This is a genomic window from Embleya sp. NPDC005971 (assembly GCF_040629175.1).
In the GTDB taxonomy this organism is placed as follows: domain Bacteria; phylum Actinomycetota; class Actinomycetes; order Streptomycetales; family Streptomycetaceae; genus Embleya.
In genome coordinates, this window is record NZ_JBEXUX010000056.1 from 13426 (window position 1) to 69208 (window position 55783).

General features: G+C 71.7%; 46 protein-coding genes. 19 read left to right on the forward strand and 27 right to left on the reverse strand.

The window, feature by feature from the left end; translation table 11 throughout:
* Positions 1–493 precede the first annotated feature (493 nt).
* Complete coding sequence (locus ABZ374_RS35835) at positions 494–1306, reverse strand: helix-turn-helix transcriptional regulator (RefSeq protein ID WP_360319386.1); 813 nt, start codon at positions 1304–1306, stop codon at positions 494–496.
* Positions 1303–2169, reverse strand: coding sequence for a DUF4097 family beta strand repeat-containing protein (locus ABZ374_RS35840; protein WP_360319388.1), 867 nt, complete (start codon positions 2167–2169; stop codon positions 1303–1305). Before ABZ374_RS35840 ends, ABZ374_RS35835 begins: the two co-directional genes overlap by 4 nt.
* A 219-nt stretch (positions 2170–2388) precedes the next feature.
* On the opposite strand from ABZ374_RS35840, the gene ABZ374_RS35845 reads away from it, so the two are divergent.
* Positions 2389–3282 carry a DUF4184 family protein gene (locus tag ABZ374_RS35845; RefSeq protein WP_360319390.1) on the forward strand — a complete coding sequence of 298 codons (894 nt, stop codon included), beginning with the start codon at positions 2389–2391 and terminating at the stop codon, positions 3280–3282.
* A 48-nt stretch (positions 3283–3330) separates the two neighbouring features.
* Here ABZ374_RS35845 and ABZ374_RS35850 read toward each other — a convergent pair whose 3' ends face one another.
* The 4 genes from ABZ374_RS35850 to ABZ374_RS35865 all read right to left on the reverse strand — a co-directional run bounded on the left by ABZ374_RS35850 (position 3331) and on the right by ABZ374_RS35865 (position 9466).
* Positions 3331–3513 carry a DUF6104 family protein gene (locus ABZ374_RS35850; RefSeq protein ID WP_020557400.1) on the reverse strand — a complete coding sequence of 61 codons (183 nt, stop codon included), beginning with the start codon at positions 3511–3513 and terminating at the stop codon, positions 3331–3333.
* Between the two features lie 111 nt (positions 3514–3624).
* Positions 3625–7458: a multifunctional oxoglutarate decarboxylase/oxoglutarate dehydrogenase thiamine pyrophosphate-binding subunit/dihydrolipoyllysine-residue succinyltransferase subunit gene (locus tag ABZ374_RS35855; protein ID WP_360319392.1), complete on the reverse strand. Its 3834-nt coding sequence runs from the start codon at positions 7456–7458 to the stop codon at positions 3625–3627.
* Between the two features lie 239 nt (positions 7459–7697).
* Positions 7698–8759, reverse strand: coding sequence for an ATP-binding protein (locus ABZ374_RS35860; RefSeq protein ID WP_360319472.1), 1062 nt, complete (start codon positions 8757–8759; stop codon positions 7698–7700).
* A complete protein-coding gene (locus ABZ374_RS35865; protein ID WP_360319394.1) occupies positions 8756–9466 on the reverse strand; it encodes a response regulator transcription factor in 711 nt (236 codons plus the stop codon). The genes ABZ374_RS35860 and ABZ374_RS35865 overlap by 4 nt, the downstream gene beginning before the upstream one ends.
* A gap of 314 nt (positions 9467–9780) precedes the next feature.
* Between ABZ374_RS35865 and ABZ374_RS35870 the strand changes: the two genes are divergently transcribed.
* From ABZ374_RS35870 to ABZ374_RS35880, 3 genes are all read left to right on the forward strand, one after another.
* Positions 9781–10680, forward strand: a complete 900-nt coding sequence (locus tag ABZ374_RS35870) for a phosphatase PAP2 family protein (RefSeq protein WP_360319396.1) — start codon at positions 9781–9783, stop codon at positions 10678–10680.
* A gap of 142 nt (positions 10681–10822) precedes the next feature.
* A complete protein-coding gene (locus tag ABZ374_RS35875; protein ID WP_360319398.1) occupies positions 10823–12352 on the forward strand; it encodes an MFS transporter in 1530 nt (509 codons plus the stop codon).
* A 42-nt stretch (positions 12353–12394) separates the two neighbouring features.
* Positions 12395–13204, forward strand: coding sequence for an enoyl-CoA hydratase/isomerase family protein (locus tag ABZ374_RS35880; protein ID WP_360319400.1), 810 nt, complete (start codon positions 12395–12397; stop codon positions 13202–13204).
* An 806-nt stretch (positions 13205–14010) separates the two neighbouring features.
* Here ABZ374_RS35880 and ABZ374_RS35885 read toward each other — a convergent pair.
* The 3 genes from ABZ374_RS35885 to ABZ374_RS35895 all read right to left on the reverse strand — a co-directional run bounded on the left by ABZ374_RS35885 (position 14011) and on the right by ABZ374_RS35895 (position 16924).
* Positions 14011–15066, reverse strand: a complete 1056-nt coding sequence (locus tag ABZ374_RS35885; RefSeq protein WP_360319402.1) for a phosphotransferase family protein — start codon at positions 15064–15066, stop codon at positions 14011–14013.
* Positions 15063–16355, reverse strand: coding sequence for an acyl-CoA dehydrogenase family protein (locus tag ABZ374_RS35890; RefSeq protein ID WP_360319404.1), 1293 nt, complete (start codon positions 16353–16355; stop codon positions 15063–15065). Before ABZ374_RS35890 ends, ABZ374_RS35885 begins: the two co-directional genes overlap by 4 nt.
* A gap of 110 nt (positions 16356–16465) precedes the next feature.
* Positions 16466–16924, reverse strand: coding sequence for a MarR family transcriptional regulator (locus tag ABZ374_RS35895; RefSeq protein ID WP_360319406.1), 459 nt, complete (start codon positions 16922–16924; stop codon positions 16466–16468).
* A gap of 120 nt (positions 16925–17044) precedes the next feature.
* Between ABZ374_RS35895 and ABZ374_RS35900 the strand changes: the two genes are divergently transcribed.
* Positions 17045–17680: a hypothetical protein gene (locus ABZ374_RS35900; protein WP_360319408.1), complete on the forward strand. Its 636-nt coding sequence runs from the start codon at positions 17045–17047 to the stop codon at positions 17678–17680.
* Positions 17681–17784: 104 nt separating this feature from the next.
* On the opposite strand, the gene ABZ374_RS35905 is transcribed toward ABZ374_RS35900, so the two are convergent.
* From ABZ374_RS35905 to ABZ374_RS35950, 10 genes are all read right to left on the reverse strand, one after another.
* Entirely contained in the window at positions 17785–18996 is a 1212-nt protein-coding gene (locus ABZ374_RS35905; RefSeq protein WP_360319474.1) for an ABC transporter substrate-binding protein, read from the reverse strand.
* Positions 18997–19051: 55 nt separating this feature from the next.
* Positions 19052–20182 (reverse strand): branched-chain amino acid ABC transporter permease, encoded by a 1131-nt coding sequence (locus ABZ374_RS35910; protein ID WP_360319476.1) that lies wholly within the window; start codon positions 20180–20182, stop codon positions 19052–19054.
* A gap of 67 nt (positions 20183–20249) precedes the next feature.
* On the reverse strand, positions 20250–21140 hold the full coding sequence (locus tag ABZ374_RS35915; RefSeq protein ID WP_360319410.1) for a branched-chain amino acid ABC transporter permease: 891 nt from the start codon (positions 21138–21140) through the stop codon (positions 20250–20252).
* Entirely contained in the window at positions 21137–21997 is an 861-nt protein-coding gene (locus ABZ374_RS35920; protein ID WP_360319412.1) for an ABC transporter ATP-binding protein, read from the reverse strand. The genes ABZ374_RS35915 and ABZ374_RS35920 overlap by 4 nt, the downstream gene beginning before the upstream one ends.
* Positions 21994–22827, reverse strand: coding sequence for an ABC transporter ATP-binding protein (locus tag ABZ374_RS35925; protein ID WP_360319414.1), 834 nt, complete (start codon positions 22825–22827; stop codon positions 21994–21996). The genes ABZ374_RS35920 and ABZ374_RS35925 overlap by 4 nt, the downstream gene beginning before the upstream one ends.
* 168 nt (positions 22828–22995) lie before the next feature.
* Positions 22996–24195, reverse strand: coding sequence for a helix-turn-helix domain-containing protein (locus tag ABZ374_RS35930; RefSeq protein ID WP_360319416.1), 1200 nt, complete (start codon positions 24193–24195; stop codon positions 22996–22998).
* 160 nt (positions 24196–24355) lie between these two features.
* A complete protein-coding gene (locus tag ABZ374_RS35935) occupies positions 24356–25615 on the reverse strand; it encodes an ABC transporter substrate-binding protein (protein WP_360319418.1) in 1260 nt (419 codons plus the stop codon).
* Positions 25612–26892, reverse strand: a complete 1281-nt coding sequence (locus ABZ374_RS35940; protein ID WP_360319420.1) for a hypothetical protein — start codon at positions 26890–26892, stop codon at positions 25612–25614. The genes ABZ374_RS35935 and ABZ374_RS35940 overlap by 4 nt, the downstream gene beginning before the upstream one ends.
* A 285-nt stretch (positions 26893–27177) precedes the next feature.
* Positions 27178–28005: an SDR family NAD(P)-dependent oxidoreductase gene (locus ABZ374_RS35945; RefSeq protein WP_360319422.1), complete on the reverse strand. Its 828-nt coding sequence runs from the start codon at positions 28003–28005 to the stop codon at positions 27178–27180.
* Positions 28002–28754 carry an SDR family oxidoreductase gene (locus ABZ374_RS35950; protein ID WP_360319424.1) on the reverse strand — a complete coding sequence of 251 codons (753 nt, stop codon included), beginning with the start codon at positions 28752–28754 and terminating at the stop codon, positions 28002–28004. Before ABZ374_RS35950 ends, ABZ374_RS35945 begins: the two co-directional genes overlap by 4 nt.
* A 204-nt stretch (positions 28755–28958) precedes the next feature.
* Here ABZ374_RS35950 and ABZ374_RS35955 point away from each other — a divergent pair, with 204 nt between their 5' ends.
* The 7 genes from ABZ374_RS35955 to ABZ374_RS35985 all read left to right on the forward strand — a co-directional run bounded on the left by ABZ374_RS35955 (position 28959) and on the right by ABZ374_RS35985 (position 37363).
* Positions 28959–29234 carry a zinc ribbon domain-containing protein gene (locus ABZ374_RS35955; protein WP_360319426.1) on the forward strand — a complete coding sequence of 92 codons (276 nt, stop codon included), beginning with the start codon at positions 28959–28961 and terminating at the stop codon, positions 29232–29234.
* Between the two features lie 45 nt (positions 29235–29279).
* Positions 29280–30542: a formamidase gene (gene fmdA, locus ABZ374_RS35960; RefSeq protein WP_360319428.1), complete on the forward strand. Its 1263-nt coding sequence runs from the start codon at positions 29280–29282 to the stop codon at positions 30540–30542.
* 111 nt (positions 30543–30653) lie between these two features.
* Positions 30654–32426, forward strand: a complete 1773-nt coding sequence (locus ABZ374_RS35965) for a hypothetical protein (RefSeq protein WP_360319430.1) — start codon at positions 30654–30656, stop codon at positions 32424–32426.
* A 56-nt stretch (positions 32427–32482) separates the two neighbouring features.
* Positions 32483–34240 carry a hypothetical protein gene (locus tag ABZ374_RS35970; protein ID WP_360319432.1) on the forward strand — a complete coding sequence of 586 codons (1758 nt, stop codon included), beginning with the start codon at positions 32483–32485 and terminating at the stop codon, positions 34238–34240.
* Between the two features lie 142 nt (positions 34241–34382).
* Positions 34383–34940, forward strand: coding sequence for a putative glycolipid-binding domain-containing protein (locus tag ABZ374_RS35975; RefSeq protein WP_360319434.1), 558 nt, complete (start codon positions 34383–34385; stop codon positions 34938–34940).
* Positions 34941–35041: 101 nt separating this feature from the next.
* Positions 35042–35872: a hypothetical protein gene (locus ABZ374_RS35980; RefSeq protein WP_360319436.1), complete on the forward strand. Its 831-nt coding sequence runs from the start codon at positions 35042–35044 to the stop codon at positions 35870–35872.
* Between the two features lie 237 nt (positions 35873–36109).
* Complete coding sequence (locus tag ABZ374_RS35985; protein WP_360319438.1) at positions 36110–37363, forward strand: CapA family protein; 1254 nt, start codon at positions 36110–36112, stop codon at positions 37361–37363.
* 84 nt (positions 37364–37447) lie between these two features.
* Here the strand turns inward: ABZ374_RS35985 and ABZ374_RS35990 are convergent, their stop codons facing one another.
* Positions 37448–38086: a transcriptional regulator gene (locus ABZ374_RS35990; protein WP_360319440.1), complete on the reverse strand. Its 639-nt coding sequence runs from the start codon at positions 38084–38086 to the stop codon at positions 37448–37450.
* 203 nt (positions 38087–38289) lie between these two features.
* Between ABZ374_RS35990 and ABZ374_RS35995 the strand changes: the two genes are divergently transcribed.
* Both ABZ374_RS35995 and ABZ374_RS36000 read left to right on the forward strand, forming a co-directional pair.
* Positions 38290–38934 (forward strand): Crp/Fnr family transcriptional regulator, encoded by a 645-nt coding sequence (locus ABZ374_RS35995; RefSeq protein WP_360319442.1) that lies wholly within the window; start codon positions 38290–38292, stop codon positions 38932–38934.
* A 103-nt stretch (positions 38935–39037) separates the two neighbouring features.
* Positions 39038–39736, forward strand: a complete 699-nt coding sequence (locus ABZ374_RS36000) for a hypothetical protein (protein ID WP_360319444.1) — start codon at positions 39038–39040, stop codon at positions 39734–39736.
* A 242-nt stretch (positions 39737–39978) separates the two neighbouring features.
* On the opposite strand, the gene ABZ374_RS36005 is transcribed toward ABZ374_RS36000, so the two are convergent.
* Complete coding sequence (locus ABZ374_RS36005) at positions 39979–40650, reverse strand: fasciclin domain-containing protein (protein ID WP_360319446.1); 672 nt, start codon at positions 40648–40650, stop codon at positions 39979–39981.
* Between the two features lie 81 nt (positions 40651–40731).
* Positions 40732–42270 (reverse strand): molybdopterin-dependent oxidoreductase, encoded by a 1539-nt coding sequence (locus tag ABZ374_RS36010; RefSeq protein ID WP_360319448.1) that lies wholly within the window; start codon positions 42268–42270, stop codon positions 40732–40734.
* A 381-nt stretch (positions 42271–42651) separates the two neighbouring features.
* Here ABZ374_RS36010 and ABZ374_RS36015 point away from each other — a divergent pair, with 381 nt between their 5' ends.
* The 3 genes from ABZ374_RS36015 (at position 42652) to ABZ374_RS36025 (ending at position 44630) form a co-directional block, all read left to right on the forward strand.
* Entirely contained in the window at positions 42652–43236 is a 585-nt protein-coding gene (locus ABZ374_RS36015) for a sigma-70 family RNA polymerase sigma factor (RefSeq protein ID WP_360319450.1), read from the forward strand.
* Complete coding sequence (locus ABZ374_RS36020) at positions 43233–43985, forward strand: anti-sigma factor (RefSeq protein WP_360319452.1); 753 nt, start codon at positions 43233–43235, stop codon at positions 43983–43985. Before ABZ374_RS36015 ends, ABZ374_RS36020 begins: the two co-directional genes overlap by 4 nt.
* Positions 43986–44099: 114 nt before the next feature.
* Entirely contained in the window at positions 44100–44630 is a 531-nt protein-coding gene (locus ABZ374_RS36025) for a hypothetical protein (protein WP_360319454.1), read from the forward strand.
* 329 nt (positions 44631–44959) lie between these two features.
* Here the strand turns inward: ABZ374_RS36025 and recQ are convergent, their stop codons facing one another.
* From recQ to ABZ374_RS36040, 3 genes are all read right to left on the reverse strand, one after another.
* Positions 44960–47086, reverse strand: coding sequence for a DNA helicase RecQ (gene recQ, locus ABZ374_RS36030; protein ID WP_360319456.1), 2127 nt, complete (start codon positions 47084–47086; stop codon positions 44960–44962).
* A gap of 220 nt (positions 47087–47306) precedes the next feature.
* Positions 47307–48821 (reverse strand): aldehyde dehydrogenase (NADP(+)), encoded by a 1515-nt coding sequence (locus ABZ374_RS36035; RefSeq protein ID WP_360319458.1) that lies wholly within the window; start codon positions 48819–48821, stop codon positions 47307–47309.
* Positions 48822–49175: 354 nt separating this feature from the next.
* Complete coding sequence (locus ABZ374_RS36040; protein ID WP_360319460.1) at positions 49176–50222, reverse strand: LacI family DNA-binding transcriptional regulator; 1047 nt, start codon at positions 50220–50222, stop codon at positions 49176–49178.
* Between the two features lie 318 nt (positions 50223–50540).
* Here ABZ374_RS36040 and ABZ374_RS36045 point away from each other — a divergent pair, with 318 nt between their 5' ends.
* A complete protein-coding gene (locus ABZ374_RS36045; protein WP_360319462.1) occupies positions 50541–52199 on the forward strand; it encodes an amidohydrolase in 1659 nt (552 codons plus the stop codon).
* Between the two features lie 486 nt (positions 52200–52685).
* Positions 52686–54359, forward strand: coding sequence for a hypothetical protein (locus ABZ374_RS36050; protein ID WP_360319464.1), 1674 nt, complete (start codon positions 52686–52688; stop codon positions 54357–54359).
* A gap of 173 nt (positions 54360–54532) precedes the next feature.
* Here the strand turns inward: ABZ374_RS36050 and ABZ374_RS36055 are convergent, their stop codons facing one another.
* Positions 54533–54862: a hypothetical protein gene (locus ABZ374_RS36055; RefSeq protein ID WP_360319466.1), complete on the reverse strand. Its 330-nt coding sequence runs from the start codon at positions 54860–54862 to the stop codon at positions 54533–54535.
* Complete coding sequence (locus ABZ374_RS36060) at positions 54859–55566, reverse strand: GntR family transcriptional regulator (RefSeq protein WP_360319468.1); 708 nt, start codon at positions 55564–55566, stop codon at positions 54859–54861. The genes ABZ374_RS36055 and ABZ374_RS36060 overlap by 4 nt, the downstream gene beginning before the upstream one ends.
* Between the last annotated feature and the right edge of the window lie 217 nt (positions 55567–55783).

The following is a 55783-nucleotide window of genomic DNA, read 5'->3' on the forward strand; positions in this document are numbered from 1 at the left end:
GGGGCTGGGTGGCCTCATGCGCCGGCCGGGCTGTTTCGCCTCATGCGCCGGCGGGGCTGGGTGGCCTCATGCGCCGGCCGGGCTGTTTCGCCTCAAACGCCGGCCGGGCTGTTTCGCCTCAAACGCCGGCGGGGCTGGGTGGCCTCAAACGCCGGCCGGGCTGCTTCGCCTCAAACGCCGGCGAGGCTGATTTGCCTCAAGCGCCGGCCGGGCTGGATGCTCTCATGCGCCGGCCGGGCTGGTTGCTCTCATGCGCCGGCCGGGCTGGGTTCGCCTCAAATGCCGGCGGGGCTGAGTGGCCTCATACGCCGGCCTGGCTGAGGTGGGTTGGTTGGATTCGGGTGTTGGGTGGGCTGGTTCGCCTCAAGCGCCGGCGGGGCTGAGCGTCGGCTGGGATGGCGTGGCTTTGTGGGGCGGTTCGGGTGGGTGGGCCCGGGGGCCGGCCGGGCCGAGGTTGGGTGGGGGCTCGGGCCGGCCGGGTGGGGTGGGGTGGTCAGGTGGGTGGGGGGGTTTCGGTGAAGAGGGCTCGGAGGTCGTTGATTGCGGTTGTCACGATGTCGCGGGCCTGGGTGAGTTGGTCGGGGGTGATGCCGGCTCGGTGGGCCAGGGGGGTCAGTTCGGTGCGGAGGGTGTCGAGGATGGTGTCGAGGTCGAAGGAGTCGGCGGTGTGGTCGGTTTCCTTGGACCAGGCGTCGGCGGCTCGGTCGCGGGCCGTGGTGGGCTCGGGGTCCGCGGTGCCGAAGCGGCGGCGTAGTTCGCGTTCCAGGTCGTGCAGGCCGGGCTTGCCGGCCAGGTCGACCAGGTTGTGTGCCAGGCCCTCGGCGAGGTCGGCCATCTTCTGCGAGAAGATCGGTTCCCAGCCGGTCGATTTCGTGCGTCGTGCGGATTCCGAGGGCTTCTCGCGCTCTCGGGGGGCCTTGCGTACCTCGCGGGCGGCACCGGCCAGTTCCTCGCGCAAACTCTGGGCGGAGGTGCGCACCTCGTCGCGGATTTCCCGGGCCCGCTCGTAGACCGATTCGCGGATCTGCGCCTCCAACTGGGCCAACTCCTCCTGGCGCTCGGCCAGTTCGGCCCGCCCGGCGGCGGTGATCCGGTAGACCTTTCGGCCGCCCTCGACGTCGTGCTCGACCAGGCCCTCCTGTTCGAGCTTGGCCAGGCGCGGGTAGACCGTGCCCGCGGAGGGGGCGTACAGGCCCAGGAAGCGGTCGTGCAGCAGCCGGATGACCTCGTAGCCGTGTCGGGGGCTCTCGTCGAGCAGCTTGAGCAGGTACAGCCGCAGGCGGCCGTGACCGAAGACCGGGGTCATGCGATCACCTTTCCCTCCGGGGCACGACGCAGCAGCGTCACGTCGCCCGATATCGAGTTGATTCGGAGCCGTCCCGAGCCCTCGCCGAGCTTGCCGCTCACGTGCCGGGCGCCGAACTTGGCGTTCGTGGTCAGCTCGTCGAACGCCGAGTCGACCGAGCCGGCCGCGCTGCGTACGTCCACGTGCATGTCGCCCTGGTGCGGCAGCCGTACCGTCAGTTCGCCGGACACGGTACTCAGCTGCACGTGGCTGCGGCCGACCGCGTCCAGGTCCAGGGTCATCGGGCCGGAGACCGAGTTGGCCCGGACCCGGCCGCCGGTGCCCTCGATCACGGTGAGCGAACCGGCCACGGTGACCACGCCGAGGTCGCCGGCCATCGACTCGGCGTCCACCGAGCCGGAGACGGTGTTCGCGTCGACCGTGCCGGTCAGCCCGACCAGGGTCACGTCGCCGCCGATGCTGCGCACCGTGGTGTCGCCGTGCATGCCGGAGACGGTCGCGTGCGCGGACACCACGCCGATCTCCACCGTGCAGTCCCACGGCACCGCCAACGAGACCTCGGCGTGCCGTTTGCCGAGTGCCCGTCCGTCCGCCACGAGTCCCTTGAGGTCGGACCGCCGCCGGGCGCTCTGGAACCAGTCCATCAGGTGCTTGCCGGTCAGGTCCGGGTAGGTCAGGACCAGTTCGCCGCTCACCTCGTCGTGGGTCACCTGGAGCGGCGGACCCTCCACGGCGTGCACCTCCAGGCGCGGCGGCCCGTCGGTGCCCACCACGTCGACCAGTCCGCCGATCGTGCGCACGCGGAGCACGCGGACGGTGTCGAGCGTGAGGTCCTGCGGTGCCTCGATCATCCATTGGGACATGGACCCTCCCCTTCGGGTCGGAGTGCCGAACGCGATATATCGCGAAGCTCTGTCACTCACGATATATCGCGTCTGCCGAACGTCAAGGGAACCATCGGGTCTGGTTTCGACGTTTCTCGAAGCCGAGGGACTTCGCTCACCGCGCGTCGTGCCCGCGACGCGCGTGCGCGCGCGAGCGGGGCACGCCGGCCGACGGCACCATCACCGGGGGCACCACGCATGCCATTCACGCTCAGCCACATCGCCGCGGTGCTGCCGCTGCAGGGCGCCACCCGTACCGGCACCACGGCCGGGGACGGGGCGGGCCGACACGGCCCGTTGATCGCCTCCGCGCTGGCCTTCGGCGCGATGGCACCGGACGTGATCCTGTTCGTGCCCCTGCACTTCCTGCCGATACGCGCCGACCGGCAGGCCACCCACGAGCTCTGGCCGGGCGTGCTGGGCCTGAACGTCGTGCTCACCGTGCTGCTCGTGCTGGGCTTCCACCTGCTCGCCAGACCGCTGCTGGTGCTGGTCCCGGACCGGATCCGGGGCGCGCTGGAGGAGCCGCTGCGCCCCCGCCTGCCGGGCCGGTTGTACGCCGCCGCGCGGGCCCGCCGGCCGTTCCTGCGGGAAACCCTCGCGGTCTGCGGGTGGTTCGTGGTCTCGGCGGTCCTGGGCGGCCTCACGCACATCGGCTGGGACGCCTGGACGCATCGCAACGACCCCGGGGTCGCGCACGTACTGCCCGAGCTGCGCCGGGAGTTCTTCGGCCTGCGGCCGGGCTTCGTATTGCTCCAGCACATCAGCACGGCGGTCGGGCTGACCGTGAGCGCGGTGTGGACGTGGCGCTGGATCGGCCGGCTGCCGGTGCGGCCGATCACCGGCCTGCGGATGCCCGTCGCGGGGCGCTGGGCGGTACTGGGCGCCCTCGTGCTGGTCGGCGTGCTCGGCGCGGCCCGGGCGCTGTTGCCGTTCCCGGACGGGCGGGTGCCGACCTTCGAGGTACTCGGCTTCGGCGCGGCGACCGGGTTCGGCCGGGGCCTGGCGGTCGGCCTGGTGTTGTACGGGGTGTGCTGGGCCCTGTGGCACACCCGCAACTCCCGCGGCACCGGACGCGCCACCGACGCCTGAACCCGGCCTCGGGCCCGCGACGTTCGGCGCGGCCGGCTACTCGCCGTCCTACTCGTCGTCCTCGTCGTCGTCCAGCCGGGCGAGCCAGGTGGCGAGACGTTCGACGGGGGTCTCGAACTCGGGGTTCAGGTCCACGAACGTGCGCAACTGCTCGGCGAGCCAGGCCAGGGACACCTCCTCCTCGCCGCGTCGCTTCTCCAGCTCCTCGATGCCACGGTCCGTGAAGTACATGCTCTCCGACTCCGATGGGTGGGGGTGCGGGGCACCCGGGACGACGACACGACCGCGCCCCGGCCGCATCGTACGCGGACCGGGGCGCGGTCGGTGATCAGCGAAAGCGGATCAGCTCATCGCTTCCTCGACCAGGCCCTGCTGCTCGGCCTCGTGCCGCTTGGCCGAACCGACCGCGGGCGAGGAGGACGACGGGCGGGCGATCCGGCGCGGGGCCGGCAGGCCGTACTCGACCAGGTTGAGCGCGATGAACGGCCACGCGCCCTGGTTGGTCGGCTCCTCCTGGGCCCAGACCAGCTCCAGGTCCTTGCCGTAGCGGTCCAGACCGTACCGCTCCAGCTCGGCCTTGAGCTCGGCCACGGGCAGCGGGTAGAGCCGCTCCACGCGCACCAGGGCGACGTCGTCGCGGCCCGACTTGGCCCGTCCGGCGGCCAGGTCGTAGTGGAACTTGCCGGAGGACATGACCACCCGCTTGACCTTGCTCGGGTCCACCGTGGTGTCCCCGATCACCGGCCGGAACTGCCCGCTGGTGAACTCCTCGATCTTCGACGCGGCGGCCTTCAGCCGCAGCATCGACTTCGGGGTGAACACCACGAGCGGCTTGTGGTGCGGGTTGAGCGCCTGCCAGCGCAACAGGTGGAAGTAGTTGCTCGGCAGGGTCGGCGCGGCCACCGTCATGTTGTTCTGCGCGCACATCTGCAGGTAACGCTCGATGCGTGCGGACGAGTGGTCCGGGCCCTGGCCCTCGTAGCCGTGCGGAAGCAGCAGGACCACACCGGAGTGCTGGTGCCACTTCTGCTCGGCGGAGGAGATGAACTCGTCCATGATCGACTGCGCGCCGTTGGCGAAGTCGCCGAACTGCGCCTCCCACAACACCAGCGACTGCGGCCGGGCCAGCGAGTAGCCGTATTCGAAGCCCATCGCGGCGAACTCGCTGAGCAGCGAGTCGTAGACGGTGAACTTGGCCTGGTCGTCGGACAGGTGCGCGAGCGGGGTGTGCTCGGCGCCGGAGGTGCGGTCGACCAGGACCGAGTGCCGCTGGCCGAAGGTGCCGCGGCGGCTGTCCTGACCGGCGAGCCGCACCGGGCGACCCTCCATCAGGAGCGAACCGAACGCGAGCGTCTCGCCCATCGCCCAGTCGATCGTGCCGTCCTCGACCATCGCCGCCCGGCGCTGCAACTGCGGCTGCAGGCGCGGGTGTACGGCGAAGTCCTCGGGCAGCGAGACCTGCGACTCGACGATCCGCTTCACCGTCTCGTGCGCGATGCCGGTCGGGTCGATCCGCGGGAAGGCGATGTCCGCCGCGGGGGCGGCCGGGGCCGCCTGCGGGGCCTGCGGGGCGGTGGCCTGGCGGACCTCGGAGAAGACCTTCTCCAACTGGTCCTGGTAGTCCTTCAGCGCCTGCTCGGCCTCTTCGACGGTGATGTCGCCACGGCCGATCAGAGCCTCGGTGTAGAGCTTGCGCACCGAGCGCTTCTTGTCGATCAGGTCGTACATCAGCGGCTGGGTGAAGGACGGGTTGTCGGCCTCGTTGTGACCCCGGCGCCGGTAGCAGATGAGGTCGATCACCACGTCCTTGTGGAACGTCTGGCGGTATTCGAACGCGAGTTGCGCGATGCGCACGCACTGCTCGGGGTCGTCGCCGTTGACGTGGAAGATCGGCGCCTCGATCATCCGCGCGACGTCGGTCGCGTAGATGGACGAGCGGGACGCGGCCGGGGAGGCGGTGAAGCCCACCTGGTTGTTGATCACGACGTGGATCGTGCCGCCGGTGCGGTAGCCGCGCAGCTGCGACATGTTGAGCGTCTCGGCGACCACGCCCTGGCCCGCGAACGCGGCGTCGCCGTGCAGCAGCAGGGGCAGCACCGGGAAGTCGGCGCCCTCCATGTCGATGATGTCCTGCTTGGCGCGCACGACGCCTTCCAGGACCGGGTCGACCGCCTCCAGGTGCGAGGGGTTCGCCACCAGGGAGACCTTGACCTGCGCGCCGTCCTCGGAGGCGAAGGTGCCCTCGGCGCCGAGGTGGTACTTCACGTCGCCCGAGCCGTGCATCGACTTCGGGTCGATGTTGCCCTCGAACTCGCGGAAGACCTGCGCGTACGACTTGCCGACGATGTTGGTCAGCACGTTCAGCCGACCGCGGTGCGCCATGCCGATCGCGACCTCGTCGAGACCGTCCTCGGCGGCGGCCGAGATGATCGCGTCGAGCAGCGGGATGGTGGTCTCGCCGCCTTCCAGCGAGAAGCGCTTCTGGCCGACGTACTTGGTGGCCAGGAAGGTCTCGAACGCCTCGGCCGCGTTCAGCCGGCGCAGGATGCGGAGCTGGTCCTCGCGGTCCGGCTTGGCGTGCGGCACCTCCACCCGCTCCTGGATCCAGCGGCGCTGGTCCGGGTCCTGGATGTGCATGTACTCGATGCCGACGGTGCGGCAGTAGGTGTCCCGCAGCACGCCGAGCACGTCGCGCAGGGTCATCAGCGCCTGGCCGGCGAAGCCGCCGACGGCGAACTCGCGCTCCAGGTCCCACAGCGTCAGCCCGTGCTCGACCACGTCGAGGTCCGGGTGCCGGCGCTGCTTGTACTCCAGCGGGTCGGTGTCGGCCATCAGGTGACCGCGGACGCGGTAGGAGTGGATCAGCTCCTGCACACGTGCCGTCTTGTTGACGTCGTCCTCGTGTGTCGCGGAGATGTCCTGCACCCAGCGCACGGGCTCGTACGGGATGCGCAGCGAACGGAAGATCTCCTCGAAGAAGCAGTCTTCGCCGAGCAGTAGCTGGTTCATCCGGCGCAGGAACTCGCCCGACTGCGCGCCCTGGATGATGCGATGGTCGTACGTGCTGGTCAGCGTGAGTGTCTTGCTGACCGCGAGGCGGGACAGGGTGTCCGCGGACGCCCCCGCGAACTCCGCCGGGTAGTCCATCGCGCCCACGCCGACGATCGTGCCCTGGCCGGGCATCAGCCGCGGCACCGAGTGCACGGTGCCGATGCCGCCCGGGTTGGTCAGCGAGATCGTCACTCCGGCGAAGTCGTCCACCGTGAGCTTGTTCGAGCGGGCCCGCCGAACGATGTCCTCGTACGCCTGCCAGAAGGCGAAGAAGTCCATCTCGTCGGCCTTCTTGATGGCCGCCACCACGAGCTGGCGGTCACCGTTGGCCTTGGTCAGGTCGATCGCCAGGCCGAGGTTGACGTTCGCGGGCTTGACCAGGAACGGCTTGCCCTCGCGCTCCTCGTAGGCGTGGTTCATCGACGGCATCGACTTGGCCGCCTGGACGAGCGCGTAGCCGATGAGGTGGGTGAACGAGACCTTGCCACCGCGCGCGCGCTTGAGGTGGTTGTTGATCACGATCCGGTTGTCGATCAGCAGCTTGGCCGGCACGGCCCGCACGCTGGTCGCGGTGGGGATGGCGAGCGACGAGTCCATGTTGATCGCGACACGTGCCGCCGGGCCCTTGAGCTGGACGGCCTCGGGGGACGCGGCGGGCTGCTTCTTCGCGGGCGCGGCGGGGGCCTTGGCGGCCGGTGCCTGCGCGGGCGTCGGAGTCGGTGCGACCTTCGCGGGCGAGACCTGGGCCGGAGCCGGGGTGCCGGCCGGGATGGGAGTCGGCGAAGGGGCCGCGTCCTGTACACCGGTCGTCATTATCGGGTGGCTCGGGGCCGGGCTCGGAGTCGTCGTCCCCGTCGCGGTCGACGACACTGCCGCCGTCACGGGGGGTTGCGCCGTACTCGGCGCGGGGATGCTTCCGGAGTTGTTCGTGGTACTGCTCACTGGTGTGGGGCCGCTCGGGCTTGCCACGGTGGCTTGACCGGCGGGCGTCGACGGCGTCGACGGCTCGCTGGGCTTGTAATCGGCGAAGAAGTCCCACCAAGCACGATCCACCGAGTTGGGATCTTGCAAATATTGCTGGTAAATCTCGTCGACGAGCCACTCGTTGGGGCCGAAGCTGGCCATCGGGTTGCTAGGGGACTGTGACGACACGGCGGCAACCGCCCTCTTCCGCTTCCTGGGGTGGTGGACAGCGGGAAACAAGGCTACGCCCTTTGACCTGTGTCGCGCAGGCCCCTCGGCCTTCGCGTCGCGTAGATCACAAACGGTTGACCGTTTAGTCGCGTTTGTTGCTTCCCGCCGTATTGGTGGTCACGGAACGTCATGTCGGGATCGTCCCGTGCAGTAAGTGACCGATCACCCGATTACGTCGGGTCACCGGGCAGGAGCACTCGGATACGGCACCCATGGCTCGATTCGGCTACGGAAATATCACCCCCATGCAGATCCACGGCCCAGCGGGCGATCGCGAGGCCCAGTCCGGTTCCCCCGTCGGTGGACGAACTCTCGCCGCCCCGGGTGAATCGTTCGAAGACCCGACCGCGCTCGCCGTACGGGATCCCGGGCCCCTCGTCCTGGACTTCCAGGCGCAGACTGCCCGGGCCCTCGTCGCGTCGTGCGTGCAGACTCACGGTGCCACCGAAGGGGCTGTGCCGGCAGGCGTTGGCCACCAGATTGGTAACAACCTGATGCAGCCGCTCGGGGTCGGCCAGCGCGGTCAGCTCGGCCGGTTGCACGTCGACCCGGAACCTGACGTCGCTGCTCAGCGCCTCGGTCTCCTCGGTGAGCGCGGTCAGGAACGGGCGCACCGCGAACTCGCGTGCCTGGAGCGGAACGGCCCCCGAATCCAGCCGGGAAAGGTCGAGAAGTTGTGACACGAGTCGGCCCAGTCGCGCGGTCTGATTGAGCGCCCGTCCCAGGGTGTCGGGGTCGGGTTCCTGAACGCCGTCCACCAGGTTTTCCAACACCGCGTGCAGTGCCGAGATCGGGGTGCGCAGTTCGTGCGAGACGTTGGCGACCAGTTCGCGGCGATGTCGGTCCACCGCCTCCAGATCGGCGGCCATCCGATTGAACGCGCCGGCGAGGCGACCCACCTCGTCGCGCGAGGTGGCGCGCACCCGGCGCGAGTAGTCGCCGCGGGCCATCGCCTGCGCGGCGGTGGTCATCTCGCGCAGCGGCGAGGTCATCCCGTGCGCGAGCACCAGGGTCACCGCCAGGCAGGCCAGCGAGGTGAACACGAGCATGTACCGGAACCGGACCTCGGCCCGCAGCCCCAGGATGATCAGCAGCGTCGAGACGAACACGGACGCGATCACGAGCACGCCGAGCTTGGCCTTGATCGAGCGCAGCCGATCGAGCGGACGCAGATTGCCGCGGCTCAGCCGCAGGCGTCGCAGCCGCGCGGGGCGGGGGTCGGCGGACTTCAGGACGGTGCCTCCAACGCGTAACCCACGCCGTGCACGGTCCTGATCCACTCGGCGCCGAGCTTGCGCCGCAGCGCCTTGACGTGGCTGTCCACGGTGCGGGTGCCGGAGGCGTCGACCCAGTCCCACACCTCGGCGAGCAACTGCTCGCGCGAGAGCACGGCGCGCGGGCGCGACGCGAGGCAGACCAGCAGGTCGAACTCGGTCGGGGTCAGGTGCACCTCGTCCACGCCGAGTCGGACCCGGCGCTGGGTGCGGTCGATCCGCAACCGGCCCAGGTGCAGCGCGGCCTCGGGGGAGACGGCGCGGGCGGCCGCCTCGGCGCGCTCCATCCGGCGCAGCAGTACGTGCACGCGGGCCACCAGCTCGCGCATCGAGAACGGCTTGGTCATGTAGTCGTCGGCGCCCACGGCCAGGCCGACCAGCAGATCGGTCTCGTCGTCGCGTGCCGTCAGCATGATCACCGGCAGGCCCGGATGCAGTGCCTGCAGCCGCCGACACACCTCCAGGCCGTCCAGACCGGGCAACATCACGTCGAGCACGACCATGTCGGGTCGGGTGGTCGCGGCCGTGGTCAGTGCCGCGGGGCCGTCCGGCGCGATGATCGCGCCGAAGCCCTCCGCCCGCAGCCGGGCGGCCACCGCGTCGGCGATCATGGGCTCGTCCTCGACCACGAGTACGAGCCGCTTTTCCCCCGTCGGGTCGGTCATACCCGCAGCCTACGTATCGCCGGCGAGCCGTGTGCGCGACTTGGTGAGGCTCCTTCGAACCGGGGAGGCGCCTACGACGTCCAGAGGAGAGGGACGGGACCCGGGTACCCCATGGGAGCCGGCCCCGATTGGTACTTCAGGGGGAGGATCCGTCTAACCTGATCCGTCTACCCTGGCTGAAGCGTTGCCGCCGTACACCGCATCCCGTGCTCCGGGGTGCGCGGTGCGGGGAGTGGTCCACGACCCGGGTGGCGAGCGATCCGATCGCAGCGGCCGACCGACGGCACGACCGATTCAACCGACAGCATGGGGGCGTGGTGCGGCGCAACGTCACGGAGGATCCCTCCCACGAGGTCGATCGGCGCGAGCAGGCGCCGTCGGCCGCGCAGGCGGCTTCGGTGACGGGGGCCGGCGAGCCGGCCGGGCGGGTGGCGACCGAACCGGATCCGGCCGAGGCCAAGGCCCGCCGGATGCGCGTCTTCAAGGACGCGGCCCGCGAGTTGCTCCTGGTCGCGCTGTTGTTCGGGGTGTACAAGCTCGGCCGCGGCCTGGCCTCGGGCGAGACCTCCACCGCGTTCTCCAACGCCAAGCAACTGCTGACCATGCAGCAGGACCTGCGGCTGCCGGACGAGGCGGCCATCCAGGACTGGTTCATGCAGTCGCACGCGGCCGTGACGTTCTGCAACAAGTACTACGCCTACGTGCACTTCCCGGCCACCGTCGGGTTCCTGCTGTGGTTGTGGATCCGCCATCGCGAGCACTACAAGTGGGTCCGCAACATCCTGGCGATGATGACCGGCGCCGCGTTGGTCATCCACATCCTGGTTCCGCTGGCGCCGCCGCGGAAGATGCCGGGCTTCACCGACACGGGCATGGACGCGGGCGACTCGCCGTACTCCGGCGCGGGCGCCAAGATCGCGAACCAGTTCGCCGCGATGCCGTCGTTGCACGTGGGCTGGGCGGTGGTGGTCGCGCTCGGGGTCGCCTCGGTGTGGCACGCGGCCGGCACCGGTCGGCGGGTGGCCAGTTGGGCGGTCTGGCTGCATCCGGCGATCACCCTGATGGTGGTCGTGGTGACCGCGAACCACTACTGGATGGACGCCGTGGTCGCGGTGTTGCTGATGATCTTCGCGCTGGCGGTGCTGCCCGGCCCCGATCGGGACCTCCAGCGGGGATTGATCCGGGCGATCCCGGCGCCGCGGATAGCGCGCTAGCGGGGCTTCGCGCGATCGGTGCGGGCCGGCGACCCGGTTCGAGCGCTCGTTTCACATCGTTTCCCGGCGTTCTCGCCGTGTTCCGTCTGCGCCGAATGATCGGGGTCGAATTTCCGGCGCTCGGGCCGGGCATGATCCACGAATGCCCGTCTCCTTCCCCTCCGGGGGCATTCGCGCCAGGACGCCGGCCGGCCGGTGGGTGTTGTTGGCCACCGTGCTCGGCTCCGGCATGGCCATGCTCGACTCGACCGTCGTCAACGTCGCGCTGCCCAGCATCGGGCGCTCGTTCGACACCTCGCTCGCGGCCTTGCAGTGGACCGTCAACGCGTACACCCTCACGCTGGCCGGACTGATCCTGCTCGGCGGCGCGCTCGGGGACCGGTACGGGCGGCGCCGGGTGTTCGTGATCGGCGTGGCCTGGTTCGCGGTGGCCTCGCTGCTGTGCGGGATCGCGCCCAACGTGCAGACGCTGATCGCGGCCCGCGCCCTCCAGGGCATCGGCGGCGCGCTGCTCACCCCCGGCTCGTTGGCGATCATCCAGGCCACGTTCCACCCCGACGACCGGGCTCGCGCGGTGGGCACCTGGTCCGGACTGGGCGGCGTGGCGAGCGCGATCGGACCGTTCCTGGGCGGCTGGCTCGTGGACGCGGTGAGCTGGCGCTGGGTCTTCCTGATCAACCTGCCGCTTGCGGCGGTGACCATCGTGGTCGCGCTGCGCACCGTCCCGGAGACCTTCGACCCGCAACCTCGGGGCCGCTTCGACGTGAACGGCGCGGCGTTGGCCGCGTTGTCGCTCGCCGGCGTGACCTGGGCCCTGGTGGAGGCGCAGACCAGCCCGGGGCCGGCCGTGATCGCGGGCGCGGCCGGGGTGGCGGCGGGGGTGGCGTTCGTGTTCGTGGAGAAGCGCACGCGCGAACCGATGTTGCCGCTGGACATCTTCCGGGTCCGGCTGTTCACCTCGGTCAACATCGTGACGCTGTTCGTCTACGGCGCCTTGGGCGCGTTCATGTTCCTGCTGGTGCTGGAACTCCAGATCGTGTCGGGCTACTCGGCGCAGGAGGCCGGTCTGGCGCTGCTTCCGGTCACCATGGTGATGCTGCTGCTCTCGGCCCGATCGGGTGACCTGGCCCGGCGGATCGGCCCGCGCCCGCAACTGACGGTGGGCCCCCTGGTGTGCGCGGGCGGGTTGTTGATGCTGCTGCGGGTCGGCTCGCACGCGCACTATGCGACCGACGTGCTGCCCGGTGTGCTGATCTTCGGGCTGGGCCTGGCGGTCCTGGTGGCGCCGCTGACGGCGACCGTGCTGGCGTCGGTGGACGTGACCCGGGCGGGCATCGCCAGCGGCGTCAACAACGCGGCGGCCCGGGCGGCGGGGCTGCTCACCGTCGCCGGGCTCCCGGCGCTGGTCGGCCTGTCGGGCGACGGCTACCGGGACCCGGGCGTGGTGGACACGGGCTTCGACCGCGCGCTGTGGATCTGTGCGGGACTGCTGGTCGCGGGCTCCGCGGTGGCCTGGTTCACCATCTCGGCCAAGGTCCTGACGCCGAGCGAGACCGGGGCCGAATGTGCGCGGCCGTGCGTGCGGATGGGGTGCGATGTGGCGGGGCCGCCGTTGGACCCGGGGCATGAGGGGGCGGGGGCCGAGGGGCGGGCCGGGGCGGGTGGGTCGTAGCGTGGCCCGGGGATGTGGGTCGGTGTGGGAAAGGGCGGCGCTATGCACGACACCGGGGTCGAGGGGCTCGTGGTCGAGGTCGAGGGCGCGGTGGCGACGCTGCGCATCGATCGGCCTCGGGCTCGCGGCGCGCTGACCGCCGCGATGTGGGGGGCGCTGCCGGGGATCCTGGCGGCGCTGGAGGCCGACCACGAGGTGAGCGTGCTGGTGCTGACCGGGACCGGCGGGGTGTTCTCGGCGGGGGCCGACATCCGCGAGTTGCGGGGGCACTACGCGAGCGCCGAGGCGGCGGACGCCTATCACGCGCTGAACTCGGCCGCGGAACGCGCGTTGGCGACCTTCGCGAAGCCGACGATCGCCTTCGTGCAGGGGCCCTGCGTGGGCGGGGGTTGCCAGTTGGCGGCGGCGTGCGACCTGCGCTTCGCCGACACGACGGCCCGCTTCGGGGTGACCCCGGCCAAGCTCGGCATCGTCTACGACGCGGACTCCACCACGCGGTTGGCCCGACTGGTGGGTGTGTCGACGGCCAAGTACCTGTTGTTCTCGGCCGAACTGATTGACGCGGCCCACGCGTTGCGGGTCGGCCTGGTGGACGACGTGTTCGACCCGACCGAGGCCGCCGACCGGGCCTACGGCTTCGCCCGCACGATCGCGTCCCGCTCCCAACTCACCGTCCGCGCCGCCAAGGACCTCCTCGCGACGGACCCCACCCCCGAACGCCTCACCACGTGGCGCGCCGACTGGGAAGCCGAATCCCGCGGCTCCGCCGACGTCCGCGAGGGCCTCACCGCCTTCACGGAACGCCGGGCCCCCCAGTTCGCATGGCCACACCCCCCGAAAGGCTCCGGCTGACGTCGCGACCCGGTCACCACCCGTCGGGCGGCATACCGGCAGGCGCGAACGACGTCGAGTACGGCTCCCCAAGGCCCGGCAGCATGAAGTGGCCCCGGCACAAAGGGCCTTGAGGCGACTCTCCGAAGCCGAGTACCGCGGCACGCGATGACCGTGCCCACGACGCCAGGCAGCGGTCACGGCGAACGCCGACGCGGGCGAACCCGCCGAGCAGCACGACACGAAGGCCGCCCGCCGAAGGGCACTATCCAAGAGCCACCCGCCGACGCCCGTCCACCCAACCGACACCGGCGGCTCTGCGAACACCCCGATCCCGCAAGCCACGGCATGCCGGTGCGGATCGGATCGCCGGCCGCACCGAGCGCCGGGCTTTCCCCGCCCCGGCCGCCGCTGCCCTCCGGCGCGTCAGCGCCCACGACCTCGGCCCACCCAGGTGATCGACGCGCGCAGCGCGGAGAGCGGCGGAGCCGCAAAAAAGACTTCGTGGCCCGCAGCGAAGCGAAGGGACACGAAGTCACGAGCGAGGGGCCACTTTTTCGCGGAGGAGCGTCAGCGACGGAGCAAAAAAGTAGTGCCTCGCGAGCCGGCGCCGAAGGCGCCCGACAAGCGGGACGACGCGGGCCCGCCCCGGCCGGGCCCGCCTCGTCTCGAAGTGTTCGCCACGCTCCCTGGCGAACACTTGCAATCTTGGCCCCTCAACCGGCTACTCATGCGTATCCGGAGTGAAGTTCTTGAGAATTTTACTTTTCTGCGCACAACCATCGAGGTATTTGTCCCGATATTCGGGGTTCGTTCCAGGCGGAACCTCACTCCTCCAGCGTGTCCCGGGCAATGTCTGCCAAACCGGTTACCAGCGACCCGATTCGCGCTCGACGCGCACCCGACGCATTCGTGCCGCGACGCAGCGCACCCGCGCAGACGATCGCCAGCTTGATCACCGCGAAGGCTTCCCAGAACGGGATATGACGGATACTCAGCTCGATGGCCGGGCCCTGCTCGGCGGTGGCCGCGCGGTATTCGGCGACCAGTTCGCGGGCCGTGGGCAACCCCGGGTTGGCGTCCGGCAGATGTCCACCGCGCTCGGCGAACAACAGCCGGCCCGCCGGTCCCCAGTACGCGAGCAACTGGCCCAGATCCGCTTCGGGCGGGCCGAGCGTGGCCATCTCCCAGTCGAGCACCGCGAGCACCCGTTCTGGGCGGGCCCGTTCGTACATCACGTTCGCCAGGTTGTAGTCGCCGTGCACGATCCGTTCCGGACCCGCCGTCGGCGTCAGTGCGGTCAGCGCGGCCAGCACCTCGTCGACCGCGGGTACCGGATCCGCGCCGGAGGTCGTCCACTGCCGTTGCCAGCGGCGCAACTGGCGTACCGGGTAGGGCTCCGGCCGGGCGTACTCGGCCAGCCCCACCACGACCGGATCCACCGCGTGCAGCACGGCCAGGGTCCGGGCCAGCGCGCGCCCGATCGCCCCGGCGGTGTGTGCGGGCAACTCCCGTACCGTCTCGGCGCGGGCGTGCACGACCCCGTCCAGTCGATTCATCAGATAGAACGGCGTACCGATCACCGCCGGGTCCGAACACAGCGCGACCATCGGCGCCACCGGTACCGCGCCGTCCGCCAACGCGGCCTGGAACCGGTATTCGCGGTCCATGTCGTGCGCGGTGGGCAGTCCGCCGCGCGCGGGCGGCGTGCGCAGCACCAGATCGGCGCCGCCGCCCTGGACCCGATACGTGGGATTGGACGAGCCGCCGGTCAGCGGCTCCACCACCACCTCGACCCCGGGCGCCAGCACGCCGCGACCCACCGACCACGCGGTGAACGCCCGCAGTTCCGCCGACCCCGGCGTCGCCACCCCGGCCGTCACGGCAGATCCAGCCAGGTCGCGTAGCGCTGCTCCGCGACCGCCCGCCGGGTCGGGATGTGCTCGCTGGGCCATCCCTCCACCGCGCTGTGGCCGCGCAGCGCGAGCTTGGCGACCTGCGCGACGTGCACCTCGTCCGCCCCGTCGGACAACCGGAAGTTGCGGGCGAGGCGGTACATCTCCTCCAGCGGCAGGTCGGTCGAGTAGCCCAGCGCGCCGTGCACCTGGATCGCCCGGTCCACCACGTCGTGCAACACCTGCGCACCCCAGTACTTGACCTCGGAGACCGCCTGCCGGGCCGCCTTCGGGCCCTCGTGGTCCCAGGTCCACGCGGCCTTGAGGGTCATCAGGCGCAGCGCCTCGATCTCGATCGTGGACTTGGTCACCATCTGCTGCACGAGTTGGTGCTCGGCCAACAACCGGCCGTGCGAGTGCCGGGACAGGGCCCGTTCGCAGAGCATGTCGAAGGCCCGTCGGCACTGGCCGATCCAGCGCATCGTGTGGTGGATCCGGCCGCCGTTGAGCCGCTTCTGGGCGAGTGTGAACGCGTCGCCGGGCGCGCCGATCAGGTGGGCGTGGGGCACCCGGCAGCCCTCGAACCGGATCTCCGCGTGGCCGCCCAGGTTGCGGGTCGCGGGGCCGTCGTAGGGGTGGTGCATGGTGTGCACGTCGCGCACGATCCGCATCCCCGGGGTGTCCCGTTCGACCACGAACATCGAGGCCCGGCGGTGTGGTTCGGCATCGGGGTCGGTGACCGCGAAGACCAGCACGAAGTCCGCGCGGCGCGCGTTGGAGGCGAACCACTTGTGCCCGTCGAGCACCCACTCGTCACCGTCGCGCACCGCCCGGGTCCGGATGCCGGTCGGATCGGAGCCGGCGGTATGCGGCTCGGTCAGCGAGAACGAACTGGTCAGCCGGCCTGCCAGGAGCGGCCACAACCAGCGCTCCTTCTGGGCGTCGGTCGCGCCCACCGCGAGCAGTTCGCCGTTGCCCGAGTCCGGCGCCTGGTTGCCGAAGATCGCGGGCGCGGAGGGGGATCGGCCGAGGATCTCGTGCATCAGGGCCAGCCGTACCTGGCCGAAGCCGCCGCCGCCCAACGCCGGATCCAGGTGTGCGGCCCACAGGCCGCGGTCCTTGACCGCCTGCTTGAGCGGTTCGGTGACGGCCCGCCAGTTCTCCGGGCTCATTCGGGTGCGGACCAGGTCGAGCGGTTCGATCTCGTCGACCACGAGCCGACGGATCCAGTCGAGTTCGGCCGCGACGTCCGGATCGGTGCTGAATTCCCATGCCATGGCCGGACGTTAATCCGGATAGTTAACAAGGTCAATCATCTTGTCGGCGGGCAGTGACTTCCGCCCGGCCGATCCGCTGCGACCGCGGGCCGGTCCGAGCCGACCCGTCGTCACTCCTCGTCGAGCGGCCCGCGCAGATCCGCGACCAAGCGTTGCATGCGGTCGGCCAGGTCGGTGAGTTCCTCGGCCGTCCAGTCGGCCAACTGCCGGGCCAGCATCGCGTCGTTGGCCGCGACGAACAGCCGGTACGCCTCGCGCCCGTGCTCGGTGGCCTCCAGCAGCGCCACCCGGCCGTCGTCGGGGGCGGTGACCCGGACCGTGTAGCCGCCCTCCTCCAGGATCCGGATCTGCCGACTCAGCGCGGCCGGTTGGATGTCGGCGCGCTCGGCCAGCTCGGTCGGTCGGATCGGGCCGAAGTCGATGATGCGATGCAGCACGCCGATCGCGACCAGGCTGAGCGGCACACCGGAGCGCTCCACGTGCAGGGCGTCCAGCCGGCGGCTGCTCATCAGTCTGCGGATCGAGCTGATCGCCTCGTTGATCCTGCGTCGGCTCTCCACGTCGGTCATGGGCGTCAGCGTACGGCCGCGCGACGCGGCACCGACACGCGCCCGATACACCGGTCGAACCCGGGCCGCCGGCCGCACGTTCGAGCCAATCGTTCGTGCACCCCTGTCCCGATCGGGCCCTTGTCCCCAACACTGATCTTCGTGCATGCCGAGGTGGTCGTCGTCGACCCGCGAAACGATTCCGCAGAGCGCGCGTTCGCGCTCACCACGCCCGAGGCCGCCGTCGTGGTGGCCGCCGCGTCCACCGGGCCGGTGGGCGGGTGCGGGCACGGCATGGACTGGTTCCTGCGCCGGCTGGGCGTGCACCTGCTGGCCCGGTTGACCGATCGCCCGGACCGGGGCATCACCGCCTGCCTGGCGGACACCATCGCCGAGACCGCCGCGCTGCACGGGGCTCGTTGCGACCTCGCGCACGAGGCCACCCCGGCCGCGTCGGTGGTCGCGTGCCGGGTGCAGGCGCGCGAGCTGCAATACCTGGTGCTGGGGCCCGGCGTGGTGGAACTGCATCACAACGGCGGGCCGAGCAGCCGGATGACCGGCCCCGACGGCCCGTTGGCGGCGGTCCGGGCCCGGCCGAGCATCGCCGCACACGCCGGCACCGGTACCGCGCGCCTGGACACCCTCACCGGCGCCTCGTTGACGGCCGACGCCACCGGGCGCCCGGGGGCCCGGATCACCCTGACCTTCCGGACCTTCCGGCCCGTCCCGGGCCCGGCCGGCCCGATCCCCGGCCGCCGCAGGCACGAGCGGCCCTGAAGCCGCCGCCCCGGGACCCGGGTGCCCTGACTCCCGGGTCCCGGGTGGCCGCAGCCCCGAGACCGGCGCGCCTCGGGGCCGTCACGCCGGACGGGTCAACACACCTAGCCCGCCGCGGGCAGCTTGTACTCGTGCACCGCCGGCACCTCGAAGGCGTCCTTGGCCACCACCAGGTTGCCCGGCACGGTCTTGCTCGGCTTGAGGATGTACGACTTGTAGGACGCCGGCTTGGTCGGGTCGGAGAAGTCCTGCGGCGCGCCGAGCCCGGTGTCCATCTGCTTCTGCTCCCGGTGCGCGGCGATGATCCCGGCGTGCGACAGGTCCTTCTTGGCGCACGCCGCCTTGAGGTCCTCGCCGAAGATCTTCATCGAGTTGTACCCGGAGATCACACCCTGATCGATCGTCCCGTCCGGGTACTTGGCCTTGTAGTCCGCGGCCAGCTTCTTCACCGCCGGGATGTCGGCCCCCATCGCGGGCGCCGAACTGACCACGTACAGCAGTTGTTCCAGCGCACCCGCCGCGGCACTGGCCATCACCTGGGGGTGGAAGCCCGGCGCACTGGTGAGCACCGGCACCCGCAGGCCGGCCACGGCGCCGAAACCGACCAGGGTCGCGGTCTGCGTCGGTCCGGCGCTGATCAGGATCGCCTTGACGCCGGCGCCGCGCAGCGCGGCGATCTGCGCGGTCAGGTCGGTGTCGGTCGCCTTGATCTTCTGCTCGACCACCTGCACGCCGAGCTTGCCGGCCGCGAACTTGGCACCCGCCAGGGCGTTCTCGCCGTACTCGCCCTCGAAGTAGACGTGCCCGACCTTGTCCCCGGACTTGAGCTGGGCGGCCTGTCCCAGGAAGTCCATCGCGTTGATCATGTCGATGTCGTAGGTGGTCCCGACGATCTGGATCTCGCGCCGATTGAGCAGCGTCGCGGCCCACGCCTGCGGGAAGGTCAGGATCTGATCCTGTTTCAGACTGTCCTGCAACGCGGTGACCACGGCCGAGCCGATCACCTGTGGGAAGCCCGCCACGCCGCCCTTGATCTCGGTGTAGGCGGCCACCGCCTTCTGCACGTCGTAGCCGTGATCGCGGACCGTGACGGCGAGCTTGCGCCCGCAGATCCCGCCCTGCGCGTTGACCTCGTCCACGTAGAGCTGTTGCGCGTTGACGATGCTCTTACCCAGTGGCGCGTACGGACCGGACAGGTCGGTCAGCGCGCCGAGCGTGATGGTGGTGTCGGTGATCCCGGGCCCGGTCTTGACTCCACCGGACTGCTTGTCCTTCTTGTCGTCGTCGCCCTTGGTACTGCACGCCGTCGCGGCCATTACGAGCGCCGCGAGCGCCGCCCCCACACGCACGCCATTCCGGAGCCTCACTGTGTTACCCCTTCGAGCCGGTACGGATGGAGCCCTTGGTACGTCCCAGTCGTACGGTGCGGCGGCCGGTGGGAACGCCGCCGGGCCGACCGCGCAGCAGGCCCACCAGGCCGCCGGGCGCGAACAGCAGGACGAGCACGATCGCCGCGCCGTACAGGTAGCGCGCGGCCTCACCGGGGCCCACCCCGGAATCCGGGCTGCCCGGCGCCACCACCAGCGGCAGCGTGTCCGCGTATTTGCTCAACACCTGCGGCAACACGGTCACGAAGGCCGCGCCCACCACGGCGCCGGTGACCGAGCCGAGACCGCCGATCACGATCATCGCGAGGTAGTCGATGGACAACGCGAGCCCGAAGTAGTCCGGCACCACACGGTTGAAGATCATCGCCAGCAGCGCGCCCGCGAGACCCGCGTACATCGACGACACCACGAACGCCGCCGAGCGGTAGCGGGCCACCGGAACTCCCATGACGGCGGCGGCGATCTCGCTGTCGCGCACCGCGCCCAGCGCCCGGCCGGGACGGCCGCGCAGCAGGTTGCGCGCGGTCAGGGCGGCGACCAGGACCAGCACCAGTGCGAAGTACCACAGCCGCTCCAGTTGTCCGAACGGGATGCCGAGTACTTCGAGGCCGTCCGGGTCGCCGTCGGTGAGCGTGAAGCCGCCGAACTCCATCGGGGTGACCGAGCGCCCGTTGAAGCCGCCGGTCACCGACTTGGCGTTGAGCATGACGTGGTGGCCGATGAACACCAGGGCCAGCGTGGCCACGCCCAGGTACATCCCGCGCAGCCGGCCGGAGATCGGGCTGAACAGGCCTCCCACGATGCCGGTCAGCAACACCGCGAGCACCAGCGCGAGCAGCGGCGGCAGACCCAATCCGCTGAGCCGTTGCACGCCGACCCTGCCCGAGTCGCCCGCGAACCACACGTAGCCGTACGCGCCACAGGCGAGGAAGAAGGCGTGCCCGAGCGAGAGTTGCCCGGTGGTGCCGGACAGCAGGTTCAGCCCGATCGCGCCGATCGCGGCGGCCATCGCGAACAAGCCGGTCTGCAACCAGAACGCGGTCACGTAGAACGGCAGCACCAGCAGGACCAGCACCACCGCCGTCACCGCGCCGGGCCCGGCCCACCCGCGCAGCCCCGGCGCGGCGGTCGAGGCGTGCCGCGCGGGCGGCGTCGCCGCGGGCACCGTCGTGGACACGCGGTCAGACACGGGCACGCTCCTTCGAGCCGAGCAGGCCGGTCGGCCGCCAGATCAGCACGAGCAACATCACGACGTAGGGGGCGACATCGCCGAGGTTGGCGCCCAGCCAGGTCATGTCGCTCTGGTAGCCCGCCATCAGCGCTGCGGTCAGCCCCACCACCAGGCTGCCGACCAGCGCGCCGGCGGCCGAATCCATCCCGCCCAGGATCGCCGCCGGGAACGCGGCCAGTGCGATCTGGCCGGTGGAGCGATCCAGGCCGGCGGACGGGAACGCGGCCAGGAACACCGCCGCCACCGCGGCCAGGGCGCCCGCGACGCACCACGCGGTGAGCTGGATCCGGCCCAGCCGGATGCCCATCAGCGCGGCGGCCTCCCGGTCCTCGGCGGCGGCACGCATCGACAGGCCCCACGCGGTGAACCGGAACGCCGCGAAGAACGTGCCGATCAACACCACCGCGACCACGATGCACGCGATCCGCGCGTCGGCGATGTGCACGCCGCCCCAGTCCCGCACGCCGGCCTTCCACGGATCGCCCAGGCTCAGCACGTCCGAGCCGATCCGGCGGGTGAGTTCGGTGGTCAGCAGGATGTCCACGCCGATGGTGAGGATGGTCAGGGTGTGTACCTCGGTGCGACCCAGGCCCCGGATGAACCACACCTCGACCAGGCCCGCCACGGCGGCCGTCACCAGCACCGCGGCAAGCAGCGCGAGGGCGAAGCCGAGGTCGTCGTGCAGCTTGGCGACGGTGAATCCGCCGAGCAGCAGCAACGACGCGTGCGCGAAGTTGATCACCCCGGATGCCTTGAAGATGACCACGAACCCCAGCGCGATCAGCGCGTACACGGACCCGAGGGCGAAGCCGTTGAGGAGGATCTCGGCGAGCTTGGTCATGTCGGGACCTCCCGGTCGTTCCCGGCGTCGGTTGCCGCGGCTGCTTCCGTTTCCTCGCCGGTGCCGAGGTAGGCGCGGATCACCGCCGGGTCGCGCTGGACGTCGGCGGGCACACCGCCGGCGATCCGGCGGCCGAAGTCGAGCACGGTCACCTCGTCGGCGATCCGCATCACCAGGCCCATGTCGTGCTCCACCAGCACGATCGAAATGCCCAGCGACTCCCGGATCGAGGCGATCGCCTCGGCGGTCTCGGTCCGTTCCTCGGCGTTCATCCCGGCCACCGGCTCGTCCAGGAGCAGCACCTTGGGCTCCATGCACAACGCGCGGGCCATCTCGACCCGCTTGCGCATGCCGTACGGCAACAGCCCCACGGGCGCGTCGAAGACCTGGCCCAGATGCATGAACTCGGCGATCTCCCGGGCCCGTTCACGATGACGTCGCTGCTCGCGGACCACCCGGGGCAGGTGCAGCGCGGTGGCCGCGAACCCGGAACGGGTCAATACGTGCCGACCCAGCAGCAGGTTGTCCGCGACGGTGCCCCGGGTGAGCACGATGTTCTGGAAGGTACGGGCCAGGCCGAGCGCGGCGATGCGATGCGGCGGCAGCCGGGTCAGTTCGTGCCCGCCCAGGTGCACCGTGCCGCGATCGGCCCGGTAGACGCCGGAAAGCACGTTGAAGCAGGTCGACTTGCCCGCGCCGTTCGGGCCGATCACCGCGTGGATCGAGCCCGGTGCGACGGTGAAGCCGACCGCGTCCAGCGCGACCAGGCCGGCGAAGCGCACGGTGATCGCGCGTACGGTCAGTTCGGGGACTTCGAACTCCGCAGCCCGGGCGGTCTCGGCCTGGCCGACGGTCATCCGACCCACCTCCGGAGCGGCTTGCGCGGGGTCGGCCGGGCGGGCGCCGCGGCGGTGTCCGGGCCCACCGCCTCCTCCTCGCCGAGGTACAACCGGCGCACCTCGTCGGTGCGCGCCAGGTCGGTCGAGGAACCGGCGAGTCGCACCTCGCCGACGTCGAGCACGTAGGCCTTGTCGGCGAGGTCGAGCGCGACCGTCACGTTCTGCTCGACGAGCAGAACGGCCACGCCCTGGGCGGCGATCTCCCGAATCACGCCCGCGATCCGGCCGACCATCATCGGCGCCAGACCGAGCGAGGGTTCGTCGAGCAGCAACAGGCGCGGCGCGGCCATCAACGCCCGCCCGATCGCCAACATTTGTTGTTCGCCGCCGGACAACAGCCCGGCCCGCTGGGCCCGTCGTTCGGCCAGTACCGGGAACAGCTCGAAGACCCGGTCGCGGTTGGCCCGGGTCCTGGCCGCGCCGCCGTTGCCCCGCCGAAGGCCGCGTGTACTCAGCGCGCCGGCTTGCAGGTTCTCGTCCACCGAGAGATTGGCGAACACCCGCCGGCCCTCCGGGACCTGGACCACGCCGGCCCGGACGATCGCGGCCGGATCGCGACCGGTCAGGCGTACGCCGCCGTAGTGGATCGTGCCCGCGGCGACCGCGCCCCGTTGCAGGGACAGCGTGCCCGAAACAGCCCGAAGCAACGTGCTCTTGCCGGCCCCGTTCGCCCCGAGCACCGCCACCACGCCGTTCGGCGGCACGTCGAGCGAAATACCGCGCAGGGCCCGCACCGACCGCCCGTAGACGACCTCCAGCCCCGCCACGAGGAGCGCTCCCGATTCCACCGCACCCCTCCCCGCTGTTGGAGTGACCGCGATCACAGCACGGGGTGCGACCGGAGTCCAGATACCCGGGCCACATCGGGGCAGCCGACCAACGCGGCGCGTGGGGCCTTGTGCAGCGGCACAGAACCGGCGGGCGCGAGGCGGCGAATGGTTTCCGCCGACTCCGCTTCAGGTGCGCAGGCGGTGCGCGTCCAGGGCCAGGGCGAGCTCGACGAGGTCGCGGGGGAGGCCCAGTTCGCGGCCGGTGAGTTGTTCCAGCCGGCGCAGCCGGTTGAGCACGGTGTTGCGGTGGCAGAACAACCGGCGGCCCGCGCGCACCGCCGAGCCGCCGCAGTCGAGCCACGCGCCGAGCGTGCCGAGCAGCAGATCGCGGTCCACCGGGTCGAGCGCCAGGATCGGCCCGAGTACCCGTGCCGCGAGATCGTGCGCCAGATCGGGCTGCGAGGCGACCAGCGCGGCGGGCAACCGCTCGTCCAACCGGGCGCATTCACCGTCGGCGGTACAGGTGCGCAACGCGATCTCGGCGAGCCGCCGCGCCCGGCCCAGGGCGGCCAGCCCGTCGACGATCGCACTGATGCCGGCCCGGGATCCGGTGGCCGGGCCGAACGTTTCGGCAACCTCGTCCAGCCCCGCGGTGCCGAGCAGCACGACCGCGAACTCCCCCTCCATCCGGGCCCGCCACACCACCCGCACGCCGTCCGGCGCCGGCCGCCGAGGCGCGTCGTGCACCCCGGTACCGGGGAACGGATGGCGCAACGCGACCACGGCGTACCGACCGCGCTCGGGCAGGTCCAGCACGGCAGCCGCGGCGGCGAGGTCGGCCGCTGGCGCGCGACCGTCCAACAGCGTGTCCAACAGGGCGTGCACCCGCTCGTCATGACGGTTCGTCAGCTCGGCCTCCACGCGCCGATACGCGTCGGCGATCGCACCGGCATGTCCGTCGACGAAGTTCCACACGTCGGTGGCCACGTGCACCAACAGCCGTACCTCGTCCGGCTCCTGCTCCGCGGCGACCTCGACCAGGGTCTGCCACAACAACACCCCGCCGAGCCGATAGGCGTGCAACAGCGCCTCCAGCGGCACGCCTTGCTCGGCCCGCCGCCGGGCCAGCCGCCCGGAAGCCCACCGGCTGCCCTCCAACTCGCGAGGCCACACCGCGAGCGCCGCCACGCCGACCCGCAACGCCTCGTGCGCACTCTGCCAGAGCTCGTCCGGCGGCACACCGCCCGCCAGATACGCGGGTTCGAGCGCCTGGAGCTCCGCCACGAGCCGATCCGTCAACTCCGGCAACCGCGCCGGCAACACCCGAGCCGCCCGCCGCAACAACGCGGTATGAGCCGACCCGCCGGACAACTCCGCTTCGACCATCGTTCCCCCACCCGCCAGGCCAAGGACGCCGTCCGGGGCAGCCTGACAGATCCCGACCCCCGGCAAACAGCACAAGTCCCAGCCGCAGCCGACCTGTGATGTGCACCCGAACCCGGCGGGGATCGGGTGCGTCCGGGCATCGGGTCGGCGGCCGGCCCGATCAATAGGCGGTGGCTCGCACCCGGTCCAGGTCGTCCAGGATGCGGTCCAGGTCCGCCGGGGCGGAGACGTACGCCGACACCGCGCGTTGGAAGGCGCTGCGCATCGTGGTGGGCATCAGGTCGGAGGCGTCGAAGCGGATCGCGGGCGCGGTGGCCAACGCGGTGCCCAGGCGCCTGGTCACCTCGTCGCGGTAGGCGTCGGGGGAGACGTTGCGGTCCGGGGACAGGGCGTTGCCCGACTGGACCCACCGTTCCTGAGCCGGCGTGCCGGTGAGGTAGGTCAGCAATTGCCGGGCTGCCGGGGTCTCGTGGAACATCGCCGCGACGTCGCCCGCCACCTCGCGCGGACTGGGGGTGCCGAAGCCCGGGAAGGCGAACGTGTCGTAGTCGCGCGGGGCGCCGGGCGCGGTACGGGCGTCGTAGTTGCCGGCCATGAACGAGCCCTGGTGGTCGAACACGCAACCGCCGCGCGGGTCCAGCACCTCGGCCGACTTGTCGAACCCGGTCAGCAGCGTGCCGATCGATCCGCCGGGAACGGTGTCCGGCGTACCGGGCAACGCGCCCCACGCCTGCCACGCGGCGCGGATCTCCGGCGCTCGCCAGGAGAGTTCGCCTCGCGCCCAGGCGTCGTAGATGTCCGATCCGGAGCGGGCCAGCACGAGATCCTCGATCCAGTCGGTACCCGGCCAGCCCGATGTGGTGCTGGAGGCCAGCCCCATGCACCACGGGGTGATCCCGGCGGCGCGCAACTTCGCGGTGGTGGACTGGAGTTGCGCCCACGTGGTGGGTATCGGCTCGCTCACCCGGGCAAGCTTGGCCGGGTTGTACCAGATCGTGCTCTTGAGCGCGGCCTTGAGAACCACCGCCAACTGCCGCCCGTTGACCCGGCCCGGCGCCAACCACTCCGGCGCGTATCCCGGCCGGATCCAGTCCAGGGGCGCGAGTTTGTTCGTCTTGGCGTAGTGCAACAGGTCGCCGGGCGAGCTGAGTACGGCGATCTCCGGCGGGTCGCCCTCGTCCACTCGGCCGGCCAGTACCGCCGCGACGTCACGGGTGCCCTGGAAGCGCACGTCGATCCCGGTGTCCTTCTCGAACGGCGCGACCACGTCCTCGAACGCCCGTTTCTCGGCGTCCTCCCAGGTGCCCAGGACGTGCACCACCCGAGTCGACTCGCCGGTCGAGCACGCGACCGGGACACAGCCCGCAACGACCAGGAGCAGGGCGCCGAACGCCGACCTCGACCTGCCGATTCCGGTCACCGGAGCCTCCCGTATTCGACGCGGCGGATCAGCAACCCCGCGACGCTCAGCACGAGCACGACCACGCATGTCACCGGGCCACCGAGGGTGAGCCCGCCGTCGTCGGCGGCCTCCGTCAAGGCCGCGTCGGCCGCCCCGCGGCCCTCGATCAGGGCGTCGGTCAACGCCGCCTGGGCGTCGTCGGCCGCGCCGGACATCCGGTCCGCGGCCCGACCGGTCAACAACGCGGTTCCCGGTCCGCCGTCCCGGGTGCCACCCGGCGGCGCCTGGGCCTTGGTGCGCTCGGCGGCGGCCCGCAGCGCGGTCAGCGCGGTGAGCGCCCGAGCACCCGCCTCGCGCAGCGGCCGTGAGCGGTCCTCGGCCATCGCGGTGGCGATCAGGCCGCCGAACCGGGGGTCGCCCCCGGTGCGCACGGCCTCGATCTCGACGGCCGACGGAAGCGGGTCGACCAGATCCCGCAGCGTCAGGCCCGCCTTGACGTCGCTGCTGCGCGGTATGCCACCGGAGGCGATGTCCAGGGCCGCGGTGCCGACCACCTCGTGCACGGCGGTCCGCGCCTGCCACAGCGCGGACTGCTCGGCGACCCGCCGCCCGGCACCCTCGGCGAGCCGGTCGTGCGTGGTCTGCGCGTGCAGCACGGTCCAGGCGATCAGGCCGGCCAGTCCGGCGGCGCCGAGCAACAGCAGTGGGTTGATGCGGCGGCGGAAGCGGCGGCGCAGATAGCCGTGCGCGATCAGTACGAGCAGCAGGGCCACGAACGCGGTGGCGCCGAACGGGACCGCCACGTAGGTGCCCACCCACCAGGTCGAGCGCGCCTCGCGGATGTCCGCCAGGTCCGCGCGGCGCTGCTCGTACAGGCTGGTCACGATCGAGCGCCGCAGGTCGGAGGCGTAGAACACGTTGGCCAGGGACAGCGGTCCGTCGCCACCGGTCTGGGCCAGGCCGACCATGATCGTGTACTCGACCATGAGCGCGTTGACACCGGTGAGGCGGGCCCGGGCGCCGGAATCCTCGCGGTGCAGGTCGGCGGCCAGGGTCAGGAACTGGTTCGCCCGCTTGACCGCGTCCTGATAGTCCTGCCCCGGCCCGGTCAGCGAGAACGCCCCCGACACCAGGCTCGTCGCGGTGGCCCGATCGGCCTCGGTCAGTGCGGCCGCGGCCTGGTCCAGGGCGAGCGCGCCCGGGATCCGACGCTCCCGCAACTCGGCCGTCGTCGCCTCGGATCGGTCGGCTATCAACACGGACAGGGTCAGTACGGGGGCTAATGCGAGGACCACCAAAAGCGCCAGGCCCACCAATCGCCCCGGCGTGGACGAGGGTAACCGCGGTCGCGGTCCCCTCGACGGACGACGACTCGTTACTGCCGCGGTATTGGACATGGAACGGGCGCCCCCTCGTTCCGCTCGGCGATCCGGTCAGGCTAGACGTGTGATCGGCCGGTTACCACATGGTGTTCACTCTTGTGGCGATAGGCGAACACATGCTAGGTACGAGGCGTTTCGCCCGACTCGGGCCTCGGATCTCGCCCCGCGGTCGTGTCCTTGCCGTCCTCCCCGTCCGCCCTACAAGAACGTGTCCCGTCCCCCGTTCACGATCAGGGTCTGTCCGGTCACATAGCGGGATCCCGCCCCACACAAGAACACCGCGGGTGCGCCGATATCCGTTTCCGGGTCGCCGACTCGGCGCATCGGCACCTTGTCCGCGATCCGGGATTCCATGGTCGGGTCCGCCTCGAACGCGGATGCCAGTGCCGGCGTCACGGCCAGCGGGGCGAGCCCGTTGACCCGCACGCCGCTCGGGCCCCACTCGCGGGCGAGCGCCTTGACGAAGCCGCGTTGTGCGCCCTTGACGCCCGCGTAGAAGGACAGGTTGGCGCTGCCGCGCATGCCCGCCGGCGAGGTCAGCAGCAACAACGCTCCCCGGGTCTCGCGCAGATGCGGGTAGGCCGCGTGCGCCACCGTGAACGAGCCGGTGAGCGAGACGTCCGCGTGCTCGCGCCACAATTGCGGCCGCGCTCGCTCGAAGTCCACCGGTTCGCTGGAGCGACGCGAAGTCGCGTTGTGCACCACCGCGTCCAGCCGGCCGAACCGGGTCACGGTCGCCTCGATCGCGGCGCGTACCGACTCCGCCGAGGTGACATCGCACTCGCTCGCCCATCCGCTGCCGCCGCGCGCGGTGATCTCCGCGACCACCTCGGCACCGGCCGCGAGTCGGCGCGCGGTCACCACGACGGTGAAACCGGCCGTCGACAGGGCGAGCGCGATCCCTCGACCGAGCCCGGCCGCCGCCCCCGTCACCAACGCCACCCGCGCGACCCCGGCATCCCCGGCCACGTCCTTGCTCCCGCCACCGGTGTCCCCGGCCACGCCCTCACCCGACTCCCCGCTCACGGCGCCATCAGCGCTCCCCCGTCCACGACCAAAGTCGTCCCCGTCAGCCGCCCCGCCGCAGGCGCCACCAGCAGCGACATCGCGTCCGCGACATCCGCCGCCGTGCCGGCCCCCGGCAACACCGCCTCGCCTCGGTCCACGTCCGTGCCGCGCAAGTGTTCCGCGCCGTAGGCGAACACGTCCGGGGTGACGATGTTCACGGTGATCCCGTCGGCCGCCCAGCGTCGGGCCGCCGACTTGGCCAGCGCGCGCAGCGTCTCGGCGGCGGTGGCCAGCGGGACCAACTCGGCGGCGCCTTCGAGCGCGACGGCGGGCACGACCAGTACGAATCGGCCCCGGCGCGGGGCCAGCACCTCGTGGGCGACCTGGAGCACGGTCAGGCCGTGCCGGATCGGGTCCTCCGCGAGCCGCTGCCACTCGGCGCCGGTCAGGCCGGCCAGCGGGCGCGGTACGAACGCCTCGACGGACACCAGCGTGTACACGAGCACATCCACCCCGTCGTGACCCGCGTCGCGCAACGTCGAGCCCAGGGCGGCCCGGAAGTCGTCCGGATCACCGAGCACATCGAGCGAAGCACCCAGAGTCACCACGCCACCACCATCGCCATCGCCCTCGGCGATCCGCCCCGCAACCGACCCCGGCTCGACCGGATCGCACCAAACCAGCTCGTAACCATCCCGAACGAGCCGCCGCGCGACCGCCTCCCCGACGTCGTCGGCACCCACGACGAGGGCAACACGTCTGCTCACGAGACCTCCGAGTGCTCCGAATGCGGTGAAACCGGGAAAGCGGGAAGTGGGAAAGCGGTGAAAACGGTGATCGACAGCGCGATGGAACCACCGATTCCGTCAATTGACCATGCGTCAGCTCCAACCCGCGTGTCGGCCGTTTTGTTTTGCCCGGTGCTGTGTTGTGCTTCCAGGCACACCCGGTGATCAAGTGAGGGAGCGGTCGTGGCGACCTACGTCTACCGATGTGCCGACTGCGGCGACTTCGAGCTGGTCCGCCCGCTCGGCGAGGCCCGCACGGACGAGTGTTGTCCCGACTGCGCGGCGCCCGGCCGACGCGTGTGGACCGCACCTCGACTCCGCGACAACGGCGTCGGCATGCGTACCGCCGCCGCCGAGGAGCGCTCGGCGCACGCCCCCGCCGTGACCTCGGGCCCGCCGCCCGGATCGGGTGTACGCGGGCCGGGCGACCCCCGGCACGCGCGTCTGCCCCGGCCCTGACGCATCGTCAACGGCCGCCGTACCTCCGATTCTTCGAGGAGTCACATGCCCGAGGTCGTGTTCGGTGTCGACCAGTCCCGCCCGTTCCGGGAGCAGAAGGCGCTCGGCCACAACCGTTGGCACCCGGACGTACCACCGGTGACCGTGGTCAAGCCCGGGGCCGAGTTCCGGATCGAATGCCGCGAGTGGTTCGACGGCACGATCGGCAACAACGACAGCGCCGACGACGTACGCGACGCGGACCTGACGATGGTGCATCAGCTCAGCGGGCCGATCGGGGTGGAGGGGGCCCGGCCGGGCGATCTGCTGATCGTGGACATCCTCGACGTCGGCGCCTGTCCGCAGGACGACACCTTCTCGGTGACCGGCCCGGTGGCCGGCCAAGGCTGGGGCTACACCGGCCTGTTCGCGAAGGAGAACGGCGGCGGCTTCCTCACCGACCACTTCCCGGGCGCGTACAAGGCGGTGTGGGACTTCCACGGACAGCGGGCCACCTCCCGACACATCCCCGGCGTCGAGCTGACCGGCATGATCCACCCCGGCCTGATGGGCACCGCGCCCTCCGCGCGCCTGCTCGCCGAGTGGAACGCCCGCGAGGGCGCGTTGCGCGCGACCGACCCGAACCGGGTGCCGCCGCTGGCCTTGCCGCCCGAGCCGATCGCGGCCCTGCTGGGCTCGATGGACGCCGCCCAGGCCGCAGCCGCCGCCCGCGAGGCCGCGCGGACCGCGCCGCCGCGCGAGAACGGCGGCAACCAGGACATCAAGAACCTGACCGCCGGTTCGCGGATCTTCTACCCGGTGTTCGTCGACGGCGCCAAACTCTCGGTGGGAGACCTGCACTTCTGCCAGGGCGACGGCGAGATCACCTTCTGCGGCGCGATCGAGATGGGCGGGTTCATCGACCTGCGGGTGGACGTCCTCAAGGGCGGGATGGAGACGTACGGCGTCACCACGAACCCGATCTTCATGCCGGGACGGTCCGCGCCCCAGTACTCGGAATACCTGACCTTCACCGGATTCTCGGTCACCGAGGACGGCGAACAGCGCTACCTGGACTCGACCCTGGCCTACCGGCGGGCGTGTCTGAACGCGATCACCTACCTGACCAGGTTCGGCTACACGCCCGAGCAGGCGTACCTGATCCTGGGGGCGGCGCCGATCGAGGGGCGGTTCTCCGGCGTGGTGGACATCCCCAACGCGTGCGCGACGCTGTACGTACCGACCGAGATCTTCGACTTCGACATCCGCCCGTCGGCCTCGGGACCGGCCTTCGCCGACCGCGGGCAGTGTGCGACGACGAGCGGCTGAGCCGACCCGGCGGTGCGCCCACGCGCCAGGCGTGCGTAGGTGCACCTCGGCCGAGTGGTTGTCGGCCTGACCCCGTAGCTTCCTGGTGAGGACGCCACGGAGGGTGCACGAGTGTCGAAGACCGCCATGATCGCGCTGCTGGCCGAGATGAACGATGCCGACGGAACGATCTTCGCACGGATCCGGGAGGAGATGCCGGCGGCACTGCGCGACACCGAGGTGATGCCGCCCGCCGTGGTGCGCACCGCACTGCACCTGGCCGACGACGCCGCGCTGTTCGCGATCGCGGGCAACCTGGGGGTGCCGCGCGGTGCGCTCGCCGAGTTGTACGGCGGCCCCGCCCTCCCGACGTTGCGGACACTGCGCGCACTCGGCCCGAGAAACCCGCGCGCGTACACCGAAGCAACGCGTGGCATCGGCGAGTTGCTCGACCGACACCTCGGTGGTTCGGCGGCCGCCTGGGGCCGGTTGTTCGCGTTGTTGCCGACCTTCGAGGGGCCGCTCGGCGCGGCGATCGAGGCGGCGGGCGCCGATGCGGAGACCCCCGGCCTGCGCGTTCGCGCCGACCTGCGTTCGGACGTACGCCACTTGCTCCTGCTCGCGGCGCCGGCGTCACTGGCCGAGTTGCTCCCCGCGCTGCCCGCGCACACCGTGCGCGACCTGCTCCGGTTCGGTGCCCGGGTGCCGCCGGCGGTGCTCGCGGACGTGATCGCCCGGGCCACCCCCGCGCAGCGCCTGGTACTGGCCCGCGCCCGACGGAGCCGGCCCGAGGTGGCCGGTGCTCTGCTCGCCCTGGGGGATCCCGCGACGAACGCGGCGATCTACCTCAACCCCCGTAGCGGGCAAGCGATCCGAGCCCGGATCATGGCCTCCACCACGCCGCTGCACCCGAGTCTGGTGGAACGGGTGTGCAACGACTGGGCGATCACGATCCGCCGACCCGCCCTGTGGTCGGGCGACCCGGTCCTGGTGCGGGCCGCGCTGCTCAAGCGCGACGCGATGACGATCACCCTGCCCGAGTGCCTGGCGATCTGGCAGGCCAAGGGCATCGAGGGGTTGCGCCCGCACACCCGGCACCTGATGCGGCCCACGAACGGCGCCGAACCGCAGCCTTACCGGGCGCCGCGCTATCGCTCGCTGTTGCTGATCGCCCTGATGCGCCTGTACGAGCGCGCCGGCGCCGCGGCCGCCCTCGACCTGGTGAACGAACTGTCCCTGGACCCACGATTGGCCGAGTTGTGCCGCGAACTGGTGTCCTCGCCCACCGGGATCGCCGCGCTGCGGGAGCGGGTGGCCCGCTCGACGGGCAGCCGGGTGCTGATCCGCCGCCTGCGCGGTTACGTGCCCGGCTTCGCCTGGCCGATGCTGGAGACGAGCATCGTGGACTGGGCGCAGGTCGCCCCGGCGCACCGGCGCACGCCGTTCACCGACCGGGCGTTGGCGATGCTGATCGAACAGGACGGCTGTCCGGCCGAGTTGCAGCGCGAAGCGGGATCCGTCCCGCCCACGCCGGGAGTGACTCGGCGCGGGCGGTGGCCCGTTCCCGTGGTGTGGTCGGACCCGACCCGCAGACGTAATCTCGCCCTGCACGCCACCGAGGCGGATCTCGCGGCCGACTTCGCGGCCGGCCGGACACCGATCGGCGAGTTGCCGACCGGAACGCGCGCGGCCGCAGCCGCCGAACTGCTCGCCCTCCGCGACACGATCGCCCCCGACGCCCGTGCCGCCCACCGACTCCACGACGATTTCGCCGAGTCGATCGACCGGCACGTCCCCCCGGCGGACCGTGTCGCGTTCGCCGTGGTCGCGCTGCGCCTGCTCCCCGAGTTCGAGGGCAGCCTGGCCGAACTCGTCGAAACCGCCGCTGCCGCCGCGCGCGGCTGACCCTTTTTTCCACCGTCGGCCCCGAGCGGGCCCGCCTCCCGAGAGGGCTTCCCGACATGCACTACGGCTCCGCGTTCGCGCTGCTCGCCGCGCTGGACAACGCCAACGGCGAGGTGTTCGCCCGGGTACGCGGCTCCTACGCGCCGCACCTGGGTGAGGCAGCCGGCCTCCCGGCCCCGCTGATCACCTCGGCGATCCGATACGGCACCGGCGCCGACCTGATCAAGATCGCGGCGCGGACCCGAAACCTCCGGGTGCTCGACGAACTTCTCGCCGAGGCCGGCCCCGCCGTCGCCGTCCTGCGTTTCCTGCGGCATTGCGGCGCGAGCAACGGCATCTCCTACCTGCTCCCGATGACCGAGGTGAGCGCGCTGCTGGGTGCGCGGCTCGGTGCCGATCCGCAAGCCTGGTCGCGACTGCTGACCCTGCTGCCCGACTGCCAGGGCACCGTGGCCGAACTCGTCGAGGCGGCCGCCGCCGGCGAGGGCGGTACCGAGGCGATCCCGACGCCGCCGCGCACGGTGGCCGGCGAGTGGCGGCAACTGCTGCTGTCGACCCACCCGGATCACCTCGCGGCCCTCGTCCCGCACCTGCGCCCGCCCACCGTGCTCGACCTGGTGCACTTCGGCGCCCTGCTGCCCGCGTCGGTCGTCACCGAGGCGGTGCGCCGCGCGACGCCGCGGCAACGCCGGGCCCTGGCCGCCGCGCATCACCTGCGCCCGGAGGGATACGACGCGCTGATCGACCTGGGCGATCCGGAGCTGAACGCGGTCGTCTACGCCAATTCCTGGGCCGGCGACCGGGAGCGGAACCGGATCATGGCCGCCGCGGCCGAGGTCCCGCTCGACCCGGCCACGATCGAGCGGGTGCTCGGCGCGAACAACGCCCGCTACCGGCGCCCCGCGGTGTGGTCCGGCGATCCCGCCCTGGTGCGTGCGGCGCTGCTGCGGGTGCGCCACATGGGCGCGTCCGCCGCCGAGTGCGTCGAACTGTGGAAACGCGGTGGGATCGAGGCGCTGCGCCCGCAGTTCCGCAACAACTACCAGCACAAGCAATACGAGCCCTTCGTGGTGCCGCTGCACCGGGCGATCCTGCTCGGTGCGCTGCTCGCGCTGTGGGAGCGGCACGGGGTGGCACAGCCGGAGCTCCTGGTCGACGAGCTGCCGCTGCGCGAGGCGTCCGCGGCCAAGCTGCGCACGATGTTCGCGGCGGGGGACGCGGGTCGTGTGCGACTGCGGGCCGAGTACGAGCGCGAACTCGCCCGGCGGGCCTCGCGGTCCGCGCATCCGAGCGTGCCGCAGGGCTTCCGGATCGCCGCGCCGTGGCAGCCGCAGGCGGGCTGGGCCACGCTCGTGGCCGCACACGCCAAGGAGCCGTTGCCCGGGGTGACCGCCCGCTTTTTGACCGAGTTCCCGGGCTGCCCGACCGCGATCGCCGAGGCGACCGAGGACGACGACACGTTGCGCGGGCGGTGGCCGGCGCGCGAGAGGTGGTACGGGACGCATGCGCGCGACCAGGTCCACACGAACGAGGTGCGTCGATTGCGTGCCGAAATGGCGAGGATTCCGGGGCTGGTCGAGCGGGTGTTCGCCGACGGCACGCCCGCCGAACGGGCGCTGGAGCTCTACGACCGGATCCAGCGGTACGCCCCCGACCCGGAGCCGGCGGCGGAGCAGCGCGCGCGGATGACCCGATACATCGACGAACACCTGGGCGAAGGGCTGGAGGCGCGGGTGATCGCCGCGCGGATGGCTCCCGCGTTCGCCGGAACGTTGTCCGAGCTGTTCGCGACCGCAGCCGCCGCGGCCGGCTGAGCGGGCCCACGGGGCGGTGCCCGCAGTGCGGGCGGCGGCGGGTGGAGACCGGGACGGCATCGGCGTGGACGTGGGAAAAGTGTCGGTGCGGAGGTCGGAAAAGCGTTGGTGTGGAGGTCTGATTCGGGGTACCGATGCACACGTGACGGATGAGCGCGTACTGACGTGGCAGGTGACCGAGAGCGGCGGTCAGGAGACCTCCTGGGTCGAGTTGGGGAAGTCGCGGCTCTCCGCGCGCGGCGAGGCGCTGGGCACCACGCCTCGGTCCTATCGACTCACCTACGAGCTGGAGACGACGCAGGACTACGTGACCACCCGATTGCGGGTGGTCGCGCAGGGCGCGGGCGAGACCAGGCGGCTGGATCTGCGCCGCTCGGCCGACGGCTGGACCGCGGACGGCGTGCCGCGACCGGACCTCGCCGACGCGCTCGACTGCGACCTGGGTCTGTGTCCGCTCACCAACACGATGCCGATCCTGCGGCACGGCCTGCACGAGGAGGCCGGCCGGCATCGTTTTCTGATGGCCTTCGTGGCCGTGCCGGAGTTGGTGGTGGAGCCGTCCTGGCAGACGTACACGCATCTCGGGGTGGAGCCCGACGGGGCGCGGGTGCGCTACGAATCCGGCGACTTCCGCAGCGATCTGCTCGTGGATCACGAGGGATTGGTGTTGGACTATCCGCAATTGGCCACCCGAATCTGAGTCGGCCGACGACCACTGCCGGTGATCATGGCCGTAACAGTCCTGTTGCTCTTGCCGTCCGGCTGTGAAGGCTTTGGCCGGATTCCATAAAATTCGGTCCCATGAGCTCCTCCTCGGACGCAGCGTCCCCGCTGCCCGCCCGCACTCCAGGTCTGCCCACCAGGGTGCCGCAACCCCGTCAGGGCGGTCGGCACCGTCGGCCCGATTCCCATGAACTCCCGGAGGCCGCCAAACCGTTGATTCTTGCCGTGCCCGGTCCCGCGACCGCCGACCTGCTCGCCGTGGTGGGCGAGGTCGCGCTGTTGGCCGGCGCGGATCTACCCGGCCTGGACATCAGGCCGGTGGTGATAGAGGAGGGCGAGACCGACCTCGTCGCCGTTCTGCGCGGCGCACCGTCGGCGGTCGTCGTCCCGCTCCTGCTCGGTCCGAACGCCGAGGCCGCGGCCCGGATCGAGGCGGTGCTCGCCGGCACGGAGGGCGAGTTCCTGCGCTGCGGCGTGCTCGGCCCGCATCCGCTGCTGGCCGAGGTGCTGCACGAGCGGCTCTCCGAGGCCGGCCTGGCCCGTGCCGACCGGGCCCGCCTGTTCAGCGTCGCGACCGCCGCCGAGGGGATCGTGCTGGTCACCGACGGTGGCCCGGAGGCCGTTGCCGCGGCCGAGGTGACCGGGGTGCTGCTCGCCGCCCGCCTCGCGCTGCCGGTGATGACCGCCGACCTGGGTGACCCCAAGACGGTGCTCGCGGCGGCCGAGCGGCTGCGCGAGATGGGTGCGGCCTCGATCGCGCTGGCGCCGCACGTGCTCGGCCCGGATGTCGAGACCGGCCGGATCGCGGACATCGCTGCACAGTCCGGCTGCACGGCGGCCGAGCCGATCGGCGCGCACACCTCGGTGGCGAAGCTGATCCTGCACAAGTACCTGGAGGCGTGCGGCTAGCCGCACACCTCGCCGGGTGTGCGGCCGACCGCACACCTCGCCAGGCGGCGCATGGCTCCCCCCGTGCCATGCGCCGCCGAATCGTGCCCTCGACCGCCCACCGGCCCGGGCGGCGGCGCCCGGCCTCGGGTGTCGAGCCGGTCGAATCCGGGGTTCCGCGAGCCCGGATGGGCTGAGAGGGTTCCGCCAAACGGCGGCTCTTCGGCTGCGCCGCCGGGACGGGGGGAACACGGGGCCATGGACACGTCACGCAAGAAATATCGTTTCGCCATCGCGCTGGTGGCGGTCGGCCTGCTGGCCGGACTGATCACCCTGATCTGGGAGGCGGACCGCACCCGGGACACCCCACACAAGGATTCGGCGGCCTCGGTGCCCACCCCCTCCGCGCCCGGCCCCGGAGCGCCCGGCGGCGCGAGTCGGCCGACCAGCCTCACCCTGACCACCACGGGGGACGTGCTCGCCTATCCGACGATCATCGCCCAGTCCGAGCTCGACGCGGGGGGCGGGCCGAGCGGCGCGGGCGGATCGAGCGGCGCGGGCGGCTCCGGCAACGACTTCCACAAGATCTTCGCGGACGTGGTGCCGCTGGTGCAGAAGTCCGATCTGGCGCTCTGCCACATGGAGACGCCCTACGCCCCGCCCGAGGGCCCGTTCACCGGCTACCCGATGTTCGCCGCGCCCCCGCAGATCGCCCGCACGCTCGCGGACACCGGATACGACGGTTGCTCGACGGCGTCCAACCACACGCTCGACGGCGGCTTCACCGGGCTGCGGCGCACGCTGGACACGCTGGACGCGGCGGGCGTACGGCACGCGGGCAGCGCGCGGACCGAGCAGGAGGCCGCGCCGACGATCCTGGACGTCAAGGGCGTCAAGGTCGCGCACCTGTCCTGGACCTACGACACCAACGGCATCCCGCTGCCCGAGGACAAGCCGTGGTCGGTCAACGTGATCGACAAGGACCGGATGATCGCCCAGGCCCGGGCCGCGCGCGCCGCCGGCGCCGAACTGGTCCTGCTCAGCGTGCACTGGGGCACCGAGTGGCAGCGCGAGCCCGACGCCCAACAGCGCGCGCTGGCCAAGGAGTTGACTGCCTCGGCGAACAACGGTGTCAAGGACGTCGACCTGATCATCGGTACGCACAACCACGTGCCGCAGGCGTACGAAAAGGTCAACGGCACCTGGGTGATCTACGGCATGGGCGACGAGTTGGCCAACTTCCCGGACAAACCGCGCGGGAACTACAGCTCGGCCGGGCTGTTCACCTTCTCCCGGGACGCCGCCGGGACGTGGAGCGTGACCGAGGCGCAGTTCCGCCCGCTGTACTCGCATCCGGGCCCGCCGTTTCGGATCCTGGACGTGAACAAGGCGCTGGCCGACCCGACCACCCCCGCCGAGACCCGGGCGCTGTTGCAGACCGCGCGCTCGACCGTGGTGGACGCGGTCTTCTCCGAGGGCGCGGCGGGGGCGGGACTCACCGAATCGAAATAGTCGAAGCAGTCGGAGCAACCGAAGCAGTCGAAGCAGCCGAAGAGGGAGAAGGCGGAGGAAGAGGAGCGGTACCGAGACCCGCCGTCACGACGTCGGGAGGGCGTCCCAGAAAGCCAGTTCGTAGCTCTGCATCAGTCGGGCCGCGGTCTTGGCGCCCTCCTGGTCGTCGCCCTCGTCCAGGCCGGTCTGCAACAGGGTCAGCGCCGCGTCCTCGAAGCCCGGCGGCAACGACGCGAAGAAGGTGAAGAACGCGACCTGGTCCTCGGTCAACCCGTGGTGGTTCCGCAGCGCCTGCGCGAACCGCTCGCAATACCCGCCCCAGAAACCGAAGTTGGCCAACAGGGCGAGCGCGACCTCGGCGCGCGAGCCGTACTGGGCCAACCAGGCCAGGTGATGCGGGTAGCCCTGCGCCGCGGCGTTCGGGGCGTACCCGAGCAGGTCGGCGGCGCCCATGCCGATCGCCTCCGCGTACGGCATCAACAATTGGAAAGCCTGACTCTCGCCGCCCGCCAGCGCCAGGAACAGCGGTGTCGCCTCCGGGAATCGGGACGCGAGCAGGGCGAACGAACGCCGGTCGCTCAGGATGATCCGGTATTCCTCGCCGGCGATCCGACGCAGCGCGTCGACCTCCACCGGACCGGCCTCGGCCCGGTCCACGAACCGATTCGTCGAGCCTGCGGTCAGGTCCTGTACCACCTGGGTGTAGAGCATTCGCGCGTCCATGCCGCCACCGTTCGTTCGCCTGGTCGATATCGCTTGTCGATGCCGTCACCGGGGCCGTGCCGCCGCCCCGGTGCGGGAGTCCTATCTCTCCCCGGGAACCGGGCGATCCACGCCTTCGGGGGTGATCCTCGGGATCCGGGAATGCCTGCCGGATCGGATGTGCGTGGTTAAGCTCGGGCGGCACGGGCGACGGAGGAGCGGGCGTGACCGAGGACGACAGGGCGTTGCCCCCGCAACTTCGGGACGTCCTGCGCGAGTCCGGCCGACGGCTGGGCTACGACCGGGGCGACGCGCTGTTCATGGAGGGCGACCACCCGCGCCATGTGGTGTTGATCGAGCACGGGCAGGTCAAGATCGAGCGGGCCACCTCGGACGGCTCGGCGGTCACCATCGCGGTGCGTGGGCCCGGCGAGTTGGTCGGCGAACTGGCCTGTATCGACGGGCGCGGCCGGTCCGCGACCGTGGTCGCGCTGGGGCCGGTGGTGGCCGTGCTGGTGCCGCTGTCCCGTTTTCGCGAGTTGCTCAACACGAACGCGCCGCTGGTGTACGCGGTGTTGATCCGCACCGTGTCCCGGATCCGCGAGTCGGACCGGTGGCGGGTCGAGTACGGCGCGCTGGCCACCGGGCGTCGGGTGGCCCGGGCGCTGGCCGACCGCACGCTGGGCAGCGCCGAGGGGCCGTGCGTGATCCGAACCACCCAGCAGGAACTCGGCGACGCGATCGGCATTTCGCGGGAATCCGTGGTCCGCGCGCTGCGGGTGCTGCACGAATCGGGGTTGGTGCAGACCCGGCGCGGCAGCATCGTCGTGCCCGATCCGCCGGCTTTGCGCGAATGGGCCGACGGATAACGCGTTGTGTGTCATCTGACGCGTACAACCGGCCGCCGCCGGAGTACTCCTTGAGGGGCAGGGAGCGAGGGCGCACAAGCGCACGGCGCGGTGGGGGGAATCCGTGGGAGCCAAGTCGCGGTACATGTCGATCCTGGTGCTCGACGTCGAGCGATTCGGCCGACGTTCGGACGTGACCCAGGAGTGGGTGCGCGGGCGGCTGTACGAACTGCTGCACTCCGCGCTCGAATCGGCGGGCATCGCCTGGAACGCGTGCGTGGTCGAGGACCGCGGCGACGGGGCGATCCTGCTGATCCCGGCGAACGTGCCCAAGGAGGACCTGACCGATCTGTTCATCGACCGGCTGCACGCCGGGCTGCGCAACCACGATCGGCACGCGAGCGACGAGGCGCGGATCCGGCTGCGGGTGTCCCTGCACGCCGGCGACGTCGTACAGGACACCCGGGGCTGGTCGGGCAGCGCGATCAACACCGCGTGTCGGCTGGTCAACGCCGACCCGCTGCGTGAGGTGCTGGCCGCGGCCGAACGCGCCTGCCTCGCGCTGATCGTCTCCCGGTCCTGGCACGAGGCGGTGGTCGTCCCGGAGCGCGGCGGCCTGGAGAGCTCGGCGTACGGGGAGGTGCACGTGCAGGCCAAGGAGGTCGACGAGACCGCGTGGGTGTACGTGCCCGGCTATCAACGTCCACCCGCCACGGGCACCGACCATGTGGCGACTCCACCTCGGGTGCGGAAGAGGGCTGTCCAGCGCGGGGGGCTGGACAGGGGCTTCAGCTTCGACGGTGAGGTTCGCCAACCTCGGTGACGTGGTGGGTGGGAGGACACACTCGGTGCGCCGGGTCGAACGGGCCGACCGATGGGGGCGGTCTCGACCGGCGCACGGCGGCCGGCGCCGGCGGGCCTGGGAGGGAGAGGTCCGGCGGCGCTCGGCACACCGACGGACGGTTGTGTCCCCACGCGCGGGGACACGACCGTCCGTTGGTTGCGGTCTCGGCTCGGTCCGGTCCGGTCTCGTCCCGGGCCTCGACCGGTCTGGCGTGCCGTCGATCAGGAAGTCGGCGGCATCAGCACGGTGTCGACGATGTACACGGTCGCGTTGCCGGTCTGCACGTTGCCGCAGACCACCTTCGAGGCGTCGTTGACGGTGTACGTCCCGCCCGCGCCCTTGGTGGTGAGCTGCTGCTTCTCCAGCGTCTCGAACGAGCCGCCGTCGAGCCCGGTGGGCGTGAGCCGCTGCCCCACCACGTGGTAGGTCAACACCTTGGTGAGCGCGGCCTTGTCGGCCAGCAGCTTGTCCAGGGTCTCCTTCGGGATCTTGGCGAACGCGTCGTTGCTCGGCGCGAACACGGTGATGTTCTGCGCGGTGTTCAGCGTGTCCACCAGACCGGCGGCCTGGACGGCGGTCACCAGCGTGGACAACACCGGATTGTGCGAGGCGGCCGTGGCGACCGGGTCCTGGGCCATGCCGGCGAAGCTGCCCGCACCGGTGGCGGGCACGGCCGAACACGCGCTGCCGAACGGTGCGGAGGCGGTGCTCGTGCTGCCCCCCGCGGGGCCGGGGGTACCGGCGCCGGCGGCCGGCGCGGCCGGCGCGGAGGCCGCGCTCTTCTTGGCCGAGTCGTCCTTGTCGTCGCTGCCACAGGCGGCCAGCGGGATCGCGAGCGCGGCCAGGGCGGCCGCGGTGGCGATGGCGCGGGGGAGACGAATGTCGGTGATCATCAGGGGCTTCCTTCTGTCTTTCGGATGGGATCGTGCCGGGTTGGTTGATGTGGCCGGCCCGAGGGCGGAATCGAGGGTCGATCAGGTGACGGTGACCACCACCGAATGCCGGCCGGTGGCGCCGTCGGGCACCGTGCCGACCCGTTTGTCGGTCTGCACGGCGCCGCCCGCGTCCGTGGCGCGGACCTCGATCCGGTGCGAGCCGGGTGTGCTCGGCGTCCACTCCCACACCCACTGGCGCCAGGTGTCCGTACTGGGCACCTCGGCCAGTCGGGCCGGTTGCCACGGGCCGCCGTCCACGGCGACCTCGACGGCCGACACGCCCCGGTGTTGGGCCCAGGCGATGCCCGCGATCGGCACCGGCGTACCGATCCGAAGGCGCGCGAACGGCTTGGGGGTGTCGATCCGGGACTGGGTCTTGATCGGCGCCTGTTGCGACCACGTGCGCTTGACCCAGTAGGCGTCGTAGTCGGCGAACGTGGTCAGTTCGAGATCCTTGAGCCACTTGCACGCCGACACGTAGCCGTACAGTCCCGGCACCACCATCCGGACGGGATAGCCGTGTTCGAACGGCAGCGGCTCGCCGTTCATGCCGATCGCGAGCAGCGCGTCCCGCCCGTCCATGACCACCTCGACCGGGGTGCCGATGGTCATCCCGTCGGTGGATCGGGAGACGAGCTGGTCGGCGGGACCACCCCGGGACGGCGGCCGCACACCCGCCTCGCGCAGCAGATCGGCCAGGCGCACGCCCAGCCACCGCGCGGTGCCGGTATACGGGCCGCCGACCTCGTTCGACACACAGGTCAGGGTGAGATCGCGCTCGATCAGGGGGCGGCGCAGCAGGTCGTGGTAGGAGAAGGTCAACGGCGTTCGCACGCCCTTGCCGTGGATCCGCAACGACCAGTTCTCGACGTCGACGCGCGGCACCACGAGGGCGGTGTCCACCCGGTAGAAGTCGCTGTTCGACGTGGTGAACGAGGACAGTCCGGCCAGCCGCAGATCGACGCCGGCCGGCAGCGGCGGGGCCGGTTCGGCCGGGGCGGGCAGCCTGATCCGGTTGCGGAAGGCGGCGATCGAGGCGCGCCTGCCGTTGCCGATGAGGCGGCCCGCGGTGCCGGCCACCACCGAGCCCGCGGCCACCGTGCCGGCGGCGATCAGGAAGGCCCGACGATCGAATGCACGATCCCGCGCGCGCACCGCGATCACCGGCCTGGTCAGCCACCACAGCGCGGCGGCCCCGGCGACGCCGCCCAGCAGGGACGGCAGGACATCCACGAATCCGGCGCCGGCCCGGTGCCGGGCCGCGAACGCGCCGAGCAGGCCGAACGCGAACACCCCGGCCATCGCGGTGCGCCGCAAGCGCAGCGCCAGGCAACCCAGGCCGAGGGCGATCAGCGCGAGGAGGACCAGGATTCCGGCCTGCAGCATCAACTTGTCGTCGGTGCCGAACTCCCGGACGGCCCAGTCCTTCACCGCCGGGGGAGTGCGGTCGATGACGGCTCCCCCCACGGCGGTGAGAGGCCCCGCCTCGGGCCGGACGAACGCGGCGCCGAGTTCGGCGACGGCCAGTGCCGCGCCGGCGGACAGCAGTCCGCTCAGCGCGCCCGTTCCGGCCCGCATCCATCGGCGGGTGCTGTTTCCCTTCACGGTGAGCCATTCGCGGCCGACGGTGCTCCGGATTGGCCGTTCACCCGAACGGGTTGCCGCGTTGCGATCTCCGGGGAGCGGCTCGGAAATCGTTCGGAAATCGCTCGACGTCCACGGCAATCCGTTCGCCGTTCGGCACCGAACATTGGGTCGGAGTGTCGGCGCCCGCCACGGGTGACCTCCTCGGGATCGGCGCGAGTGGGAGTGGGACATGGACGATCGGTACGGACACCGCCGCCGAGGCGGGCGCGGATGCGGGCGCAGGTGCAGGTGCAGGTATCGGCGCGGGCGCGGGCGCGGGGACGGACGCGGGCCCGGATTCGGGCGCGGCATCGGGATGCGTGGTGAGCGCGGGTGAGGACCGCCGTGCACATCGCCTCGTCCGGGGATCGCGGGCCGTCGCTGGAGGACCGGCTGGTGAGCGTCGCGCAGGGCGACCGGGAGGCGTTCGCGTTCGTCTACGACGCGGTGATCGGCGCGGTGCTCGGCGTCGCGCGTCGGGTGGTCCGTGATCCGGCGCAGTCGGAGGAGGTGGCGCAGGAGGTGTTGCTCGACGTGTGGCGTACCGCCGCCCGCTTTCGCCCGGACCGGGGCAGCGCGATGACCTGGATCCTGACCATGGCCCACCGGCGTGCGGTCGACCGGGTGCGCTCGGCCCAGGCGGCCACCGATCGGGAACACCGCACCGCGATCCGCGAGCACACCACCGAGTACGACGAGGTGACCGAGGAGGTCGAGGCCCGACTCGAACGCGAGCAGGTGCGGCGTTGTCTGCGCACGCTGACCGAGTTGCAGCGTCAGTCGGTGACCCTGGCCTACTACCGGGGCTGTACCCATCGGGAGGTGGCCGGCCTGCTGGACGTGCCGTTGGGCACGATCAAGACCCGCCTGCGGGACGGCCTGATCCGCCTGCGCGACTGCCTGGGAGTGGGCACATGACCCCCGCCGACCTGCACACGATGACGGGGGCGTACGCCGTGCACGCCCTCGACGAGGACGAACGGCGGGAATTCGAACGCCACCTGACGGTGTGTCCGGCCTGCGCGCAGGAGGTTCGCGAGTTTCGCGAGACCGCCGCCCGGCTGGCCTCGGCGGTCGCCGAGACGCCGTCGGCACAACTGCGGCGCCGGGTGCTCGACGGCATCGTGACCGTACGTCAGTTGCCGCCCGAACTGCCCGCCCGGCAGCCGGCCGTCGGCGCGGGGCCGGGCCGGACCCGGCGGGTCACGGTGTTCGTGCTCGCCGCGTGCCTGGCCGCGATCGGCGTGCTCGGCGGGGTCGCGATCGACCAGTATCGGGACGCCCGCAGAGCCGAGCACACGGTGGGCGCACAACGCGAGCGTGCCGCCGTGATCGAGGCGGTGATCACCGCGCCGGACGCGGTCCAGGCGTCGGCACCGGTGACCGGCGGCGGTACGGCACGGGTGGTCGTCTCCCGCGCGCTGGATCGCACCGTGCTGTTGACGTCCGGGCTGCCCACCTTGCCGAACGCTCGGGTGTACCAGGGCTGGTACGTCGACCACGGCCGCATGCGTTCGATCGGGACGTTTCGGCCGGGCACCGCGTTGCTGGCGGCGGCGGTCGATCGGGCCTCGGGGGTCGGGGTCACGGTGGAGCCGGCGGGCGGCTCGGCGCAGCCGTCGGGGGACCCGATCGTGCTGCTCGAATTCGCGGGTGGGCGGGCATGAGGGTCCGTCGGGCGGATCCGAACGGCGCGCAGAGGAGCCGGCTGCTCACGGTCGGTGGCCGAGGGGGGTGACGGAACTTGATTTGTGCTCGGCTGTGTTCGAGGATTTCGAACCATGGGACCTCTCAAGCCGGATATCGCCGAACTGATCTTTGGATTCGTCACCTTCGTGGTGGTCTTCGCGGTGTTCGCGAAGGTGTTGCTGCCGCGCATCGGCCGCACGATCGCCGAGCGGCACGACGCGCTCGAAGGTGGCTTCGACCGGGCGACCGGCCTCCAGGCGGAGAGTGAGGCGGCGCTGGCCGAGCTGCGGGCGCAGATGACCGAGACCCGCAAGGAAGCCGCGGCGGTTCGGCAGCAGGCGGCCGAGGAGGGTGCCCGGCTGATGGCCGAGGCGCGTGCCGAGGGCCAGCGGATCAAGGAGGAGCTGGTCACCTCCGGCCACGAGCGGCTGGACGCGGACCTCGCCCTGGCGAGCGCGTCGCTGCACGCGGAGCTGGGCCTGATCGCGACGGACCTGGCGGGCAAGGTGCTCGGTGAGCCGGTCGGCACGCTGGTGGCCGACAGCGACGTGATCGAGCGCTTCCTGGCCGAGCTGGACGAGTTGGACGCGGAGCAGGGCGGCGGTTCGGGCGGCAAGGGCTGACCGAGCGTCGGATGGGCCGGCCGGTGGCCGGGCCCGGGGATCGCCTCCCCGGGCCCGGCCACTTTTGCGTTTGGTGGTCCTTCGGGACCGGCGCTCGGCCGGGGCACGGGTGTGGGTCCGTCTGTCGCCGTGCCTGCGGGTGTGCCCGGGCCTGATCGATCGTTGTCGGTGGTGCGGGTTCGGGCCGGGGTCCGGGGGTGCGCCCGGCCCGGTCGGTCGGTTCGGTGGTGCGGGTTCGGGCCGGGGTCCGGGGGTGCGCCCGGCCCGGTCGGTCGGTTCGGTGGTGCGGGTTCGGGCCGGGGTCCGCGGGTGTGCCCCGGCCCGGTCGGTCAGTTTCGGTAGTCCGGGTCCGGTTCGAACTCCGGGTAGTACTCCGGCTCCGGCTCGAAGTCGGGCTCGTAGTCGTTCTGGTAGTCGGGTTGATAGTCCGGCAGGGGTTCGCGGATCAGCTCGGGCACCGGCTCGCGGGTGAGCTCGGCGGCCGGTGCCGAGGCGGCTTGTGCCGAGCCGGGTCGGGCCGAGCCGGCCGTCGAGCCGGGCGCCGGGATGCGGGCCGCTCCCGGCGTGGAGGCGGTGGAGGCGGGCGCCGGGGCGCCGGGGGGCGAGCCGGCCAGCGTGTCCAGGATCGATTGGCCGTACTTGGCCAGCTTGTTCTCGCCGATGCCGCTGATCGCGCCCAGTGCGGCCAGGGTGTCCGGCCCGATGGTGGCGATCTCACGCAGCGTCGCGTCGTGGAAGATCACGTACGCCGGCACGCCCTGCTCCTTCGCGGTCGCCGCGCGCCACGCGCGCAGCGCCTCGAAGATCGGCGCCGCCGCCGCGGGCAGCTCGATCGGCGCGGCCTTGCCCTTGCCGGACTTGGCCGCCCGGTCGGCCTTCGCCGCACGCGCCGGCCGCTCCGGCTCACGGCGCAGCATCACCTCGCGCCGCCGGCCGAGCACCTCCTCGCTGGCCTCGGTCAGTACCAGCGCGTTGAACGCGGGCTCGACGGCGATCAGCTTCATGGCGAGCAACTGCCGCACCACGCTCATCCATTCGGTCCGACCCAGCTCGGTGCCGATGCCGAAGACCCGGAGCGTGTCGTGGTCGAACTGGATCACCTTGGCGGTCTTGGCACCCAGCAGGATGTCCACGATCTGGCCCGCGCCGAACTTCTGCCCGCGCCGCTCGTGCTTGAGCCGCCACACGGTCGACAACACCTTCTGCGCCGCGATCGTGCCGTCCCAGGAGGCGGGCGGCGACAGGCAGGTGTCGCAGTTGCCGCACGCGGTGCTCTCCTGACCGAAGTAGGCGAGCAGACGCACCCGCCGACACTCGACCGTCTCGCACAGCGCCAACATCGCGTCCAGGTGCGTGCCCAGCCGGCGGCGGTGGGCCTGGTCGCCCTCCGACCCGTCGATCATCTTGCGCTGCTGCACCACGTCCTGGAGGCCGTACGCCAGCCACGCGGTGGACGGCAGCCCGTCGCGCCCGGCGCGGCCGGTCTCCTGGTAGTAGCCCTCGACCGACTTGGGCAGGTCCAGGTGCGCGACGAAGCGCACGTCGGGCTTGTCGATGCCCATGCCGAACGCGATGGTGGCGACCATCACCATGCCGTCCTCGCGCAGGAAGCGGGACTGGTTGGCGGCGCGCACCCGCGAGTCCAGGCCCGCGTGGTACGGCAGCGCGTCGATGCCGTTGTCGACCAGGAACGCGGCGGTCTTCTCCACCGACGCCCGGGACAGGCAGTAGACGATGCCCGCGTCGCCGGCGTGTTCGGAGCGGAGCAGGTCGAGCAACTGCTTCTGCGGCTTGTCCTTGTGCACGATCCGGTACTGGATGTTGGGCCGGTCGAAGCTGGCCACGAAGTGCCGGGCCTGCCGGAGGTTCAGCCGGGAGGCGATTTCGGTGTGGGTGGCCTCGGTCGCCGTCGCGGTGAGTGCGACGCGCGGCACGTCCGGCCAGCGCTCGTGCAACTGGGACAGGGTGAGGTAGTCGGGCCGGAAGTCGTGGCCCCACTGCGCCACGCAGTGTGCCTCGTCGATCGCGAACAGCGAGACGGTGCCCCGGTCGAGGAGCCGCAGGGTCGCGTCGACCTTCAGCCGTTCCGGCGCCAGGTAGAGCAGGTCCAGCTCGCCGGCCAGGAACTCCGACTCGACCATGCGCCGCTCGTCGGGGTTCTGCGTCGAGTTGAGGAACCCGGCGCGCACACCCAGCGCGGTGAGCGCGTCCACCTGGTCCTGCATGAGCGCGATCAGCGGTGAGATCACCACTCCGACGCCTTTTCGCACCAGCGCGGGGATCTGGTAGCACAGCGACTTGCCGCCGCCGGTGGGCATCAGGACGAGCGCGTCGCCGCCCTCGATCACATGGTCGATGATCTCCTGTTGACTCCCGCGAAACGAGTCGTAACCGAAGACGCGATGCAGAACCTGCAGCGCTTCGCTGATCTGGGGACCGTCGTCGAGCGCTGTCATCCGAGCAGTCTAAGAGCAGTCGGCGACACCCGAGGCCGGTCTATGGACAACGTGGACGGAGGGTGCGGCACGGTTGTGGACAACCGCTGAGGACTCGGCCATAACGCTGCGCCGCGGGGGCTCGCGCTTGGTCGGATGGCCGTCCCGGCCCGTGGCGCGGGCCGCTCGGGCGTCGTGGCACGCCCCGGCGTGCCCGTCCGGGTTCGGTGGCGGGGACCGCTCAGGGTTGGCTGCGTCGTGGCACGCCCAGCGGATTGGCGTCGCGCAGTTCCGCGGGCAGCAGTGCGTCGGGCCAGTCCTGGTAGGCGGTCGGCACCAGCCAGCGCTCCAGCGCGGTGCCGCCGACGGAGGTGTGGCCGGGGGCGGTGGTGGCGGGCCAGGGGCCGCCGTGGTGCATCGCCCAGCACACCGCGACGCCGGTGGGCCAGCCGTTGTGGATCAGCCGACCGGCGCGCGGACGCAGGGCGGCGCCGACCCGGGCGGCGAGCGCGTGGTCGGCCTCGACCGTGTGTACCGAGCCGGTGAGGCTGCCCGGGAGGCGGTCGAGTGCGGCGAGCAGGGCGTCCTCGTCGGCGTAGGTGACCATCAGGCCGGCCGGACCGAAGGTCTCCTCGGTCAGCTCGGCCGCGTGCGCGACGAATTCGGCGAGGTCGACCCGCCACACCACCGGTGCCACCGCCCAGGCCCCCTCGGCGGCGGTGCCTCGGGCCAGCTCGCGTGCGGCGTGCGCCGACACGCCGTCCCGGTACGCGTCGCGGATGCGTTCGGACAACATCGGGCCGCCGGTCGCGGTGCGCGCGTGCGTGGCGACGGCGTCCGGGAGCTTGCTGTCCTCGGGGACGAACAGCAGCCCGGGATTGGTACAGAACTGGCCGGTGCCCAGGGTGAGCGAGCCGAGGTAGCCGGCGGCCAACTCCTCGGCGCGGTCGGCCGCCGCGCCGGGCAGCACCACGACCGGGTTCACGCTGCCCAGTTCGCCGAAGAACGGGATCGGGTCGGGGCGACCGGCCGCGAGGTCGAACAGGGCCCGGCCGCCCGCGAGCGAGCCGGTGAAGCCGACGGCGGCGATCCCGGGGTGGGTGACCAGTGGGCCGCCTGCGGCGCGACCGGCGACCAGGCCGAGCAGATCCGGGGAAGCGCCGGCGTCGGCCAGCGCGGCATGCACGACGCGGGCCACCGTGAGCGACGTGGCCGGGTGCGCCTCGTGGACCTTGACCACCACCGGACACCCGGCCGCCCACGCGGACGCGGTGTCGCCGCCGGCGACGGAGAAGGCGAAGGGGAAGTTGCTCGCGGCGAACACCGCGACCACGCCGATCGGGTGCAACATCCGCCGCACGTCGGGCCGGCCGAGCGCCGGATCGGCCGGGCTGAGCACCGCGCCCACGTGCGCGCCGTCCCGGAGCAGGCCGGCGAACATCCGCAGTTGGCCGGACGTACGGCCGACCTCGCCGATCAGCCGGGCCTCGCCCAGCGCGGTCTCCGCGTCCGCGACGGCGACCAACTCGGCGCGTGCGGCGTCGAGCGCGTCGGCGACGGCATCCAGCACCCGGGCCCGCTCGGTACCGGAGCGTGCGGCCCACGCCGGCGCGGCGGCCCGGGCGGCGGCGACCACGCGGTCGACGTCGGCGCCGGTACTGCCCGCCACGGGATCACCGACCGGCGCTCCGGTGCGGGGATCGTGCCCCTGCACGACGGTCGGCTCGGCGGGGGGAGTCGGGGTCGACTCGATCACGGCGATTCCTCCGGGTCGGGGCCCGAGGGGTGGTCGGGCGGGGTGCGGCGGCGGCGTGTGGTGTGGCGCGGCGTGCTGCGGTGTGGCGTGGTCGGTGATCCGGGGCCATCGAATCACGATCCGTCGGGCCGTTCGACAGTTGTCGGGCCAGGGCTGGTGCGGTGCGGAGCAGGCCGAGGACGTCGGCGCCGGTGGTCCGCACCGGATCGCGCCGGCGCGGCTGCTCGAAGGTGCGGCTGGGCTCGGGTGCCCGACGGCGGCGGGGTGCCGCTCGGTGATGGCGGAGGTGCCGCTCGGCCCGGGTGTACGAAGGCACCGGCGCGTACCGCTCGACTCGGCCCCGAGTTCGTCGGGTCAGTCGCCGCGTCGTGAACTGGTGCGGATCTCCAGGTTGGTCGGGACGATCCGGCCGGTGGGGGTGGGGTCGCCGGACTCCAGCGCCCGGATCAGCAACTCGACGCCCACGGTCGCGATTTCGGCCGGGTTCAGGCTCAGGGTGGTGATCGGCGGGTCGGTCTGCGCGGCCGTCGCGTCGTCGCTGACGCAGACGATCAGCAGGTCCTCCGGGACCCTCAGGCCGTGTGCGCGCACGGTCTCCAGGATCAGCGGCGGGCTCGCCTCGGTGAGTACGAAGAGCCCGTCCGGGCGCTCGGGTTGCCCCAGCATGTGGTCGATCACGGCGCGGGCTGCCTGGTTGCCGGGACGCTCGGTCATCCCCACGAGCGGTGCGAACTCCCGTTCCCGACACCAGGTGTGATAGGTCGTCACGCTTTCCTCGTAGAACAGCGAGCTGGAGTGCGCGGCCACCACGCCGATCCGCCGCGCGCCGCCCGCGGCCAGGTGGTCGAGCACACCGCGTACGGCGGCTTCGTGGTCGATGTCCACCCAGTGCCCGCCGGTCATGCCCTCCAGCCGCCGGTCGGAGACGACCGGGATGCGGGCGGCCAGGAAGTCCTCGACCAACGGGTCCTCCGCGAGCGGGTCGGCAACCACCGCCGCGTCCAGCGGCAGGTCCGCCCACTCGTCCCGGGCCGAGTGGGTGGGCAACAGGACCAGCGCGTACCCGTGGGCGAGCGCGGCCTGGGCGGTGGCGCTGGTGAGTTGGGCGAAGTAGGGCGACTCGATGTACGACCACGGCGTCTCCACGTACTCGCGCACCGCGTACCCGATCAGCCGGGCGTGCCCCGCCCGCAGCAGCCGTGCGGTCGCGTTCGGCCGGTAGCCGAGTCGGCGCGCGGTCTCCTGGGCATGCAGCCGGACCGCGTCGGACAGCCGGCCGGTGCCGTTCAGGGCGGCCGAGACGGTGGTCTTGGACAGCCCCGCCTCTCGGGCCACGTCGACGAGTCGGACCCGAGGCACGGGCGCGGGCCGCCGGCCGCCACTGCGGGGTGAGGTGGTCATGTCACGACATGCTGCCGGCTGGCAAGCCCCGAGTCACGCGCGATGTGCGGAGCCAGGACCTTCGGAAAACCGTTCCCGCACGCGCTTGTGCGGGAACGTTCCCGCGTCGATACTCCAGACAGCTTGGGCGCAGGGTCCGGGGTTTGCCGCCCGGGGTCGGGCGCCTCCTGCCCGCTGCCCGGGGTCGGGCGCTCGCTGCCCCGCTGCCGGTCGTCCCGGGTCGGGTGCTCCGCCCCCCGCCCCGAGCGTCGCGGGTTCGCCCGTCGTTTCCCTTTCGTCCCGCCGTCCGCACCGCCGTCGTCTGCGCAAGGAGCCCCCATGCCCACCCCTGCCGATGTCGTATTCCGAGGTGGACCGGTCCACACGATCGACGCCGCTCGTCGTCGGGCCACGGCGGTGGCCGTGCGCGACGGGCGGATCGTGGTCGTCGGCCACGACCCGGACGTGCGCGACCTGATCGGCCCCCGCACCGACGTGATCGACCTGGCCGGACGGGCGTTGTTGCCCGGCTTCCAGGACTCGCACGTGCACCCCGCCCTCGCGGGCACCACGCTGATCCGCTGCGACCTCTCCGACGCGCGGGACGCCGAGGCGACCTTCGCGCTGATTCGCGCGTACGCCGCGGACCGGCCCGACGAGGCGTGGATCAGCGGCGGCGGCTGGAACATGGACGCGTTCGCGGGCGGTACGCCCAGCCGGCAACAACTCGACGCGATCGTGCCGGACCGCCCGGCGTTCCTGATCAACGCGGACGGCCACGGCGCCTGGGTCAACACGCGTGCGCTCGAACTCGCCGGCATCACCCGGGACACCCCCGACCCGGCCGACGGGCGGATCGAACGCGAGGCCGACGGCACCCCGCAGGGCACCCTGCACGAGGGCGCCGCCGCCCTGGTCGGCGACCTGGTACCGGGCCTGGACGCGGCGGACGGCCTGCGCGCGCTGCTCGCCGGCCAGGCACGCATGCACTCGGTCGGCGTGACGTCCTGGCAGGACGCGATGGTCGGCTCGGCCCACATGGGCCTGGACCCGCTGGACAGCTACCTCACGGCGGCCCGTTCGGGGCAACTGACGGCCCGGGTCGTGGGCGCGCTGTGGTGGGAACGTGGGCAAGGCGCGGAGCAGTTGGAGCGCCTGCTCGACCTGCGCGCGTCCTCGTCGGTCGGGCGCTTCACGGCGACCAGCGTCAAGATCATGCAGGACGGCGTCGCGGAGAACTTCACCGCAGCCCTGAACGAGCCCTACTTCGACGGCTGCGGCTGCCACACCGGCAACAGCGGCCTGAGCTTCGTCGACCCCGTCGCGCTGCGCGAGCACGTCACGCTGCTGGACGCGCACGGCTTCCAGGTACACGTGCACGCGGTCGGCGACCGGGCGGCCCGCGAGGCACTGAACGGCTTCGCCCAAGCCCTCGCGGCCAACGGCCGCAGCGACCACCGGCACCACATCGCGCACCTCCAGGTGGTCCACCCCGACGACATCCCGCGCTTCGCCGCGCTGGGCGTGACCGCCAACCTGCAACCCCTGTGGGCCGCCCACGAGGCCCAGATGGACGAACTCACCATCCCGTTCCTGGGCGACGAACGCGCGGCCTGGCAATACCCGTTCGGCGACCTGCTCCGCTCCGGCGCCACGCTCGCGGCGGGCAGCGACTGGCCGGTCAGCGCCCCCGACCCGATGTGGGGCATCCACACGGCGGTCAACCGCGTCCTGCCCTCCTTCGCGGACCCCTCCGACACCGTCTTCCTCCCCGAGCAGCGCCTCGACCTCACGGCGGCCCTGGCCGCCTACACGGTGGGCACGGCGTACGTGAACCACCGCGACCACGACACGGGCACGATCGAAGTCGGCAAGCTCGCCGACCTGGTAGTCCTCGATCGCGACCCGTACGCGGGGCCGGCGGCGGAGATCGCCAACGCGGAAGTCCTGGGCACCTATGTGGAAGGCACAGCCGTATACACGGCGAAGGCCCTGTAGGACACCCCCCACTGGACACACCACCCCCTTCGAACCGTGGGGTGGGCGCCGCCCACGGAGAAGCCGACGCCCACCCCACGCCCGAGCGGTCATCGTCGCCGGCCGGCGACGAGACGTCCGGACCGCCGGCGCGGCCCCGCCGTCGCCTCGAAGCCAAGGACTGCCCGACCCGAGAGACCGCCTCCTCCGACAACGGGGCCGAACTCCACCGCATCCGCGAACCCGGCACGGCATGGGCGAAATCGGCGCTGCGAGTCATGCGCGAGCCGGGCCGGTCGGCGCGACTTTCTTGGCCGAAGTCTCGGAGCACGCAAGCCTCTTGAACTCCTGCGTCACCTCGCCGGTACGTCCGGGAAATGCTCCGGTACGTCGGGGAAGCGCTCCGGTACGCCCGGGGAGTGCTCGGTACGTCCGAGAAGTGCTCCGGTAATCCCTCCAGTCGGCGAACAGCACATCCGGCATCGGGACGTACGGTTTGATGAAGCCATGTCGGTACCACGCCTCCCATTCACCGAACAGGACCTCCTCGACGCGGCCGGCGCCAAGTCGTACGGGCGCGGTGAGGGCTACCTCGGTGCGGTCGCGAATCTGATCGAAGAGGATCCGGGTTACGTTTCCGCCGTCGTGTACGGAAACGACACCTACGCGGTCGCCCTCGAATACGGGGCGGACGGTCTCATCGGCGACTGCGATTGCCCATACGGCGAGCAGGGCCACTTCTGCAAGCACTGCGTCGCCGTCGGCCTCGTCTTCCTTCGGTCCGTCGCGGCCCGCCCGGTAGAGGAGGCCCAGGCCGCCCCGTTCGACCTCCGCGCCTACCTGGCCTCACTCGATCCCCACGAACTCGTCGACCTCCTCGACGAGGCGGCCCGCAACGATCCCGACCTGCGCCGCCGGCTCACCCTGCGCGCGGCGCGCACCGACGGCGGGGCCGGCCCGGACATCACCTCGATTCGCGAGCACCTGGGCCGCGCGCTCCGCACCTACGGCTACCTGGACCGGCACGGCGCGTACGCCTACGCCGAGGCGGTCGCCGACATCGCCGAGACGCTGCGGGAGCTGTACGAGGGCGGCCACCACGTCGCCGTCATGGACCTCTCCGGCCGTGCCCTGGCCCTGATCGGCGGGGCACTCGGCGAGATCGACGACTCCGACGGCGGCATCACGGTGGAAGGCGAGGCCCTGGCGGAATTGCACGCCGCAGCGTGCGCCGCCACCTCGCCCGACCCCGCCGAACTCGCCGACTGGCTGCTCGCCTTCCAACTCGCGAACCACGATTGGCCGGAACTGGCGATCCGGGACTACGCCGAGTCGCTGGGGGACACCGGAATCACGCACTACGCCGCTCGGCTGCGCGCCGTACAGGAGGGCGACTCCACCCACGACGCGGACCGATGGTTGATCCAACATCTCCGGGAAGATCTGGCCGAAGTACGAAACGACACGGACGCGCAGGTCGAGGCAATCGCCGACAACCTCACCCACGGCTACGCCTACCTCCGCATAGCCGAGGTCCTCACCGCCGCCGACCGCAACGACGAAGCCCTCACCTGGGCCGAACGCGGCTTCGCCGAACACCCGGACGAATCCCGCCTCGCCGACTACCTGACGCAGCGATACAGCGCCGAGGGCCGGGAGGCGGACACCCTGAAGATCCGCCGGCAGCAATTCCGCCGCCGGCCAAGCGTCGCGCTCCACCACCAAGTCCTGGAAGCCGCCCGGGCGATCGGCGAACTCGACCACTACCGCGCCGAGACCCTGCGCATACTGCGCGACGCAGCCGCCGAGCGGCCCACCGGCACCTGGGCAGCCCGAGTCCTGATCGACGTCCTGCTCGCCGAACAGGAATACGACCAGGCCTGGACCGCGGCCGAAACCTTCGGCGCCAACCTCGACCAATGGCTGAACCTTGCCGAAGCCTGCCGAACCACCCGCCCCGCCGAAGCCATGCACATCTACCTACGCGAAGCCGCAGTCCTCATCAAGGCAACAGGCAACCACGCCTACGCCCGAGCCGCCGACCTGCTCGTACGCGCCCGAGACATATCCCGAACCGCCGACCGAGAGCCCGAGTGGCAAGAGCACTTCACCACCCTGCGCACCGAACACCACCGCAAACGAAACCTGACCGCCGAACTCACCCGCCGCGGCCTCATCTGAGTGCCAAAGCCTCATGGAGTGCCCTCGCAGTGCGGGCCCGGGAACCGGCGCGTGACGATCGTCCGGCGCCGGCCCGACCAAAGCTCGGCCGGTTTCTTCTCTTGTTCTCCGGCCGAAACAAAGACCTCGCGCCCGGTGGCCCGAGCGGCGGTTCTCGCACGTTCGAAAGCGTTTCAGGCCGGTGCCCGGAGTTGGGCCTTGAGCTGCGGTCGGTAGAGGATCTCGATGTAGACCACGGACCCGTGGACCACGTCGAGGTTGATCATGGCGTGGTCGTCCTCGCCGAGCAGGCAGACCATGCGATGACCGGGACCGTAGAAGATTTCCCGATCCGGCACCGTCCTGAAGCCTTGGCAGAAGTCGTCCCCGCAGTCGCACCAGTCGTGGAACTCCACTCCGTGGAGATCGTCGGCCAGCGAATGCTCGGCCGCCACATGCAGCAGCCTGAGCAATTCGCTGTGAAGCTCCGGGAGGGCCTCCGCGAGCGGCCGCGCCTCGCTCATGAAGAGCGGCCGAATCCGCAGGAAATCTCCAGATCGTCACCGGAGATCCCGAACTCCGCCAGGACGAGCGGCTGTTCGTGCTGGTCCGAGGTCAGTCGCAGCACGTGGACGAGCGGTGCCCCGTCCGCCAGGTGAAGCGAAGTGGCCTCGTCGGGGAGCGGCATGCGGCTGCGGACGTTCTCGCTCCAGTGCGGGCCGTGGCCGAGCCGCGGGGCGGTACCGGAGTAGGGCGTGTTCTCCGGGACCGAGAAAGGGACGTACGTCCGGCGGACCCGGCACAGCCGGCCGTGCTCGGCGGTCTGCCACTCGTCGTCGGTGAACATCGGCTCGCCCGGCGGCACGGGCAACACGTCGACCAACGCCAAGCGCGCGCCGGTGCGGGTCGCGGTCGGCTCGTCCCGGGTGGTCCGGCGGATGGCGTCGGCTTCGACGTACCGCCCGCCCCGGTCCCGGCGAACCCCACGTGGCCGCGTCGTGTTCGGCCTGGCGTGCGGAGAGCGCACGAACATCCCGCGACCCATCAACACCTCGACCAACCCGGCCACACGAAGCTCGGTGATGCCCTGCCGGACCGTCGGGCGGGACACCCCGAACTCCTTCGCCAACTCCTCCTCGCTCGGCAGCCGTTGTCCCGCCGGGAGCGTGCCATCCATGATCCGGTCACGCAGAAAGTCCGTGCTCTCGTGGTAGCGAGCGGGCTCCATGGCTTGCCTCCGGTCCTGCTGCGGGGAGCGCGATTCATTCCCCCTCCGGGCAGCATCCCGCACGGCATGACGCTGGACGTGACGGATTCCCCCACCACCGCCCTCCGACGCTCGTGCCCGACGCCTAGGACTTGTCCGGTCGATCATGTGCGGAGCCAGATGACGAGGGCTGCGGCGGTTGCCGTGCCGAGGTAGACGTAGCCGCGTTTGTCGTATC

Bases quoted from the DNA above. Each gene is read 5' to 3' on its own strand.
- ABZ374_RS35895 (WP_360319406.1), bottom strand. From the start codon at position 16,924: ATGACCGACGTGGAGAGCCGACGCAGGATCAACGAGGCGATCAGCTCG.
- ABZ374_RS35930 (WP_360319416.1), bottom strand. From the start codon at position 24,195: ATGGTCGAAGCGGAGTTGTCCGGCGGGTCGGCTCATACCGCGTTGTTG.
- ABZ374_RS35890 (WP_360319404.1), bottom strand. From the start codon at position 16,355: ATGGCATGGGAATTCAGCACCGATCCGGACGTCGCGGCCGAACTCGAC.
- ABZ374_RS35970 (WP_360319432.1), top strand. From the start codon at position 32,483: ATGCACTACGGCTCCGCGTTCGCGCTGCTCGCCGCGCTGGACAACGCC.
- ABZ374_RS35985 (WP_360319438.1), top strand. From the start codon at position 36,110: ATGGACACGTCACGCAAGAAATATCGTTTCGCCATCGCGCTGGTGGCG.
- ABZ374_RS36020 (WP_360319452.1), top strand. From the start codon at position 43,233: ATGACCCCCGCCGACCTGCACACGATGACGGGGGCGTACGCCGTGCAC.
- ABZ374_RS35845 (WP_360319390.1), top strand. From the start codon at position 2,389: ATGCCATTCACGCTCAGCCACATCGCCGCGGTGCTGCCGCTGCAGGGC.
- ABZ374_RS35920 (WP_360319412.1), bottom strand. From the start codon at position 21,997: ATGACCGTCGGCCAGGCCGAGACCGCCCGGGCTGCGGAGTTCGAAGTC.
- ABZ374_RS35880 (WP_360319400.1), top strand. From the start codon at position 12,395: ATGCACGACACCGGGGTCGAGGGGCTCGTGGTCGAGGTCGAGGGCGCG.
- ABZ374_RS35980 (WP_360319436.1), top strand. From the start codon at position 35,042: ATGAGCTCCTCCTCGGACGCAGCGTCCCCGCTGCCCGCCCGCACTCCA.
- ABZ374_RS36050 (WP_360319464.1), top strand. From the start codon at position 52,686: ATGTCGGTACCACGCCTCCCATTCACCGAACAGGACCTCCTCGACGCG.
- ABZ374_RS36040 (WP_360319460.1), bottom strand. From the start codon at position 50,222: ATGACCACCTCACCCCGCAGTGGCGGCCGGCGGCCCGCGCCCGTGCCT.
- ABZ374_RS35835 (WP_360319386.1), bottom strand. From the start codon at position 1,306: ATGACCCCGGTCTTCGGTCACGGCCGCCTGCGGCTGTACCTGCTCAAG.
- ABZ374_RS36060 (WP_360319468.1), bottom strand. From the start codon at position 55,566: ATGGAGCCCGCTCGCTACCACGAGAGCACGGACTTTCTGCGTGACCGG.
- ABZ374_RS35840 (WP_360319388.1), bottom strand. From the start codon at position 2,169: ATGTCCCAATGGATGATCGAGGCACCGCAGGACCTCACGCTCGACACC.
- ABZ374_RS35855 (WP_360319392.1), bottom strand. From the start codon at position 7,458: ATGGCCAGCTTCGGCCCCAACGAGTGGCTCGTCGACGAGATTTACCAG.
- ABZ374_RS36010 (WP_360319448.1), bottom strand. From the start codon at position 42,270: ATGCGGGCCGGAACGGGCGCGCTGAGCGGACTGCTGTCCGCCGGCGCG.
- ABZ374_RS35990 (WP_360319440.1), bottom strand. From the start codon at position 38,086: ATGGACGCGCGAATGCTCTACACCCAGGTGGTACAGGACCTGACCGCA.
- ABZ374_RS36005 (WP_360319446.1), bottom strand. From the start codon at position 40,650: ATGATCACCGACATTCGTCTCCCCCGCGCCATCGCCACCGCGGCCGCC.
- ABZ374_RS35850 (WP_020557400.1), bottom strand. From the start codon at position 3,513: ATGTACTTCACGGACCGTGGCATCGAGGAGCTGGAGAAGCGACGCGGC.
- ABZ374_RS36045 (WP_360319462.1), top strand. From the start codon at position 50,541: ATGCCCACCCCTGCCGATGTCGTATTCCGAGGTGGACCGGTCCACACG.
- ABZ374_RS36025 (WP_360319454.1), top strand. From the start codon at position 44,100: ATGGGACCTCTCAAGCCGGATATCGCCGAACTGATCTTTGGATTCGTC.
- ABZ374_RS36055 (WP_360319466.1), bottom strand. From the start codon at position 54,862: ATGAGCGAGGCGCGGCCGCTCGCGGAGGCCCTCCCGGAGCTTCACAGC.
- recQ (WP_360319456.1), bottom strand. From the start codon at position 47,086: ATGACAGCGCTCGACGACGGTCCCCAGATCAGCGAAGCGCTGCAGGTT.
- ABZ374_RS35875 (WP_360319398.1), top strand. From the start codon at position 10,823: ATGCCCGTCTCCTTCCCCTCCGGGGGCATTCGCGCCAGGACGCCGGCC.
- ABZ374_RS35905 (WP_360319474.1), bottom strand. From the start codon at position 18,996: ATGGCCGCGACGGCGTGCAGTACCAAGGGCGACGACGACAAGAAGGAC.
- ABZ374_RS35915 (WP_360319410.1), bottom strand. From the start codon at position 21,140: ATGACCAAGCTCGCCGAGATCCTCCTCAACGGCTTCGCCCTCGGGTCC.
- ABZ374_RS35865 (WP_360319394.1), bottom strand. From the start codon at position 9,466: ATGACCGACCCGACGGGGGAAAAGCGGCTCGTACTCGTGGTCGAGGAC.
- fmdA (WP_360319428.1), top strand. From the start codon at position 29,280: ATGCCCGAGGTCGTGTTCGGTGTCGACCAGTCCCGCCCGTTCCGGGAG.